48 protein-coding genes, 1 other RNA gene and 2 pseudogenes are annotated in these 57,671 nt (G+C 66.6%); 27 read left to right on the top strand and 24 right to left on the bottom strand.

Features of this window, described 5'->3' with window-relative positions:
* Positions 1-25: 25 nt before the first annotated feature.
* The 6 genes from AB0H61_RS15300 to AB0H61_RS15275 form a co-directional block, all read right to left on the bottom strand.
* On the bottom strand, positions 26-577 hold the full coding sequence (locus AB0H61_RS15300; RefSeq protein ID WP_357304520.1) for a protein kinase: 552 nt from the start codon (positions 575-577) through the stop codon (positions 26-28).
* Between the two features lie 181 nt (positions 578-758).
* Positions 759-1,922 carry a Wadjet anti-phage system protein JetD domain-containing protein gene (locus AB0H61_RS15295; protein ID WP_357304082.1) on the bottom strand — a complete coding sequence of 388 codons (1,164 nt, stop codon included), beginning with the start codon at positions 1,920-1,922 and terminating at the stop codon, positions 759-761.
* Positions 1,922-5,281: an ATP-binding protein gene (locus tag AB0H61_RS15290; protein ID WP_357304079.1), complete on the bottom strand. Its 3,360-nt coding sequence runs from the start codon at positions 5,279-5,281 to the stop codon at positions 1,922-1,924. The genes AB0H61_RS15295 and AB0H61_RS15290 overlap by 1 nt, the downstream gene beginning before the upstream one ends.
* Positions 5,278-5,889: a DUF4194 domain-containing protein gene (locus AB0H61_RS15285; RefSeq protein WP_357304076.1), complete on the bottom strand. Its 612-nt coding sequence runs from the start codon at positions 5,887-5,889 to the stop codon at positions 5,278-5,280. The genes AB0H61_RS15290 and AB0H61_RS15285 overlap by 4 nt, the downstream gene beginning before the upstream one ends.
* Entirely contained in the window at positions 5,889-7,337 is a 1,449-nt protein-coding gene (locus AB0H61_RS15280; protein ID WP_357304073.1) for a DUF3375 domain-containing protein, read from the bottom strand. The genes AB0H61_RS15285 and AB0H61_RS15280 overlap by 1 nt, the downstream gene beginning before the upstream one ends.
* Positions 7,338-7,966: 629 nt before the next feature.
* Entirely contained in the window at positions 7,967-11,365 is a 3,399-nt protein-coding gene (locus AB0H61_RS15275) for an NERD domain-containing protein (protein WP_357304070.1), read from the bottom strand.
* A gap of 174 nt (positions 11,366-11,539) precedes the next feature.
* Between AB0H61_RS15275 and AB0H61_RS15270 the strand changes: the two genes are divergently transcribed.
* On the top strand, positions 11,540-11,788 hold the full coding sequence (locus AB0H61_RS15270) for a hypothetical protein (RefSeq protein ID WP_357304067.1): 249 nt from the start codon (positions 11,540-11,542) through the stop codon (positions 11,786-11,788).
* Positions 11,789-11,958: 170 nt separating this feature from the next.
* Here AB0H61_RS15270 and AB0H61_RS15265 read toward each other — a convergent pair whose 3' ends face one another.
* Positions 11,959-12,819 (bottom strand): Scr1 family TA system antitoxin-like transcriptional regulator, encoded by an 861-nt coding sequence (locus AB0H61_RS15265; protein ID WP_357304066.1) that lies wholly within the window; start codon positions 12,817-12,819, stop codon positions 11,959-11,961.
* A gap of 249 nt (positions 12,820-13,068) precedes the next feature.
* Here AB0H61_RS15265 and AB0H61_RS15260 point away from each other — a divergent pair, with 249 nt between their 5' ends.
* From AB0H61_RS15260 to AB0H61_RS15250, 3 genes are all read left to right on the top strand, one after another.
* Entirely contained in the window at positions 13,069-13,263 is a 195-nt protein-coding gene (locus tag AB0H61_RS15260) for a hypothetical protein (RefSeq protein WP_357304064.1), read from the top strand.
* Position 13,264: 1 nt separating this feature from the next.
* The gene (locus tag AB0H61_RS15255; RefSeq protein WP_357304062.1) at positions 13,265-13,723 is read left to right on the top strand and encodes a DUF4254 domain-containing protein; all 459 of its coding nucleotides are present in this window, start codon (positions 13,265-13,267) and stop codon (positions 13,721-13,723) included.
* Between the two features lie 123 nt (positions 13,724-13,846).
* Positions 13,847-14,296: a hypothetical protein gene (locus tag AB0H61_RS15250; protein WP_357304059.1), complete on the top strand. Its 450-nt coding sequence runs from the start codon at positions 13,847-13,849 to the stop codon at positions 14,294-14,296.
* A 118-nt stretch (positions 14,297-14,414) separates the two neighbouring features.
* Here AB0H61_RS15250 and AB0H61_RS15245 read toward each other — a convergent pair whose 3' ends face one another.
* Entirely contained in the window at positions 14,415-16,373 is a 1,959-nt protein-coding gene (locus tag AB0H61_RS15245) for a UvrD-helicase domain-containing protein (RefSeq protein WP_357304057.1), read from the bottom strand.
* Positions 16,374-16,889: 516 nt separating this feature from the next.
* On the opposite strand from AB0H61_RS15245, the gene AB0H61_RS15240 reads away from it, so the two are divergent.
* The 5 genes from AB0H61_RS15240 (at position 16,890) to AB0H61_RS15220 (ending at position 22,031) form a co-directional block, all read left to right on the top strand.
* Entirely contained in the window at positions 16,890-17,030 is a 141-nt protein-coding gene (locus AB0H61_RS15240; protein ID WP_357304054.1) for a hypothetical protein, read from the top strand.
* Positions 17,031-17,320: 290 nt separating this feature from the next.
* A complete protein-coding gene (locus AB0H61_RS15235; RefSeq protein ID WP_357304051.1) occupies positions 17,321-19,516 on the top strand; it encodes an elongation factor G-like protein EF-G2 in 2,196 nt (731 codons plus the stop codon).
* 149 nt (positions 19,517-19,665) lie between these two features.
* Complete coding sequence (locus tag AB0H61_RS15230; protein WP_357304049.1) at positions 19,666-20,409, top strand: DUF4191 domain-containing protein; 744 nt, start codon at positions 19,666-19,668, stop codon at positions 20,407-20,409.
* 237 nt (positions 20,410-20,646) lie between these two features.
* Complete coding sequence (locus tag AB0H61_RS15225) at positions 20,647-21,513, top strand: alpha/beta hydrolase (RefSeq protein WP_357304046.1); 867 nt, start codon at positions 20,647-20,649, stop codon at positions 21,511-21,513.
* A gap of 242 nt (positions 21,514-21,755) precedes the next feature.
* A complete protein-coding gene (locus AB0H61_RS15220) occupies positions 21,756-22,031 on the top strand; it encodes a hypothetical protein (RefSeq protein WP_357304043.1) in 276 nt (91 codons plus the stop codon).
* A gap of 258 nt (positions 22,032-22,289) precedes the next feature.
* On the opposite strand, the gene AB0H61_RS15215 is transcribed toward AB0H61_RS15220, so the two are convergent.
* The gene (locus tag AB0H61_RS15215) at positions 22,290-22,742 is read right to left on the bottom strand and encodes an RDD family protein (protein ID WP_357304040.1); all 453 of its coding nucleotides are present in this window, start codon (positions 22,740-22,742) and stop codon (positions 22,290-22,292) included.
* Positions 22,743-22,994: 252 nt separating this feature from the next.
* Here AB0H61_RS15215 and glnA (AB0H61_RS15210) point away from each other — a divergent pair, with 252 nt between their 5' ends.
* Both glnA (AB0H61_RS15210) and AB0H61_RS15205 read left to right on the top strand, forming a co-directional pair.
* Positions 22,995-24,431, top strand: a complete 1,437-nt coding sequence (glnA, locus tag AB0H61_RS15210; RefSeq protein ID WP_357304037.1) for a type I glutamate--ammonia ligase — start codon at positions 22,995-22,997, stop codon at positions 24,429-24,431.
* Between the two features lie 201 nt (positions 24,432-24,632).
* Positions 24,633-25,871 carry a hypothetical protein gene (locus tag AB0H61_RS15205; RefSeq protein ID WP_357304034.1) on the top strand — a complete coding sequence of 413 codons (1,239 nt, stop codon included), beginning with the start codon at positions 24,633-24,635 and terminating at the stop codon, positions 25,869-25,871.
* A 289-nt stretch (positions 25,872-26,160) separates the two neighbouring features.
* Here AB0H61_RS15205 and AB0H61_RS15200 read toward each other — a convergent pair whose 3' ends face one another.
* Entirely contained in the window at positions 26,161-26,697 is a 537-nt protein-coding gene (locus AB0H61_RS15200) for an SMI1/KNR4 family protein (RefSeq protein WP_357304031.1), read from the bottom strand.
* A 525-nt stretch (positions 26,698-27,222) separates the two neighbouring features.
* Between AB0H61_RS15200 and AB0H61_RS15195 the strand changes: the two genes are divergently transcribed.
* Entirely contained in the window at positions 27,223-28,110 is an 888-nt protein-coding gene (locus tag AB0H61_RS15195) for a tyrosine-protein phosphatase (RefSeq protein ID WP_357304028.1), read from the top strand.
* A 111-nt stretch (positions 28,111-28,221) separates the two neighbouring features.
* On the top strand, positions 28,222-29,034 hold the full coding sequence (locus AB0H61_RS15190; protein ID WP_357304025.1) for a hypothetical protein: 813 nt from the start codon (positions 28,222-28,224) through the stop codon (positions 29,032-29,034).
* Positions 29,035-29,203: 169 nt separating this feature from the next.
* On the opposite strand, the pseudogene AB0H61_RS15185 reads toward AB0H61_RS15190, so the two are convergent.
* Positions 29,204-29,299, bottom strand: a pseudogene (locus AB0H61_RS15185) (RNA polymerase subunit sigma-70); the annotation flags it as partial.
* Between the two features lie 316 nt (positions 29,300-29,615).
* Here AB0H61_RS15185 and AB0H61_RS15180 point away from each other — a divergent pair.
* From AB0H61_RS15180 to AB0H61_RS15165, 4 genes are read left to right on the top strand one after another with little or no spacing between them, the layout of a single operon-like run.
* A complete protein-coding gene (locus AB0H61_RS15180; protein ID WP_357304022.1) occupies positions 29,616-31,289 on the top strand; it encodes a CocE/NonD family hydrolase in 1,674 nt (557 codons plus the stop codon).
* Positions 31,286-32,683 (top strand): M20 family peptidase, encoded by a 1,398-nt coding sequence (locus AB0H61_RS15175; protein ID WP_357304020.1) that lies wholly within the window; start codon positions 31,286-31,288, stop codon positions 32,681-32,683. The genes AB0H61_RS15180 and AB0H61_RS15175 overlap by 4 nt, the downstream gene beginning before the upstream one ends.
* A gap of 58 nt (positions 32,684-32,741) precedes the next feature.
* Positions 32,742-33,620: a lysophospholipase gene (locus tag AB0H61_RS15170; RefSeq protein ID WP_357304017.1), complete on the top strand. Its 879-nt coding sequence runs from the start codon at positions 32,742-32,744 to the stop codon at positions 33,618-33,620.
* A gap of 9 nt (positions 33,621-33,629) precedes the next feature.
* A complete protein-coding gene (locus AB0H61_RS15165; RefSeq protein ID WP_357304014.1) occupies positions 33,630-34,097 on the top strand; it encodes a 6,7-dimethyl-8-ribityllumazine synthase in 468 nt (155 codons plus the stop codon).
* Between the two features lie 23 nt (positions 34,098-34,120).
* On the opposite strand, the gene AB0H61_RS15160 is transcribed toward AB0H61_RS15165, so the two are convergent.
* From AB0H61_RS15160 to AB0H61_RS15140, 5 genes are all read right to left on the bottom strand, one after another.
* Positions 34,121-35,566: a metallopeptidase gene (locus AB0H61_RS15160; protein WP_357304012.1), complete on the bottom strand. Its 1,446-nt coding sequence runs from the start codon at positions 35,564-35,566 to the stop codon at positions 34,121-34,123.
* Between the two features lie 204 nt (positions 35,567-35,770).
* Positions 35,771-36,721: an endonuclease/exonuclease/phosphatase family protein gene (locus tag AB0H61_RS15155; RefSeq protein WP_357304009.1), complete on the bottom strand. Its 951-nt coding sequence runs from the start codon at positions 36,719-36,721 to the stop codon at positions 35,771-35,773.
* Between the two features lie 111 nt (positions 36,722-36,832).
* Positions 36,833-37,468, bottom strand: coding sequence for an aminodeoxychorismate synthase (locus tag AB0H61_RS15150; RefSeq protein WP_357304006.1), 636 nt, complete (start codon positions 37,466-37,468; stop codon positions 36,833-36,835).
* 432 nt (positions 37,469-37,900) lie between these two features.
* The gene (locus AB0H61_RS15145) at positions 37,901-38,545 is read right to left on the bottom strand and encodes a cysteine hydrolase (RefSeq protein ID WP_357304003.1); all 645 of its coding nucleotides are present in this window, start codon (positions 38,543-38,545) and stop codon (positions 37,901-37,903) included.
* A complete protein-coding gene (locus AB0H61_RS15140; RefSeq protein WP_357304000.1) occupies positions 38,545-38,883 on the bottom strand; it encodes a hypothetical protein in 339 nt (112 codons plus the stop codon). The genes AB0H61_RS15145 and AB0H61_RS15140 overlap by 1 nt, the downstream gene beginning before the upstream one ends.
* 110 nt (positions 38,884-38,993) lie before the next feature.
* On the opposite strand from AB0H61_RS15140, the gene AB0H61_RS15135 reads away from it, so the two are divergent.
* A complete protein-coding gene (locus AB0H61_RS15135; RefSeq protein WP_357303997.1) occupies positions 38,994-39,371 on the top strand; it encodes a helix-turn-helix domain-containing protein in 378 nt (125 codons plus the stop codon).
* Between the two features lie 98 nt (positions 39,372-39,469).
* Here AB0H61_RS15135 and AB0H61_RS15130 read toward each other — a convergent pair whose 3' ends face one another.
* From AB0H61_RS15130 to AB0H61_RS15120, 3 genes are all read right to left on the bottom strand, one after another.
* Positions 39,470-42,517: a bifunctional [glutamine synthetase] adenylyltransferase/[glutamine synthetase]-adenylyl-L-tyrosine phosphorylase gene (locus AB0H61_RS15130; RefSeq protein ID WP_357303995.1), complete on the bottom strand. Its 3,048-nt coding sequence runs from the start codon at positions 42,515-42,517 to the stop codon at positions 39,470-39,472.
* Positions 42,518-42,620: 103 nt separating this feature from the next.
* On the bottom strand, positions 42,621-43,961 hold the full coding sequence (glnA, locus tag AB0H61_RS15125) for a type I glutamate--ammonia ligase (RefSeq protein ID WP_357303992.1): 1,341 nt from the start codon (positions 43,959-43,961) through the stop codon (positions 42,621-42,623).
* A gap of 157 nt (positions 43,962-44,118) precedes the next feature.
* Positions 44,119-45,651, bottom strand: a complete 1,533-nt coding sequence (locus AB0H61_RS15120; RefSeq protein ID WP_357303989.1) for an alpha/beta hydrolase — start codon at positions 45,649-45,651, stop codon at positions 44,119-44,121.
* 275 nt (positions 45,652-45,926) lie between these two features.
* Here AB0H61_RS15120 and panB point away from each other — a divergent pair, with 275 nt between their 5' ends.
* The 6 genes and pseudogenes from panB to AB0H61_RS15090 all read left to right on the top strand — a co-directional run.
* On the top strand, positions 45,927-46,784 hold the full coding sequence (panB, locus tag AB0H61_RS15115; RefSeq protein ID WP_357303986.1) for a 3-methyl-2-oxobutanoate hydroxymethyltransferase: 858 nt from the start codon (positions 45,927-45,929) through the stop codon (positions 46,782-46,784).
* An 8-nt stretch (positions 46,785-46,792) separates the two neighbouring features.
* A complete protein-coding gene (locus AB0H61_RS15110) occupies positions 46,793-47,653 on the top strand; it encodes a phosphotransferase (RefSeq protein WP_357303984.1) in 861 nt (286 codons plus the stop codon).
* Between the two features lie 97 nt (positions 47,654-47,750).
* Entirely contained in the window at positions 47,751-48,194 is a 444-nt protein-coding gene (locus AB0H61_RS15105; protein ID WP_357303981.1) for a hypothetical protein, read from the top strand.
* On the top strand, positions 48,194-49,156 hold the full coding sequence (gene pip, locus AB0H61_RS15100) for a prolyl aminopeptidase (RefSeq protein WP_357303979.1): 963 nt from the start codon (positions 48,194-48,196) through the stop codon (positions 49,154-49,156). The genes AB0H61_RS15105 and pip overlap by 1 nt, the downstream gene beginning before the upstream one ends.
* A gap of 4 nt (positions 49,157-49,160) precedes the next feature.
* A complete protein-coding gene (locus tag AB0H61_RS15095) occupies positions 49,161-50,045 on the top strand; it encodes a CHAD domain-containing protein (protein WP_357303976.1) in 885 nt (294 codons plus the stop codon).
* Positions 50,042-50,236 (top strand): annotated as a pseudogene (locus tag AB0H61_RS15090) (VOC family protein); the annotation flags it as partial. The gene AB0H61_RS15095 and the pseudogene AB0H61_RS15090, both read left to right, overlap by 4 nt.
* Before the next feature lie 28 nt (positions 50,237-50,264).
* Here the strand turns inward: AB0H61_RS15090 and AB0H61_RS15085 are convergent.
* Together AB0H61_RS15085 and AB0H61_RS15080 are read right to left on the bottom strand one after the other, a co-directional pair.
* A complete protein-coding gene (locus AB0H61_RS15085) occupies positions 50,265-51,707 on the bottom strand; it encodes an RNB domain-containing ribonuclease (protein WP_357303973.1) in 1,443 nt (480 codons plus the stop codon).
* 3 nt (positions 51,708-51,710) lie between these two features.
* The gene (locus AB0H61_RS15080; RefSeq protein WP_357303970.1) at positions 51,711-52,043 is read right to left on the bottom strand and encodes a hypothetical protein; all 333 of its coding nucleotides are present in this window, start codon (positions 52,041-52,043) and stop codon (positions 51,711-51,713) included.
* A gap of 429 nt (positions 52,044-52,472) precedes the next feature.
* Between AB0H61_RS15080 and AB0H61_RS15075 the strand changes: the two genes are divergently transcribed.
* Positions 52,473-52,865, top strand: coding sequence for a hypothetical protein (locus AB0H61_RS15075; protein ID WP_357303968.1), 393 nt, complete (start codon positions 52,473-52,475; stop codon positions 52,863-52,865).
* A gap of 237 nt (positions 52,866-53,102) precedes the next feature.
* Here the strand turns inward: AB0H61_RS15075 and AB0H61_RS15070 are convergent, their stop codons facing one another.
* Together AB0H61_RS15070 and rnpB are read right to left on the bottom strand one after the other, a co-directional pair.
* Positions 53,103-53,999 (bottom strand): slipin family protein, encoded by an 897-nt coding sequence (locus AB0H61_RS15070; protein ID WP_357304517.1) that lies wholly within the window; start codon positions 53,997-53,999, stop codon positions 53,103-53,105.
* Between the two features lie 181 nt (positions 54,000-54,180).
* Positions 54,181-54,611: RNase P RNA component class A (gene rnpB, locus AB0H61_RS15065), an RNA gene on the bottom strand.
* Positions 54,612-54,686: 75 nt separating this feature from the next.
* On the opposite strand from rnpB, the gene AB0H61_RS15060 reads away from it, so the two are divergent.
* Positions 54,687-55,574, top strand: a complete 888-nt coding sequence (locus tag AB0H61_RS15060; protein ID WP_357303965.1) for an alpha/beta fold hydrolase — start codon at positions 54,687-54,689, stop codon at positions 55,572-55,574.
* Between the two features lie 634 nt (positions 55,575-56,208).
* Here the strand turns inward: AB0H61_RS15060 and AB0H61_RS15055 are convergent.
* Positions 56,209-56,703 carry a hypothetical protein gene (locus AB0H61_RS15055; protein WP_357303962.1) on the bottom strand — a complete coding sequence of 165 codons (495 nt, stop codon included), beginning with the start codon at positions 56,701-56,703 and terminating at the stop codon, positions 56,209-56,211.
* A 624-nt stretch (positions 56,704-57,327) separates the two neighbouring features.
* Between AB0H61_RS15055 and AB0H61_RS15050 the strand changes: the two genes are divergently transcribed.
* Entirely contained in the window at positions 57,328-57,603 is a 276-nt protein-coding gene (locus AB0H61_RS15050; RefSeq protein ID WP_357303959.1) for a hypothetical protein, read from the top strand.
* The last annotated feature ends 68 nt before the right edge of the window (positions 57,604-57,671 follow it).

The following is a 57,671-nucleotide window of genomic DNA, read 5'->3' as shown; positions in this document are numbered from 1 at the left end:
CACCTGTGTCACTTTGGTTTCGATGTCACTTCAGATTCGACACAGTATCGATGTACAGGTGGATCGGATCGACCGACAAATCGGGGTGTACCCATCCTGGTATCGACGCGAGGTCGCCAATCCACCGCGTCAGATGTTCGTGTACCGCCCGGGCGTCCGCCGGGCGACCCGATGGGTCCTCGGCGAGCAACTGAACCGTGAGCTCAGCCAAATCCGAGGGAACGCCGGGCATGGGGCCCGGCCGCTCGCTGCGTCGTCGGCGAATCTCGATCAGCTGATCGCAGGAATCGAACGGCCTCGCGCCGGTAAGCAGTTCATACAGCAGGCATCCGACCGAGTACAGATCGCTGGACCGGCTGGCCGCCTCGCCGTCCATCAGTTCCGGCGCCGTCCGAGGAGGCGGAGTTGAGCCGCGCCCAGAACATTGCGTCGCGCGGAAGTGAGTGCTTGTTGTTCGTGGAGTGCAAATACTACGTGCACCATCTGGGAATCGGTCTTGCACGAAATTTCGAAGGCCTCCGAGCCGACATCTGTACCCCGAACGAGCTCTTCGTCTCGAACATCGGCTCCCCAACATCGTTCGGTACCTCGACGCACGAAAACGAGGGTTTGAACGCGACGTGGTGCCGAACTCACCCCAAGCGGGATACCTACAGGGGAGATAAGGAAGACCTTCAAGGGTTATCTGAACAAGCATCGCCGTCAACAGTGATTTGACATCTGCCCAGCCAACGATGACCGCAGAGCAGGGCGCTCCCTCACGACCCCGCCAGCGCGGCCTCGACCACCGAGTAGCGGATGCGCTCCTGTTCCAGCCGCACACCTCTCCCGAACGTCTCCTCGACCAGATCCCTGTAGAGCTCGGCCTCCCCCGCCCGCAGGTGATCCAGAACCGCGGCAACGGGCGCCTTCTCCGCAACCCAGTGCTCCTCATGTGCCAGCAAGGTTTCGCGGTCCATCAACACCGACCCGACATGCGGAAACGCGCTACGCAACCGATCGAGGATCACGAACCCGTGGGTGTCGATATCACCCCAATAGCGCACGGTCCGATCACCGAGCCACCCCAGCTGGTCGAGCCGAGTCAGCGAATACCCGCCGCCGAAGATAGCGACCGCGTCCGGAATCGGCGGCAGTGCAAGGTAAGTGGTCTCGTTCTCGACGATCACGACCGTCTTGGCATCCAGCGGTGCGGCGGCCAGTTCGTCGGCGCGAACGGTGAGTTCGGTGAATCCACCGGTGCGACAAGTAGGGTCGAGCCAGCGGAACCGCACATACCTGGGCTTGCGGCGAAACTTGTAGCGGCCGATGAAATTGACTGGTGGACAGTCGAAATCGATTCGAGCTGGGTCGAGCTGGCGGTCCAACAACCGCGAGAGCACCTTCTGGTGCCGCTCGATGAACTTGGTGTCGACCCCGGGCAGATCGACTTGGCGGAGGTAGATTCCGGGGTCGGCTTCGGTGTCGATCCACCGCACGGTGTCGACGATCTTGCGCCAGTCCGCGGACAATGCGAGCACCTCGTGTGGCTTTTCGAGCATCCATTCCGCGAGGGCGGGTGTGACCACGCAGGTGTCGTCGAGCAGTTCGGTGAAGCGGCGCACCGAACGTCCGACCCCGAGCAGCGCCCACAGCTGCGGCCAGTCGTCGACCCAGACCCGGCGCGGTAGTTCGTTGGCCCCGACCACTCGCCCACCGACAGGTTGATATTCGACCCGCAACCCATCCGCGGAACGCCACGCCTGCACCCAGTCCCGTACGACGGCGAAGTTCGACGCGACATCCCTGGCGCCCGGCCCCCGCAACGGCACGTCGATCGGCAAAAGCGCTGCACCGCTGGCGAATGTGGCCAGGAACTCCCCGGAATCCCATCGCCGCCGCAGCCGGGCGACCACATCGGCGCGCGTGGTCCACGCGCCCACTACCGACCGCTCTCGGTGGCCTGCAGTGCGTGCGCGAGCTGACGCTGCCGATACTCCTCAATGGTCAGAGTCTGCATGCGCGAGTAGGCACCGGTTTTGTTGTCCACGAACCCCACCGACGACACGAACGGCTCGATCACGTGGATCTTCTGCAGCGGCGTGACGATCAGCAGTTGCAGGCCGAGCTTGCCGAACAGGCCGAGCGCGAACCGAGTCGACTCGTCGGAGCCGCGGCCGAATGCCTCGTCGATTACCACGAACCGGAATGTTTTCGACTTCGCCACGCCCCAGTCGAGTTTGAACTGGTAGGCCAGGGATGCGGCGAGAATGGTGTAGGCGAGTTTCTCCTTCTGGCCGCCGGATTTGCCACCGGAGTCGGTGTAGTTCTCGTGTTCGGTGTCGTCTTCCAGCCAGCGTTCGGAGGCGGCGAAGACGAACCAGTTGCGGACGTCGGTGACGCGGCGGGTCCAGGTCCGGTCGACTTCTGTTTGTCCTTCGCGGCCGCGGAAACGTTCGATAATTGCCTTGACCTGGAGGAATTTCTGCTCGGAGTATTGGTCGCTGTCGTCGAGGGTGCCGCTGGTGCATTCGCGGAGTTGGGTTTTGAAGTCGCGGATTTCGACGTTGGCGGTGTGCTGCAGTTCCAACCGGATGTAGCGGCCGGGGTTGTAGGGGATGCCGAACAGGGAGTCGTTGATGGTGGCGACTCGCTCCTTGATGAGGCTCACTTGTTTCTCGAGCTGGGCGTGGAAGCCCGCGATGTCGCGAATCGTGTTGGTATTCAAGTAGGTTTTGAATTCTGTTTCGAAGCGCGGCAGGTCGTCGTCGGCGAGTCTGCGATGTAGTTCGCGGTAGCCGTCGGCGGATTCGAGGCTGTCGTCGAGTTCTTCGGTCTCCAAGGGGTATCGGGTGCGGAAGCCGCTCATTTTGGTGATGGCACGGTTTCCTGCTGCGCGCAGCTCTTTGCCGAGGTTGTCGCCGCGGCGGGTGAGGTCGACGGCGAGCCGAGCCCTGGAGTCGTCGCAGGCGGCGATGGTGTCGGTGGGATAGCGACGTGCGACTTCCGCTATCACGGGGAACAGTTCGCGCGCCGGCCCGCATTCCGGTTGCGCGAGGGTCGCATCGACGTCGGCCAGCATGGCCTCGGCCTGGTCGATCTCGGTGCCGACCGAGCCTTTGGCCTTGTCGAGCTTGGTGACCTTGGCGTCGGCTTCATCGAGCTTCGCGGCGACCTCGTCCAGCTGGTCGGTGAGACGTTTCAGTGCACCGGAGGATTTCTCGATCCGGGCGCGCTCGGCATCCAGATCGCCGATCCGGCGCACCATAGCGGCCCAATCGATCTCCTCATAACTGTGGAACTCTTCGAGTTTCGCGAATACCTCGGACAGCTTGCCGAGCTCAGCGAGCGCACTGGTTGCGCTGTTACGTTGCGTCCGAAGCTGTTCCAGCAATGAGCTGAGGCGGGTCGCCTCGCCCAGAAGGGTGTCGATCTTGCTCTGGTTACTCCAGCCGAGCACATAGTTGCGGCGGTCGTCGATGCGATGCCGGTCGTCCTTCTCGTGCCTGCCGCGGCCACCCTTGATCTGACCGGCGATGGTCACCGCGGCCTTCGCACGGCGGAATTCGGTCATGGAGGCGACGCAGTCGTAGTCGGCGCGGTGCCGCAGTTCCCGGTCCAGCCAGTCGGCGAACGGCGAATCCTTGATCTCCAGTTTGGTGTAGAGCGAGCGCGGGGACACATCCACGGGACGCTCGACCACCACGGCCGTCAGCACCCTGAAGTACACGAGACGACCGCCGAGATGATTGGCATCGATCCAGTCGGAGACCGCCGCATAGTGCTCGCCGCCAACGAGCATGGACAGGCCGAAACCGTGCAGGAGTCGTTCTGCCGCGCCCTCCCACGCACCATCCGCTTCGCGAACCTGAATCAGCTCACCGGCATACGGCAGGTCACTGTCATCGAGACCGATTTCGGCGCAGAGCCGTTGGCGCAGCCGCAGCTGTTGGGATGGAATGTTGCTCGGATGCTCACGCAGGCTACGCAATTCGGCATTCACCTCGGAGGATTGAGTCTCGGCGTCCCGGAGAGCGACCGCAACCTCGGTGAGTGCGTTCTGGTGGTGGGCGTTGCGCGCCTCGACCGTATCCGCCTGCACGGCAACCTCTCGCATGCGCACGACGAACTGCTCGGCCTCTTGCACCGGCCGCAGGTCGGCCTCCCCCAACAGTTCTCCGAATCGCTTGGCCCTGTATTGCCGATCATCACGGGTCTTGGCGCACTGCCTGATCTCGCGTTCGATCTCCCCGAGCCGGTTGCCGCCGTGACCGGCTCGCTCCACCTCGAGCCGCCGCTGCTCCGCCCGCAGACTTGTGACCGCGCCCCCAGCCTGATTCCGTTGGGCGGTCAACTCTGCCAGCCTGATCGTGCACTGCTCGATCAGAGTTGTCAGCAGCTCGCGCTTGCGGGCGGCGAAGTAGTAGGGCAAGGCATCGCGGCGGGTCGCGATCGATTCGATTTCCATGCCGAGCCTGCGGTATTCGTCGCAGTCCGCCAGGAGCGGATCCAGCAGAACCAGTTGCTCGCGCGCCCGAACCACCGCGTCGTGCGCCGTAGTCAGGTCCTCGAAATGATCGACGAGACCCTTGATCGCGGCCTGCGCGTCGAACGGCTCCAGCATGTGGTTGCGCACAAAATCATTGAGATTACCGACCGACTTCATCGACACCGTCTGATGGAACAGCTCCATCGCCTGCTCGGACTCGATACCGAGCCGCCGCCGAAAGTCCTTGCCGTACTGCGGGAACCCGTCCCACACGGCGGCATCGGATTTGCGCAGCCGACGTTTCAGTGCGGCGATATCGCCGCCGAAATCGGCGAAATCGGTGGCGATGCTCAATGCCGCGTCGGCGCACACGAAGAACCGATCCGGCTGTCCGGCCCCAGCCTGGTCCTTGAACCAGAACACCTGGGCCACCGTGACCACCGCGTCGAAACCACGGTTGGCGAAGACGCCGAGGATCACCGAGAACGATCGGCGATCACGCAACCCCACCGGCCTACTCGTCCCGGTGGTCTCGTTGCGTTCGGATTTGTAGTGCCCGAGCACATAGGAACGCAGGTCGCGTTCCCTTGTCTCGGCACCAGCAGCCTTGTTGTAGGAGATCCGGTGGGCGGGCAGCAGCAAGGTGGTGATGGCGTCCACGATCGTCGACTTACCCGACCCGATATCGCCGGTCAGCAGACCGTTGTGGCCGCGCTGCTCGAATGCCCACACCCGCTGATCGAAGGTGCCCCAGTTGTAGACCTCCAGCCGGTCGAGGCGGAATCCGGGCTCGTATTCGGCCGTTTCGGTCACCGGTCGTCCCCTCCCGACAGGGTGTCGGCATATTCGGCCAGGCGCCGGTCGAATTCCGACAGCCACTGCCCATCCACGAATGCCTTGAGAATGCGCCGCACCTCGAAGATCTGCTGCTGTTCACCGGAGCCGTTGAGTCTGCGGAGAAAGCCGAGATCAATCACCTTGTTCAGCTGCGCGTCGATTTGCTCGACCAGCCGGGCCTCATTGCTGCTCTCCGGCTGGAACAGCCGCACCATCTCCACGATCTGATCGCGGGTCAGGATCACCCGCGAATCTCCGTCCTTCGCATCGTGTTCCGCGAGCTTCTTGCGCAACAACGCCAACAACAGGCTCACATGGAACGACAACGCCCGACGCGGAATCAGCCGGGGCACAGCGGGAGTGTCTTCGTCTTCGGAGTCCGGGCGGGACCGCAGAAACGCGTAACCCTCGGATTCGTCGATGATCACTGTCAATCCGATGACCCGCACGTAGTCACGCACCTGCGGCTGCAACGCCAACAGCTGCCGCCACTGCTTCTCGTGTGTCTCCCGGTAGAGCACACCCTTCATCAGCTGGGTGACTACCATCGACAAGTCCGGTTCGATCGAGCTGGTCGCGGCCATCAGCCATCCCTCCCCACACTGCGTGCGAACGTGACTCGCGGTATCTCGGCGCTGCGCGTCTCGCCCGCCTCGTCGCGCCACCGCACATTCTCGCGGTGTGCGTCGTCGAAGATCACCTCGAAGGCCGGGTCGCTCAGCGACAGATAGGTGACCAGCTCGGACAGGCCCTGCTCCAGCGGCCGCTCCTCCAGCAGCCCCGCCAGCCCGATCTGCGCCCGCCTCCGCAGGGCGCCCCGCACCGTTTCGGCCAGCCGCGCCGGATCAACGAACACCTGCTGGAACAGCAGATCCGCATCCACGTCCTCGGATGCGTCGGCAATATTAGCGCTGTCCAGCGGTGTCTTGTCGGTGGGCCGATACAGCGGACGCTCCATCGGTAGCACCAATTGTGGTGCCGTCGCATCGATCTCGGTCTCCACCTCGGGATCGCGAAGCTCGCGCAGCCGCAACGCATTCGCCTCGATATTGCGCAGAACGTCCATTACGCGACGGTTCTCCAGCCACACCTGGTCATCCAGGAACCGGCGCAATTGTTCCGACAGCAGGCGAACGGTCGCCTGGGTGCGGCTACCTGCGTCCAGCCAGTCGTGGTGGATGCGCCGCATCCGCGGATCCGGTTCGCCGATGGCCTCCAGTTCCTGCACCTTCGCCAGCATCTCGGTGAACTCCACCTGTTTGTCGTGCGACAGCAGAAAGTCATAGAACGCCTGGAAGCTGCGGCCCTGATCGGATTCGGCGATCGAGTTACGGCTGCCGAGCAGGTCATCGAGCAGCTCCCCCTTGGAACCCGCCCAAGTGGCGATCTGCGCCCGCAGCTCGCGGTCGAGCTGGCGGAAATTCGCCTCCACCTCGCGGAAATCGGCGAGCAACTCCCGTGCGGTCACCGTGAACTGTTGATAGCGGTCCCGCAGCGCGGCCGAATCCAACAGTGCGAACCGGCCCTCGGTCACCGCCGCGATCTCCGCATCAACCGCATCGCGGCGACGCCGCAATTCCGCCAGCCGCACCGCGGGATCGGACTCCGACCCGAAGGCCATCTGCCGCAACAGCTCGAACAGTGTGTTCAATCGGGACTCGGTCCCGACGAACGACCGATCCTGCAGTGTCTTCACCCAAGCGAGGGCCTTCTCCACCGCCGGAGTCGCGTCGAAATACACCTCGTCGGAATCCGGTGGATAGTATTTGCGCAACCAGCCCGCCTCCGGCGCCGACCAGTCGTTCAGATACGCAGCAGGCGATTTCGGGAAAGTACCCTCACCGAACCGCTCGTTGAGCGCATACAACTCGTCATCGAGCCTGCTGATCAGTTCGGCAGCCGAGATCGCTCGGACGTTGTCGTCCACGAACACCTTACCGAGGAACGACAGTACGAGCGGCGCATTGTCCGCCCGCAACAGTCGCCAGGCCGGGTGCTGCTTGCGCAGTGAATCCAGCTGTTCGAATTGCATCACGGCGTACTCTCCAAACGGATGAGCGGGTACCGGAGGATACTAGTGAACACCGCCGACAGACAGCAGGGCCGTCGTGTGGGTGAGAGCCGGAATGCGGCCATCGAACCGACACGGGTCGGGTCCAGCTTCGGGTTCAGACAAGCGCCAGTCGGCATCATAGCCGCTGAGCGTGGTACGCGGCTTCATGTTCGGCCGGGGTGCGGTATTTCAGCCGAGAAAGCAGGCGGACTGTGCCGATGCACGGTCGTCGGCGTCACCAACCGCCGGGTCGATCAGCGCCTGCACCGGCTATCCACGCAGGGCTCTGGATGCACGCCGACCATCCGTCTCGCTCGCTTTTACTGCAGCATAAGAGGATCCGCACTCGTCAAAGTGATCAACGCTAGTCGGATAGCTTTCTCGGCCATGCGGAGGCCCGACAAAGAGTGTGTTTCCGCACCTGAAATTCGTGGCGCCCCAACCACGGTTCTGTCCTCCTTAACGGTATCGACGACGTCGACTTCGGGCGACGCGTTCTGATAGCGCCGGGGCTGCTCCGGGCTGACCGATGAATCCGATTCGCGCCAAGAGCAGCCTTTCAGGCAGAGCCTGCACTCCGCCGGTTATCTCCGACGGCTTCTCCAGGGTCAGCAGCTTGTGGGGAGGGGGAAGCACAGGGGCAGTGTGGATATTGGTGGGGGTTTCGTTGTTTCGGCCCCGGGTGGTGTCACGACGTCGGTGGTCGTTGCGGGTTGGGTCGGGTCTACCGCGTTGCGGGGCGAGGAGGAGCAGGTGGAGGCCATCAACCAGATGGCGCCGATGGTGACTGCGATGACGGCCAGGGCGGCCAGTTGTTGCGGGAGATGGCGGGTGGACTTCGGTTGGTCGGCCGGGCGGGTAGGAATGCGCTCGCGGATTGCCGAGATCCACGCTGGGAGTGGTGGGTGAGGCAGGTTTTGGAGGACGGTCGGTGAGATCAGCGGACGCGATGGTGGCGGTTCGGTACCCGGCGTTATCCGGGGCGGTGTTGTTCTCCGGAGGGGGGTGGGTGCGCGGTGTGGGTCGGTTTCGGACTCGATCCAGGACGACCATCGGTCCGTGAAGGATGACTGTGGGTGGGCTGCCGGTGGCAGATTCGTATCGTCGTCGTCGGGGTCGGTCCAGGGTTGGTTCGCGGGGGAAAATGAGCGGTGCGACGGTGTGGGAGGCGCGGCGGCATCGTGGGCGGGCAGTTTCGTGTTGGTGGAGAACGACGTTGGCGAATGTTCGTCGATATCAGAGGTGATTCGATGCGGCTCGCCGTACCCGTGGGACACCGGCGACGACGGCATCGACGCCACCTCGTCATCGGGTGGGATCCACGGTGGGCGCACATATGTGGGGGCCGATGCTCGTGGCGTGGTCGGCGGATCGGTATCCGGGTCAGGCGCAATCCATGGCAGCTGCTGGTCCGCGCGGGCTGACAGTGAGTGGTGCGGTCGTTGCCCGCCGGATTCCGGGGCACGGCGAATCTCGTTGGCCGAGGGGGTGATCCGTGGCTGCGAAGGCTTTTCCTGCCGGAGCCCAGCGGTAGACCGATCCTCCGGATGGTTCGTGGTTGTGGCCGCATGACCGTCGGCCGACGCAATATCGGGTTCGATCGCGGAGGGCGACGGTGAATGGTCCACGTCCCGCCCCACCGATCCTGGGCCGTGGCGACGTACCATGGCGGGCGAGGTGGTCTGCGATGTCTCGGACCGGGCCTGTACGAAGGCCGTATCAGGCGGCAAAGCTGGGTAATTCGACTCGTTCGCCGCAGAATCGACGGTCGGCGTGTCGGATTCGGCCGACTGCGGAGAGGCAACCCCGGCAGCCTTCGATCCGGGGTACGCAGTCGATTGCGCCGGATGATGCAGCGATTGCTCCGCCGAGGTAGGCGGCTGCGCCCGGCGGGGCAGGACCGCCTCCGCCGAGACAGGCGACTGCTCCCCACCAGGCAAAGCAACTCCCGCCGAGGTGGACGACAGCACCTCACCAGGCGGGACAGATTCCGCCGAGGTAGGCGGCGACGCCCGGCGGGGCAGGGCCGCTTCCGCCGCGATAGGCGACAGGGCCTCACCAGGCAAAGCGGATTCCGCTGAGATAGGCGCCTGTACCTGGCGGGGCACGGCTGCTTCCGCCGAGACAGGCGACAGCTCCCCACCAGCCATAGCGACTCCCACTGCGGTAGACGACAACTCCTCACCAGGCGGGACAGATTCCGCCGAGGTAGGCGGCCGCACCTGGCGGGGCAGGGCCGCTTCCGCCGAGACAGGCGACAGCTCCCCGGCAGGCTGCACGATTACCGCCGAGATCGGCGACTGCACCTCGCCAGGCGGGGCAACTCCCGCCGAGATAGGCGGCTGCACGCGGCGGGGCAGCGCAACTTCCGCCGAGATAGGTGTCAGCTCCTCACCGGGCGGGACAGATTCCACCGAGACAGGCGGCTGCACGCGGCGGGGCAGCGCAACTTCCGCCGAGACAGGCGACAGCTCCCCACCAGGCAAAGCAACTCCCGCCGTGATGGACAACTGATCCCCGCCGGGCGAGGCTGATTCCGCCGAGGTAGGCGACTGTACCTCGGCAGGCAGGGCAACTCCGGTCCATTCAGGCGACTGCCCGCCACCAGGCAGGGCAACTCCCGCCGAGGTGGACGACAGCACCTCACCAGGCAGGGCAACCCCCGCCGAGGTAGACGGCTGCACGCGGCGAGGCAGCGCAACTTCCGCCGAGGTAGACGACAGTTCCCCACCAGGCAGCACAATCCCCGCTGACATAGATGACAGCTCCCCACCAGGCAACGCAACTCCCGCCGTGATGGACAACTGATCCCCGCCGGGCGAGGCTGATTCCGCCGAGGTAGGCGACTGCACCTCGGCAGGCAGGGCAACTCCGGTCCATTCAGGCGACTGCCCGCCACCAGGCAGGGCAACTCCCGCCAACATCGGCGGCTGCTCCCGACCCGGCAGCGCAACTCCCGTCGAAGTAGCCAACAGCTCATGCGGAGCCACCGCCGGTTCCCGCGAAGTCTGCAAGTCCTCCGAACGGGCAGACGCGGATTGCCCTGGAGGCGGTGACTGCTCCGATCTCGATCGCAAATATTCCGCCGACATAGTCGACCGCTCGAAATCAGACGGCACCAATCGCTCCGGAGTCGGTGGTTCCTCCAGACGAGCCAGTGCGGATTGCGCCAGGGTAGATGGCTCCTCCGACCCACGCGGCGTGGTCTGCGCTACAACCGCGCCCTGCTCCAGCTGGCGCTGCGCATGTGGCGACGACAAATGTTCCGGATACGCATGCGCGACAACCGCGCTCGAGGCTTCAGAAGGTGCGTGTGGGAAGGCGTCGAGCAGAGCGGACTCACGCGAAACGCGTGCGACCGCCGCCGCACGCCGCCCGGTCGCCGACGGAAAGCCCTCAGCCAGAAGGTCTTCGACGGTCACCGAGTCACCCAGGTTCATGTCCGCGAGCAACGCGTGTGCGGACTCGGCGGTCCAGACGAGTTTGCGGTTCGAGGTGCGGTGCAACCAGGCGCGCAGTTCACCCGGTGTGGAACCGAGCACCACACCGCACCCGTGTTGCGGCGATTCGACATTCAGCGTGATGGTCGATTCCCCGGGCGGGACCACCACGATGAGGCCATCGATGTAGGCGTCGGCGTGGTGTTTGCGGACCAGGTCCTCGAGGTCGGAGACCTTGGTGGTCACCTGCTCGAAGGTGCCGCTGTCGCTCACGTGGATCGGGTCGCCCTCGAATCCGGACAGGCGCCACCGGCCGTTGGCCTGGACGGAGAGGACACCGGTGGTGGCGCCGGGCGCGGTCCCCTTCACTTCGATCACGACGATGGCGCGCGGCGTGATCACCACCAGGTCGGCGTCCTGCGCGTCGCCCTTGCGGTCCTGTGCGAGGACATCGAGTCCCGCGATCGCTAGTCCCACGATGATGTATTGGCCGGTCCAGGTCCGCATCCAGTCGAGCACACGCTGCTCGGGACGCGACGCCGCTGTTCGTTCGTTGATGACCAGCATCGGCGGTCACCCTCCATCACATTCGCACAATCGACCACTCAACGGTATTCAGCGCAGAGTGTCGCAGAACCCTGAAAGGCACTGTAAGAGCAGGGCATTGGCAACAGAGGGGCCCGCGAGTGGCAGCGTGAGGCATGTCATACTGTGCGCCGCTGTAGAACTGATCGAAGCACAATGCGATTCGCTGCCGTCCTCGGCATATCCATCCTCACCGGGGCGTTCGTCCTCACCGCCACCGCCTCGGCCGCGCCGCAATCCGGCTGTCACCCCTCTTACACACCGTGCGTTCCGTATGCGAGCGATGTGGACTGCGAGGGCGGCAGCGGAAACGGACCGGCGTATACCGGCCGCGTTCAGGTGATCGGCCCCGACGTATACGACCTCGATCGCGACGGCAACGGCATCGGCTGCGAAAACAGCTGAGTTCCACCCGTCGTGCTCACGTCTCGACCGAGCAGTGCCCGGACACGCCGGTCAGCGCATGCGGGCCGTAGCAGGATTCGGCCATATCGGCGAGCAGCTCTTTCGCGCCACCCTCCACCGTCCGGGTGGCGCCCTCCCGATTACATCTCAGCGCATCCGGGCCCGAACATTCACCCCAGCCCGCGCGCGATGTCCTTGATCAACTCGACCGACTCCCCCTGCTCCAATGCCGAGGACCGCGCCCGCAGATACTGATATTTCAACTGCTCGACCACCCTCGGCTCCTCGATGAGTTCGGCATATGTGGCCGATTCGAGCCAGCCGATGGTCGGTAGTCGCGGGCTTTCGAAGTCGAGGACGCTGAATGTCGCGGCATTGACGGCGGCTACGGTATCGACCTCGAACGGGATGACCCGCACATCGACGGTCTCGGAGCCGCTTTCGATCGCCGAGACCAGGTGTCGCAGCTGCGCACGCTGAACCGCGGGCCCGCCCACCTGCTGCATCAACGCCGCTTGTCCGAGGACCACGGTGAGCCGTACCGCGTCGTCGTCCCGGAGCCGATGCTGACGCTCCAGTCGCGCCCGTACCAGTTCTTCCGATTCCGCCGGTTTGGTCGACACAATGGAGGCGGTCAGCGCTCGAATGTAGTCTTCGGTCTGCAAAAGCGCTGGAATGACCGAACTTTCGTAGCTTTTGATATGAGTCGCGCCGGCCTCCAAACCGAAGTACCGGAGCGTCTCCTCCTCGAACAGTGTCGAGTACCGGTTCCACCAACCCCGTTCCTTCGCCAGCCCGCGCAGCTCGAGTAGCTCGCGCCGGTCGGCGGTGTCGAACTCGAGTAGTTCGGCGAGCTTGGTCAGCTTGTTCTCGGTGAGCACGCCCTTGTAGTTCGTGATCTGTGACCAGTAGGTCGGGCCGATGCCGAGCGTCTTCTGGATGTAGCGGGAGGTGAGGCCGAGTTCGTTGACGCGCTGACGTATTCGAAGCACCAGCTCCCAGCCCGCGACGGTCGGGGAGGTCGGCGCCATCAATTCTCCTCACTTCGGTCCGGACCGGCGGAGTCCGCTCGTGCGAAGAATACCGATTTTCACGATTCCAAGATTTACTGAAATTCAGTACTGTAGATTCACTCTTCGATTCAGCAGACCTGAGCATTGGTGGCGCGCCGGACCATTCGGCGAGATCGGGGAACCATGTCGGTGCAGGTAGTCAATGGAGAGCGTGTCGTCAGTGATCGGTGCGAGCACCAGGCCAGATCGGTCGGAGACGGCGGGTGGGTGGTGACATTTCTGCCCGGTCGGACCGTGTCGCTGGAGCAGGCGGTCGCCGCCGTCCAATTCGCCGAGTTCGTCTGCGAGGCGAGCGAATTCGCACGACAGCTCGGTCTGACGACGCGAGAGGCACTGTATTACGCACTCGCCGAGCCGGACTGGCGCGCCGATGCTCCGGGCACCGAGGGGAGGCGATGCTGACATGTCCGCGTCCGAGGATCCATTGCCCTCGAAGGAGCTGATTCTGGAGTCGTGCGCCGGTCAGCACAGCGTGGCGCATCCGGTGCTGTGGGCCGCGGGCGAACTCGCCCAGGCCCATCGGACGTTGCGGGTGTCCACCGGTCCGCGTGGCGAGATCGCGATTCGTCGCGCAGGCCTGATCCGGCATATCGACCGGTGGCTGGCCACGGAACTGCCCACCGCGCACGGGGGCGCACATATGCATACCGAATCCATTGGCGCGGTGGTCGATCGACTCGCGCGCTACAGCGTGCTCGCGCGGGCGGCGCTGAGCGAAGGCGCCACGGAACCGGAACGGCATCGCGCCTGGCACCGACTCTCCGAACTGGCCCTCGGGTACCGAGATCTGGCCTTCGAGGTCGCCGCGGGGCTGCGGCGGCTTCCGGACCTGGGTGATCCGGAACTGACCGAGCCACGGTAGATCAGGGCCTCCTGGCCGGCGAATCCACCGGTCCCGACCCGGGATTGAAACGAATATCAGGGGGAAGCCGACAATCGTGTCGGATTCGTTTTCGGCATCATCGGAATTCTTCGAGGAGTTTGTATGAAACGTATCGGGAAAAGGGTCGCCGGAGTGCTCGGCGCACTGGGGATGGCGTCTATGCTGGTGACGGGCACGGCGCAGGCGGATGACGGCCCGGTGTATTTCAATGCGGGCGGCTTCCACTGCGCGATCTTCGCGGATGGAACGGTGGGCTGCGACACCACGTCTCCGACCAGGTTGCAGTACAGCTTCCTGCCATTCCTGCTGACCGTGAACGAGATGGTTATCGACCAGCCGTGGTTGCCCGCGCATCCGACATTCGATTCGGGGACTCGGTACACCCTGCCGGGCGGGAATCCGTGGATCAACAATGTCAAGACCGGGGACGGGGCTTGGGGACCGTACATCGAGTTCGCCGGTGCGCGATGCGAGTCCGGATTCCACGGCAGCTTCGGATGTAAGTCGAAGGGTCGAGGGTGGACCGCCTACAGCGGGACCATTTCCGCCTGAGTACGCGCGCGGGCAGCCGGTCCGGCTGCCCGCTGCTCACCCGAACGGGCCCACCCGACCCCGAATTACCGGGCCCGCCGAGCACGCTCGCGCACAAGCAGCCTCGCTCGCACCGGCGTCAATCGATCAGGTAGGCGATCCACAAGAAATCCCGCGGCCGGCTCGAGGCCACCAGCGTTTGCCGGGCCAGCAATTCGGCTCGATCCCGCGCACCCCCGGTCAATGTCGCGATCGGGGCGGGCGGCTGCTCGGTGATATGGAAGACCGCGGCGAAGTCCATTCCCTTGGCCCGATGGACGGTGCCGACCTTGATCACATCCGCCCGCGCCCCGTCGTACCTCTCCAACGACAGCGTCGGCAGACCCGCCCGTTCCAGCACCTGCTGATAGTGCGCCGCTTCCTTGCGCGTATTGACGATGACGGCGATATCGGACTGCGGCAGTGGCGATTCGGTGATCGCGCGCACGAGTTCGGCGTCGATATCCTTGCGGCGCAGGCGCTTCTCGATTGCCGAGCCGCCCGTCAGAACGGCATCGCTGTCGCGCAGCACGAAACCCGGTCCGCCATCGAGATCGTCGACCGTATTTCCCGCTTCGATGCGTTTGGTGTAGCGCAGCACCGCATCCCTGTTGCGATAGTTGGTCCGCAGCACACGTCCGCGACCACCGGGCAGCGGAATACCGGCATCGGACAGTCGCCAGCCACCCGCGTACACCTGCTGCTGGCCATCGCCGACGAGCAACAGTTGCGCGCCCGGACCGCCACCGGCGATTTCGTGCACCAGCCGCAATTCCATCAATGTGCAGTCCTGCACCTCGTCGACCACGACCATCGCGTAGTCCTCGGTGTCGTCGAGCGGGCGATCACGCAACTCGTCGACCGCCTTGCGAATGATGTCGTTGAAGTCGTCGGCGCCCTTGTCCCGCAGCCGATCCTGATACGGCAGATACCAGTGCTTCCACACGTACTCCCGACGGCGGCCGTGGAGCTGGATGCCGTCACGGCCGGTGCGCCTGATCCCCTGGTACTGCGCGAGGGTCTCGAGGCCGCGGCCCTTGATCACGCGGTCGATCTCATCCTTCCAGTACTGGTAGTCGGTTCCCTCGACCCGGCCGAGTACATCACGCGCGCGTTGCCAGGTGCGGGCGAAGGAGTCTTCCTGGGCACCCTCGTCGAGGTGGTATTCCACCTCGCGCCTGGTGAGCAAACCCATTGCCCACGAGTGCAAGCCGACAAACTTCACACGGTCCACCGCGTGCGGTGCCAGGTGCACGAACCCCGACCGATGGTAGGTCGGCAGCGTCCTGACGAAGCTGGTGAACAGCAACCGACCGGGATTGTGCTTGGCGAATCGGGCCATGCGATGTAGGGCGACGACGGATTTACCGGTCCCGGCGGGGCCGCTGAATCGCGCGGGTCCGTTGAAGTTCGCGTGCACCAGCGCGAGCTGTTCCGGATCCAAGAAGGTCATCCATTCCTGGAACGGGCGCGTCAGCGCATTTCCCCGCGCTTGCCCGGTCAGATCCGATGTGCCGAAAAGCCCTTCGGAAGTAACACTTTCGGCTTGCGGCGCCTCATCCGCGGATAGCCACTCGTACCCTGCCGACCTTTCCGCGATCGACGCGGCGATATCGCGGGCGCGTCGGGCCGAAAGCTTGCGCTCCCCCGTGATCAGCCGGTCGTACATGGTCGACTCATCGCAGGTCAGATATCCGTCCTGCACCCCGGTCGCCGCCGCGGCGGACATCAGCAGCGCGACCTCGAACATATGCGGCACGAATTGTTCGTGACCGAACAGCAGTCCGGTGAGCATTTCCTCGGAACGTTTGCGGATTCGGAGCACCTGCGACCGATCCGGAACGGTATCGGTGAATACCAAGGCATACACGCCCGTCCGGCCGATCGCGAACACCGCCGCTCGATCGGAGGTGGTCGCGGTACGTTCGATCAGCAGATGCCAGCCGCGCTCCGCCAACGGAACCGACAGGAATCTACGCTGCCGCGCGGTCAGGAACGGCAACTCCGCGAGTGTGCGCTCGATCCACCGGCTTCGCCGCTCACGACTGATATTCGGCATCAGGAACCCCCGCACTCCCGGACGCTGCCACGCGTCTGCTCCTCGTCAACGGTACCCGATCCGCGCCGATCGAGTCATGAATTGTCCTCTACAGCAAGGCAATTGATGAGCAGCGCCTGCTACCGCCGCCGGCGAAGCGGTTTCGGGTTTGCCGATTGCAGTTCGGGGGCGATCTCAGGGATCAGCCCGGTGTGGATGATCGACGCGAACGGCAGACTCGACGGGCGATCACCGAATGCTCGGCGCGCCAGGGGCATCCGGACGGCGAGGCTGTTTCGCGCAATCGCGCGCGGGATGTGTCGTTCGTTCTCGACCGACTGATCGGCAGGTGGCCGATCGACCACACCCGCATCGCCATGGGCGGTCACACGGTGTGTTCGGTCTGTCGATGGGTGGCAAACGCCGCGCTGACGCTGTCACCCGGCTGGGCAGGCGGGTTCGCCGCGAATCCGAGCCGGGCTTCAACCGACGGAACATTCCCACCACGGACGCGCCGTCGACCAGCCATTCCACACGGTGAGCGCCACACCACGTCCCCGACGGCCCAATCCGGCGCGAAAATTGGCCACCGCCTCCGACGCGTTTCACGGCTGGCAGCGCTGGGTGACGGCCCACGGCACCGCATACTCCGCGTTCACCAATTACGCCCATCACTGACTTCCTCTGCGCGCACCGGCCTGACACCGCCCTCGACGGCAACCACGGAGCCGACCCGCAGCTACGTGCCCCGCCTTCATCGACCACCCTCCGCGTGACCGACCGGCGCCGCTGTTCGACGCCCCGGACGTCGCCCACCCGGGGCCCACTTCGGCTGACGGCGCGCCACCAATCGTTCGCAACTCGAACAACAGCATTCGACCACGAGATCTTGTCCGATTCGTGGACGCCCCACATCCGTTGGTGGGAAGCTCGAAGGACCGCGGTGTCGAGGCGAGAAAGCGAGACACATGGTGGACAAGACGAGTGGATCTGCCGGAGGCAACGGCAGAGTGGTTACGGTGGATCGGCCGGAACACATTCGGAATGTGGTGCTGGTCGGTCACAGCGGGGCGGGTAAGACGACGCTGGTGGACGCGTTGGCCCTGACCGCGGGGGCGGTGAATCGCGCGGGACGGGTGGAGGATGGGACCTCCCTGTCCGATTACGACGAGATCGAGCAGCGACAACACCGGTCGGTCCAGCTGTCGGTGGTGCCGATGCCGTGGTCGGGGGTGAAGGTCAATCTGGTGGACACACCCGGATACGCGGATTTCGTCGGGGAGCTGCGGGCCGGGCTGCGAGCGGCGGATGCGGCGTTGTTCGTGTTGTCGGCGGCTGAGGGACCGGAGGGGGTGAGCGGGGCGACGCGGGCGCTGTGGGAGGAATGCGCGGCGGTGGGGATGCCGCGGGCCATTGTGGTGACCCATCTGGATACGGCGCGGGGCGATTTCGACGAGATGGTGCAGACCTGTCGCACGGTGCTCGGCGGAGGCAGGTCGGAGAACGTACTGCCGCTGCATCTGCCGGTATACGGGCCGAAGAATCCCGATGGTCATCGTCCGGCGACCGGGCTCATCGAATTGCTGCCCAATTGTGTGGTCGATTATTCGTCGGGTGAGGCGGTGCGGACCGAACCCTCGCCGGAGCAGTCTGCCGTGCTGGAAGAGGCGCGTAACCGGCTGATCGAGGGCATCATCGCGGAGAGCGAGGACGAGTCCCTGATGGATCGATATCTCGGCGGCGAGGACATCGAACTCGAGACGCTGGTCGCCGATCTCGAACGCGCGGTGGCGCGCGGCAGCTTCCATCCGGTGCTGTTCGGCGCCCCCGCGCCGGAAGGCGCACGGCAGGGCTTGGGCACGGTCGAACTGCTCGATCTCATCATCGGCGGGTTTCCGACGCCGACCGAACATGTCGTCTCCGCCGCACCCGCCTCGAACGGGGCCGACCCACATCCGTTGCCGTGCGACCCGAAGGCCGCGCTGGCGGCGGAGGTGATCCGTACCGCCTCCGATCCCTATGTGGGCCGGGTCTCGCTGATCCGGGTCTTTTCCGGCACCCTGCACGCCGACGACACGGTGCACGTCTGCGGTCACGGCCTGGCCGACCGCGGGCACCCGGATCACGATGCCGATGAACGCGTCGGATCGGTCACCGCACCGTTCGGCAAACAGCAGCGTCCGCTCGGGCAGGTCATCGCGGGCGATATCGCCTACGTCACCAAACTGGGGCATGCCGAGACCGGCGACACGCTGTCGGAGACCGGTGCTCCGCTGCTGATCGAACCGTGGCCGATGCCCGATCCGCTGCTGCCGATCGCGATTCGCGCGCACAGCAAGGCCGACGAGGACAAGCTGTCCCAGGGATTGGCCCGATTGGCGGCCGAGGATCCCGCGATTCGGCTGGAGAACAACAGTCAGACCCATCAGCTGGTGCTGTGGTGTCTGGGCGAGGCACATCGCGACGTCGCGTTGGAGCGGTTGCGGACACGGTTCGGTGTGCAGGTCGACGTGATCGACCACCAGGTGGCGCTGCGGGAGACGTTCGCGGGAAAGGCCAAGGCCCGCGGCAGGCATGTCAAGCAGTCCGGCGGGCACGGGCAGTACGCGGTGTGCGAGATCGAGGTGGAGCCCCTGCCGGGTGGGTCCGGGATCGAGTTCGTGGACAAGGTGGTCGGCGGTGTAGTGCCGCGGCAATACATTCCGTCCGTCGAGAAAGGCGTCCGCGCCCAGGCCGCGCGTGGCGTCGCCGCGGGATATCCACTGGTCGACGTGCGGGTCACGCTGTTCGACGGCAAGGCGCATTCGGTCGACTCCTCCGACGCCGCCTTCCAGACGGCGGGCGCCCTGGCGCTGCGCGAAGCGGCGGCGAGCGCGGGTATCGACCTGCTCGAGCCGTTCGCCGAGGTCTGGGTAGTGGTATCGGATGACTACGTCGGCCCGGTCCTGAGCGATCTGTCCTCCCGTCGGGGGCGCGTCCTCGGCACCGAACCGCACGGCACCGGCCGGACCCGCATCCGCGCCGAAGTCCCGGAACTGGAACTCAGCCGCTACGCCATCGACCTACGCTCCCTCTCCCACGGCACCGGCGACTTCAGCCGCACCTACGCCCGCCACGAACCCATGCCCACCCAACTAGCCCAATCAATCCGCAAACAGCCATAGCCACCGGCGCCACGTCCTTCGCTTCACAGACTCTCCGCACGCGTCACAGAGACCACAACCGCTGTGACGCGTGCGGAGGGTCTGTGGGCGCATGATCGTCCACCGTCCCGCCGCCGGGGAGCCCGTACGCAGGAACTATCCTGGGATGCATGGCAGTAGGTAAGGGCGGCACGCCGTCGAAGGAAGCGAAGGCCGCGGCTAAGGCGGCTCGCAAGCAGGCGTCGAAAGAGCGTCGGCAGCAGCTGTGGCAGGCATTCCAGATGCAGCGCAAGGAAGACAAGCTGCTGCTGCCTTTGATGATCGGCGCGCTGGTCGGCGTCACCGTGCTGTTCCTGGTGATCGGACTGATCTTCGGGCTGCAGTGGTTCCTGCTGCCGCTGGGTGTGCTGCTCGGCGTGCTCGCCGCGTTCATCATCTTCGGCCGCCGGGTGCAGAAGAATGTGTACGCCAAGGCCGAGGGCCAGGCCGGTGCGGCCGCGTGGGTGCTGGACAATCTGCAGGGTAAGTGGCGGGTCAGCAATGGCGTCGCCGCGACCACCCAGCTGGATGCGGTCCACCGGGTGATCGGCCTGCCCGGCGTCGTATTCATCGCCGAGGGTTCCCCGCAGCGGCTGAAGTCACTGCTGGCGCAGGAGAAGAAGAAGACCGCCCGGCTGGTCGGCGACACCCCGATCTACGACGTGATCATCGGCAATGAGGAAGGCCAGGTGCCGCTCAAGGAGTTGCAGCGCTTCCTCACCAAGCTGCCGCGCAATATCGACACCAAGCGTATGGACCTCATCGAGGGCCGACTGGCCGCGCTCGGCGCACGCAGCGGCCCGGCGCTGCCGAAGGGCCCGATGCCCGCCGGCGCCAAGATGCGCGGCGTGCAGCGCACCATCCGCAGGCGCTGACGCTCCGGCCGCCTACCTCGCGAAAGGCCCGCCTCCCACACTCCGGGAGGCGGGCCTTCGTGTTTTTCCGAATAGCCGCGACACATCCACCCGGGTTCAGGCGATCCCCTGGCCCCAGCGACGAACTCGTTCGACAAAGTTTCGGAGATCGGGAACAACCAAGCCGGTCTAACCCTTAAATGGACTATAAGCGGTTAGTTGAACCGCTCGGAACACCGACGAACAAGGAGAGCCGTCATGACCGCAGTGCGCCACAACACCGTCGAGATCCAGGGCCAGCAGGTCTTCTACCGGGAGGCGGGCGACCCGGCCAAGCCCGCGCTGGTGCTGCTGCACGGCTTCCCGACCAGCTCGGCCATGTTCCGGAATCTGCTCCCCGAACTGGCCGCCGACTACCACCTGATCGCACCCGACCACATCGGCTTCGGCCAGTCCGCGATGCCGGCCCTCGACGAATTCGACTACAGCTTCGAGAAGCTCACCGAGATCACCCTCGAACTCCTCGACACCCTCGGGCTCGACAAGTTCGCGCTCTATATCCAGGACTACGGCGCGCCGATCGGCCTGCGCATCGCCTCCCGCAACCCCGAGCGCGTCACCGCGATCATCACCCAGAGCGGCAATGCCTATCTGGAGGGCTTCACCCCGTTCTGGGAGGTGCTGTTCGCGCACGCCGAGGATCGGGCCACGCACGAACCCGCCGTGCGCGAGCTGCTCACCGCCGAGGCCACTAAATGGCAGTACACGCACGGAGTTCCGGCCGACCGGCTGGAGCTGGTCAGCCCCGATACCTGGACCCTGGATCAGCACTACCTGGATCGCCCCGGCAACAAGGAGATTCAGCTCGAACTCTTCGCCGACTACAAGCTCAACCTGGACGGCTACCCGGACTTCCAGAAGTACTTCACCGAATATCGCCCGCCGGTCCTGATCACATGGGGCGAGCACGACGAGATCTTCGGCCCCGACGGCGCCCGCGCGTACCTGCGCGATCTGCCCGACGCGGAGCTGCATCTGCTCGATGCGGGGCATTTCGCGCTGGAGACGCACGGCGCCGAGATCGCCGCGCTCATTCGAGATTTCCTCGGCCGCACATTGGGCTGATACCGGTGCGGACCGGCCTCAGCGGACACTATTCGCGCAATCGGCACGAAAATCGCCGAAACCGAGGAATAGTGTCCGCTCAGGCTGGGGCATACCCCGGTTGCAGCGTCTCAGCCCGAAGATCCTCGAATGCGCTCCTCGCAGCTACTCCGAGGTGGCCTTGCTCAACGTTGCCTCGGACGGCCGAAGACGCGCCGCAGCGTGCGTCTGCGCCATCGCAGGGTGCCGGTGGCCGCAATCGAATGGCCCCGGCACAACGCCTTCGCACCCTTGGACACCGCGAGCACCACCCGCCGCTACGGCGCGGAGCAACCAGTCGCGTCGGCGGACCTACCCTTCGCCTCCACTACGCGGGCCTGACCTGGCTCACCGACCCGACGTTCGACGCACCCGGCGACTACCCGGGGCCCGTCACGCTGCACAAGCTCAGCGGCCCCGCAGTGCCCGCCGACCAGGTCGAGCCGGTCGACGTAGTACTGCTTTCGCACGACCAGCACGCCGATAACAGGACGTGGTAGCCGACGAGCGCGACGGCCGACCCCGGTGCCGATCGACGCAGCCCGTGAACCGTCGCAGCCCGTGAACCACAGCGCCGCGGCCCCACCGCGGAGCACCACCGGCAGCCGCACCAGCCCGGGCACCGCGATCGACGCTTCTCCCGCTTCGACCCGGATCGTCGGGCACCGCGAACTCGCCCCCAAAGCATGGCGGCAATCGCAGCGGGCGGGACAGGCCGACCGGCATGGCCTGCCCGTCCACGAATGCCCGGGACGTGTCTAGCGCGCGTGTACGACCGCGGTACCGGTCGCACGATCGTGCATACCGCGCCCATCCGCGTCGGTGAACAGCGCGGGCACCACGAACAACAGCAGGACCTGCCGCGCCAACGCCCGCACGAATCCGACCGCCACCGGCGCATCGATCCGGATCACCCGCAGCCGCAGAAAGTACTGCCCGGGCGTGAACCCGAACAGCGTCACCGCTGCGATACCGATCACGAACCAGATGAGCAGCGGCAGGTTCGCGTTCACATGACGCAGGATCAACAGCGAGATTCCGACGGCCATCAACCAGTCCACGAACATGGCCGCGATCCGGCGTCCCTGTCCGGCCATCGACCCGGCGCCGGTGCGCGGCAATCCGAGATGTTCACCCGGAAACTCGGGTGTAGCCGAGTCGCCCGATTCGGCCGAAGGTCCGGAGAGCCAGGAACCGGTGATGCGCGCCATGACCTCCAGAATAGGCGGCGGCGCCCGACGGCCGAGCACCGCATAAGGGGAGTTCAACGTCACTGCGCACCGGACGGATGGCAGGATTACCATGCTGGTCGAGCCCGGGTGACGATCCACACCCGGCCAGCCGCACGTGTAACACTGGCGAAACACAGCCTTGATTGCTGGGAAACACCGCGTCCATAGCGTCTGGACGCGACGAACCCATGCAATCGACACTGGCTGGGAACCGATCCGTAAGGAGAACAAGTGACGTTCAGCACGGCCGACGAGGTCATCCAGTACATCAAGGAAGAAGACGTCGAGTACGTCGATATCCGCTTCAGCGATCTTCCCGGTGTGCAGCAGCACTTCTCCATCCCGGCCAAGGCCTTCACCGCTGACCTCGCCGAGGAAGGGCTAGCGTTCGACGGCTCCTCCGTCCGTGGCTTCCAGTCCATCGACGAGTCGGACATGCTCCTGCTGCCCGACTACAGCACCGCGCGCCTGGACCCGTTCCGCGCCGCCCGGACGCTGAACCTGAACTTCTTCGTGCACGACCCGTTCACCCGTGAGGCCTACTCCCGCGACCCGCGCAACATCGCGCGCAAGGCGGAGGAGTACCTGCGTTCGACCGGTATCGCCGACACCGCGTACTTCGGCGCCGAGGCGGAGTTCTACATCTTCGACTCGATCCGCTACGACTCGGCCATGAACGGCGCCTTCTACGAGATCGAGTCGGTCTCGGGCTCGTGGAACACCGGCGCGGAGTTCAACCCGGACGGCACCCTGAACCGTGGCTACAAGGTCCGCAACAAGGGCGGCTACTTCCCCGTCGCGCCGTACGACCACTACGTCGACCTGCGCGACAAGATCGCGACCAACCTGCAGAACGCGGGCTTCGAGCTCGAGCGCGGCCACCACGAGGTCGGCACCGCGGGCCAGGCGGAGATCAACTACCGCTTCAACACCCTGCTGCACGCTGCCGACGACCTGCAGCTGTTCAAGTACATCGTGAAGAACACCGCGTGGAAGGAAGGCAAGACCGTCACCTTCATGCCGAAGCCACTCTTCGGCGACAACGGCTCGGGCATGCACGTGCACCAGTCGCTGTGGAAGGACGGCAAGCCGCTGTTCCACGACGAGGCCGGCTACGGCGGTCTGTCGGACATCGCGCGCCACTACATCGGCGGCATCCTGCACCACGCGCCGTCGCTGTTGGCGTTCACCAACCCGACCGTGAACTCCTACCACCGTCTGGTCCCGGGCTACGAGGCCCCGATCAACCTGGTGTACTCGCAGCGCAACCGCTCCGCCGCGGTCCGCATCCCGGTCACCGGCAACAACCCGAAGGCCAAGCGCATCGAGTTCCGTGCGCCGGACTCCTCGGGTAACCCGTACCTGGCCTTCGCCGCCATGATGATGGCCGGCCTGGACGGCATCAAGAAGAAGATCGAGCCGCTGGCCCCGGTCGACAAGGACCTCTACGAGCTCCCGCCGGAGGAGGCCAAGAACATCCCGCAGGCCCCCACCAGCCTGAACGCGGTCATCGACCGCCTCGAGCAGGATCACGACTACCTGACCGAGGGCAACGTCTTCACCCCGGACCTGATCGAGACCTGGATCGACATCAAGCGCACCCAGGAGATCGCCCCGGTCAACCTGCGCCCGCACCCGTACGAGTTCGAGCTGTACTTCGACGTGTAGGCCGTTCGGGCGCTCCGCAGGCTTCGCGCCTGCCCGCCTGTACCGCAAGACGTTTCGAGCCCCTGCCACGTTCGCGTGGCGGGGGCTCGTCCCGTTTACGGACCGGTTGCCGCGGTCAAGGTGGTGAGGGAATCGAAGAAGTGAGGCGGGGCAGTCGGTTTGGTAGCCTGGGCCGACGTGACACGGGGGGTTCGCTGACGTATGAGCGGTGATGACGAGCGGGATTCGGCTCGGGTGATATTGCAGAAGGACATGCCGCCGAGCGAGGGAGAGGAGGGGTGTCTGGTGACGGCGATCCGCATTCCGGTGCGGATCATTGTGCTCGTCTTCGTGGTGCCGGTGCGGCTGGTGTGGGATGCACTGGTTGCCGTCGGACGGTGGGTGCGGGACGGGGTGCTGACCCCGGTCGGTAGGGGGCTCGCGCGGCTGGGATATGCGGTGTTCGTGGTCCCGGCGCGATGGGTGTGGTGGCGGGTGCTGGTGCCGGTCGGTCGCGGTAGCGCGTGGGTGGTGCGGCGGATCGGGGCGGGGATCGGGTGGGCGGTCCGGCAGTTCGGGGTCGGGCTCGGTTGGGTATATCGCCGGGTGCTCGGGCCGATCGGGCGGGGCATCACGTGGATGGCGAGGGGTGTGGGGGTGGCGCTCTTCACGCTGGTGTATCTGCCCTACAAGGCGGTGGCCTGGCTGGGGCGATATCTGGTTGTGGCGCCCGGCCGGTGGCTGTGGCGTTCCGTGCTGCTTCCTGTCGGTCGCGGGATTGCTTGGCTGGCAGGGTGTATCGGTGCTGCGGGCACCTGGGTGGTGCGGCAATTCCGTGCCGGTCTCGGTTGGTGCTATCGGATGATCCTCACGCCGATCGGGCGCGCACTTGTCTGGCTGGGCCTGGCCATCACCTCCGTAGCCCGGATGGTTGCCCGTTCCGGGGCTTGGCTGATCCGGTTCCTGCTGGTCGAACCTGCGGGGTGGGTCTGGCGGAATGTCGTGAAGCCCATCGGATCCGCGCTCGCGTGGGTGGTACGCGGCACCCTCACCGGACTGGCCGCACTGGCGAGCGCAATTGGCGGTGTCGTTGCCTGGCTGGCGCGCAATCTCGTTATCCGTCCGGCCGATTGGATCTACCACCGGGTGCTCGCTCCGATCGGCCATACGATCGGGAACGCCTTCGTGTGGTCCTGGCGGCTGGCGGGGCGCATTTCCCGTGCTATCGGCCGATTCCTCACCGCGGTCGCGCAATGGCTCATCATTCGTCCGGCGCGCTGGGTCTACCGAAATACCCTCACGCCCATAGGCCATTTCGTTCGGGACGCGCTGTGGAATCCCGCCGCGGCGGCCGCGAGACAGGTCCGCGAGGCGACCCGTCAAGCTCTCGCCTCGGCGCGAGCCAGCGTTCGCCACACCCGCGCGGAGATCGGTAGGGCCCTACTCGGTCGTCGAAAATAGAGCGTCGGCGCTTGCACGCGCGTACTTCTGGCTCATCGACTCGCAGAAATCGGGAAGAACCGACCAGCAAGACCCGAGGTCGGCGAACGCCTACGCCACTCGGTAGCAGACCGCGCACTTCGCGTTCACTCGGATGACCCGTACCGCGTTGTCGTCTGTTCTGTCCAACAGCGGTCGTGGTATGCCCATGCGAAGCTTCCGATGCCGAATCTCGATGGGTAACAAGGTCCTTGGGTGCATTAGAGACAGCACAGGCCACGGCGCTGCCTCGCGTCTCTGCGGAGTGTGGTCAGTCGGCGCGCTCTCGGGCGTGCGGCCACAGTGGCATCTCGTCGACGTCTTCACCTTCTTCGGCTGCGACCCACCAGCCGGTGTCGTCGAGGTAGTGCTCGAACCACTGCGACAGGCTCGGCGTATCGATGAGCCAAGCAGCGTCTGGATCGCCCGGGTTGGGCTCGAACAACAGCACCGTGCCCGCCTCGCTGCGGCAGTCGACGCATGCGTACATGCCGCAGCCCCACGTCAGGATGGGCACGACACCTTCCGGCCACGCCCACTCGGTACCCGCACCGGAGGCCCGGTTGGCGAGATAGGCCGAGACCACGGTTTCGGCGTCACCGTCGAGCAGCCGGAGCAACTGGTAGTCGGGGCCGAAACCGCCGTCTGCGACCTGCCGGTATACGTCTGCGAGAAGGGGGTGGAGGGCGAAGCCGAGACGAGATTCCGCTTCTGCCAACTCCGTATCGGTAATGGGCGCGGGTAAGGGGGAACTCCCGTGACGGACGTGGGCCGAAATCCGGGCCAGCAACACCGCGTAGTCGGTCATGCCGCACATCATCGCGTATAGCCATCGTCGGCCTCAGGACTTGTCCGGGCGTCTTGAAGCGACGTTGCCCGCGACCGCGGGCGGAGGTCGGCGACACAGCGGCGTTGGTCGACCGCGACATCTACGGCTTTGTCCTTGAATCCGCGAGATAGGCCGAACAACTCGCCCGCTGACCGCCTGAACCAACGGTGCGGACTACATGTTCATCCGCAAGGTCCAAGCGGAACGGACACCGGTGACACGCCCGATGCCGGGGATCGCCGTTGCTCCCCCGTAGTTCGTCGTTGAAACTTTCATCCGGAAACAGCAGGTACTTTTGGTCGCCGATGACGTTCACCGCGTCGCGGTCCATCATCCGGACGCCGCCACCCTCGGCATTGCGAGGAACTCCGACGAGTGTTGGCAATACCGGATCTTCACCGCTGAATAGTGTGAATCCCACTGTGCGAGTGACCGATCCCGGTGAGTGAGCATGCTGCACCGAACCTGAGAATTGACTTAGAACAGGTTCTACTGTCGCCGGGCATGAAGATACCGTTCATTTCCCTCATCGCCGCCGCGGTCACCAGCTTTGCGTTGGTGGCGGCACCGGCACCCGATGCGATCGCCCAACCGGGGGCAGAGGCGCTGGCCGCGCCGATCTCCTTCCAAGGGGCGGTCAATGTTCGCGATATCGGCGGATACCGCACCTATGACGGCGCAAAGGTCAAAACGGGCAAGGCTATTCGAGCTGATGCCCTGGATAAGCTGACCGATGCCGATGTGCAGAAGCTTGCCGGTCTGAATGTGAAGACCGTCATCGATCTGCGGACGCAGCCGGAGATCCAGTACAGCGGGCCGGACAAATTGCCGTCGGGCGTGCAGTCGGTGTCGCGTCCGATCGACGACACCGGGATGTTCACCCAGATGCTGCAGGCGATTCAGTCGCGGGATCCCGTCAAGCAGGAACAGTTGCTCGGTAACGGACGCGCCGAACAGATCATGGCCGATGTCTACCGCAGTTTCCTGACCGACGCTTCGCGGGCGGCTTTCGCACAGACCATCCGGGATCTGGCGGCGACCGACCGGGCCACCCTCTACCACTGCACCGCGGGTAAGGACCGCACCGGATGGGTGACCTACGTGGTGCTGCGGGCCATCGGAGTGCCGGAAAGGACTGCGCGCCAGGACTATCTGCTGTCCAACCAGCTCCGCGCGGCCGCCGACGCCAAGCTGCGCGAGGACCTCGAGCGGGCCGGTCTGATGCAGAACCCCGACCTGCTCATCCCCCTTCAGGAGGTGCGAGGCGCCTATCTGGACACCGCGATCGAGCTGATGGAACAGACCTACGGCGACTTCGGTAAGTTCCTCACCCAGGGCCTCGGCCTCGACCCGGGCACCATCCTCAAGCTCCGCCGCAATCTGGTCAGCTGACCCACGAAACATCGAGTGGCCCTTCCCGTCTCGCGCGGGAAGGGCCACTCGCGTTCGGCCGACCCGCACCCGACCGCTAACGCCCGGCCGAGTTCCATGGATAGCCCGGGTATGGGGCGAGCCACGATCGCTGTGCTGGGAGTTGTTACCGCGCTCGGTGTCATGACGGGGTGCGATTCCGACGAGCCGCCGGAAGCCGGGCTGAATGCCCAGGTGGTGGCGTTCGACCCCGCCGGCTTCAACGGCCCACCGCTCGCGGCGATTATCGATAGCGAGGACTCCGCGCGACTGTTCGCCGGGTGGTTGGCGGATCGGGTGGACTCCGGCGCCCAGGTCCCGGAGGTGATGGAACACCTCGAACTGCGCACCGATTTCGACACGACCACATATCTCGCGATCGTGGCGAGCACCGGATGCCGGGCGCCGACCCGGGCCGAACTCCGGCGCGTGGGCAACGATCTGCGCCCAGAACTGATCGGTGGCATCGATCATCCCGAATGCGTCCGCGCCTATACGCCGTTCGTGGTCTACCGGATTCGGCGCACCGATGTCGACGGCGTCACCACCGTCGGCGGCGAACCGGCCGACCGTGACGGTCCGGCCGAACTCGTCGCCCGTATCGAATTCGGTGCGACTCCCCCACCCGACCTGGCGCCGCGCGAGATCACCGATCCCGCCGACCGCACCGCCCTCGCCGACGAACTCGCCCGCGCCGGGATCCCGGGTACCGCGCAGATACCCGAAACCCTCAGCGGCCCTTCGGCACTACAGGCAAAGTACGGCCCGGAGGACATCCGCCGGTACGCCTTCCCGCTCCGATCCTGCCCCCACGAGATCGCCGCCCTCCGCATCACCCCCACCGAACTCCGCGCCCAGGCCGTCACTCCGCCCGGCGGACCCGATACCTGCGAAGCGCCGACCTAGTACCTCGCCGTTTTCGACGCTCGCTCGTACTACATCCCGGAGCGCGCACAAGCGGTCCGCTGACAGCGCTGGTAGCGATAGCCGCGACGCCGGGCAGCATCATGTGGCACGACATCCTTCGCACCGAGCACTCCACCCGCGCCGGATGCCAACGCGGCGGCGTCGACCCCTCCTGGACAGCGTCGTCGGCCTCGCTGCCCGACCCGCGCATCCGGTACGCGCCAGCGAGCAAGCGACTCCGATGCTCCGCTGAGCGCTCGGCCAGAAATTCTTGTCATCCCGGTCAGGTAGATGCACAGACCGAACCCCGAGACATCGGCAACAACCTGCGGGGCAATCATGGCCTGATCGAGGTGGGATCCGAGGTCACCCAACAGCTCGCGGATGGCGGCGGCATACTGTCGCGTCCGTCACCAATGCCGACAGCACTGTGGTCGGCCCGCTCCAGCCGTGAGGTGCGCGGACCACCCGACAGGGCCGGTCCGGAGAACGGATCCGCACCGGTCGGGTGACGGCCGGGTGAGCGGACCCATGATTCCGGGGGCTGGACTCGCGCCCGGGTCAACCGCGATAGTCCAGTGGTGAACTTGGGGTCTGCGGTGGTACGGGTGTTGGCGGGCGTGACGCTGATGGTGGGTGTTTCGGCTCCGGCGGTGGTCGCCGAGCCGGGGCCGGAGCCGGTGACCGTGGGGTACCAGTACCGGCAGACCTACCTGACCGCGCCGGACGGCACCCGGTTGCACGCGGATGTGTTGCGCCCGGAGGGCATCTCCGATGACACCAAGACTCCGGTGATCCTCACGGTCAGCCCGTACCGGTCCCATACGGCCTATATCTCCATGCCGCGCCTGGAGGGCGGGCCGTCCGTCGATTTCCTGCCGGTCGATCGCGCGCTGCGCGCGGGCTATACCTACGTGATCGTCGACCTGCGCGGGTTCGGCGGATCCAACGGCTGCCCGGATTACGGCGGGGCGGGCGAACGGTCGGATGTCGTCACCGCGGTGGAGTGGGCGGCGAGCCAGCCGTGGTCGACCGGACAGGTCGGCATGGTCGGGGTGTCGTACGAGGCGTGGACCGGCCTGCTGGGTCTGGCCGCGAAGCCGAAGGGTCTGGCGGCCGTGGTCGCGTTCGCACCGGTGGTGGACCCGTACTCCTACCTGTTCATGCAGGGTGTCTCCTGGAAGTTCTCCGGAAAACCGGTGACCGAGAGCGGAATCCGCCCCGCCGATCAGGTCGGTCTGGAGCACCTGGCGATCGCGTCGACACCGGGCCGCCCGGACGACTCCCCCGAATACCAGTCCAACGCGCTTCAGTTGACCCAGCAGTGCACCGACGAGTATCTCGCGCTCACCGGCGACCACAATGCCGCCCGCCCGGGATGGCGCGAGCGCGACCTGGTAGAAGCCGTGCGCGGCAATACTATTCCACTGTTCTTCGGTCAGGGTTTCCTCGATCAGAACACCCGCCCGGATCGGGCCTTCGCGCTCTGGGAGGCGCTCGGCCCCGGCGACCACCGGGCCTGGTTCGGCCAGTGGGGTCACAGCGATTGCAGCACCAAATGCGGTGCCCCGCAGTTCAATACCGAAATGATGGCCTTCTTCGACAAGCATGTGGCGCAGCGTGCGGTCGAGGTGCCCGGCCCACGCGTCACCGTCGGCCAGTTCGACGGCGCCTGGCGTTCCGAAGCCGCGTGGCCGCCCGCCGATTCCCGGCGTTACCCGGTCGACCTGCACACCGGCGGTTACACCGATCGCGGCCTGATTCCCGGAGCGGATCGCGAAATCTGGTCCATCTCCGAGCCTTTCGAGCAGACCACGCACCTGTCCGGCGTCGCGACCGCGTCGCTGCGGCTGACCGGCCCCGCGTCCGCCACCGCGGCGATCGAACTCTACGACGTCGAACCGAGCGGCCGCGCCACCGTCATCACCCGCGGCATCGCCCCGGTCGCCGCGACCACCGACATCCGGATGCTGGCCCAGGATTGGCCGCTGGTCGCCGGGCACCGGCTCGGTGTGCGGATCACCGATGTCGTAGACGACGTGTGGTCGCACGCGCCCGCCAACGCACCGGTCACCGTCACCGCGGCCCGGCTCGACCTGCCGCTGCTCACCGCACCGCGTGTGCCGGACCTGACCGGCGGCGGCAGCGAGGCGCATGCGAAGTGGCGCGCCGAGAAGACCACCACGATCGGGCCCGAGGTGTTGAACAATGCAGTGATGTTCATGAACTTGCCGAACGAGACGGGCCGGCGATGACCGCGGCATCGCGGAGCGAAGGACCGGGCAATGCCGCCGTCGCAGGGTCGGCGACCATGGTCGACGACCGGGTCGCCGAGCGCTTGGCCAGGGCGCTGAGCTGCGCGACGGTCTCCACCGAGGATCCGGTCGATACCGCGGATCCCGAGTTCGCACGGTTGGCCGACCATCTGGAGCAGTCCTTTCCGCTGGTGCACGCCGAACTCGAGTTGGAGACCTTCGGCCGCAGCAGGCTCTACCGCTGGGCCGGTGTCGAGCCGGAACGGGTGTCGGCCATCCTGCTGGCGCACCAGGACGTGGTGCCGGTCGACCACGCGCAGCAGTGGACCCATCCCCCGTTCGACGGTGTGGTCGACGAGGAATTCATCTGGGGTCGCGGCGCGATCGACGATAAGAGCAGGCTGATCGCGATCCTGGAAGCGGTGGAGTCGGCGCTGGCCGCGGGCGTGCGCCCGAAACACACCGTCTATCTCGCCTTCGGCCACGACGAAGAGGTCTTCGGCGATAACGGCGCGGTGCGGATGGCCCGGCGGCTGCGTCAGGCGGGCGTGCGCGCGGACCTGCTGCTCGACGAGGGCGGGGTGATCACCGAGGGCGTCGCCGACGGGGTGGACCGCCCGGTAGCGTCGATCATGCTCGGTGAGAAGGGCTATGCCACCGTCCGGCTGTCGGTGCGGGAGACCGGCGGCCACTCCTCGATGCCCGGCAGGCAGACGGCGGTCGGACGGATCGCCCGCGCCGTCGCCCGGATCCAGGACCACCCGATGCCGCTGCGGATGACCCCGGTGATCGTCGACATGCTGACCCGGTTGCGCGAGGTCATGCCCGAGGCCCGTCGCAGACTGCTCGGCCTGGCCGGGGTCGGGCTGGCGTCCCCGGTGATCACCCGGATCATGGCGGCCCGTCCGCAGACCGAGGCGCTGGTGCGCACCACCACCGCACCGACCGTGATCCACGGCGGGGTGAAGGCGAATGTGCTGCCGCAGCGGGCCGAGGCGCTGATCAACTTCCGCATCCTGCCCGGCGATTCGGTGACCGCGGTGCTCGAACACTGCCGGAAGGTGGTGCGGGACGCGGGCGTGCGCATCGACCTGGTCGGCATGTCCTCCGAACCGTCCCGCACTACCGGCCCCGGCCCCGCCTTCGATCTGATCGCCCGGATCGCCGAGGCGGTCGTGCCGGGTATCGCGGTCACCACCGGCATCGTCCCCGGCGCTACCGACTCCCGGCACTACGACGACCTGGCCGCGACCCGCTGCAACTTCGCGCCGATCGTGCTGACCCAGGACGACCTGGCGACAATCCACGGAACGGATGAGCGCATCTCCCGGGTGAACTACGCTCGATTGATCGAGTTCAACCGGCGGCTGATCGACGCGCTCGCGCAGCGATAGCCCCTCCGGTCGAAGATCGAACGCGCACAGCGAGACCGCAGACGTCAGGAGCCGACCGATGAGCAGCGAGCAGGCCCCGAACCCGGAAGGAGCACAGGTGACCCGCACCGAGGAAGGCGATTTCGAGGGCAATGGCAGCCGGATCGCCTGGCGTGCCTGGCTTCCCGAGACTGCTGCGCGCGGGGTGATCGTGCTGGTGCACGGCGTCGCCGAGCATTCCGGGCGCTACGCACACGTCGGAACCCGCTTGTCCGAGGCCGGTTTCGCGGTCTACGCGCTGGATCACATCGGGCACGGCAAATCCGCGGGCGGCAAGGCGAATATCGGGTCGATGGACGGCGCCGCCGACAATGTCGAGAGCATGCTCGAGATCGCGGCCCGCGAACAGCCGGGGGTGCCGAAATTCCTGATCGCGCATTCGATGGGCAGTCTCATCACGCTGTACCTGGCGACCCGCGCACCGATCGATGTGGCGGGTATCGTGCTGTCCGCGCCGCCGCTGGACATCCCGGTCGGCAATCCGCTGCAGCGTATGTTCGCCCCGGTGGTGAGCAAGCTGGCCCCGAATCTCGGTGTGCTGATGCTGGATTCGTCGATGATCAGCCGCGATCCCGCGGTGGTCGCCGCCTACGACAACGATCCGCTGGTCTACCGCGGCAAGCTGCCCGCCCGGACCGGCGCGGAGATGTTGCGCGCCACCGATGTCGTCAAGCACCGCCTCGACCAGCTCACCGTGCCGCTGCTGGTGCTGCACGGCACGGCCGACGTGATCGCGGCGCCGTCGAGTACAGATCTCATCGAGCGCGGCGCGGCATCCGCGGACTTGACCGTTATCCGCTATGACGGCCTGTACCACGAGGTCTTCAACGAGCCGGAGCAGGACAAGGTACTGGCCGATGTGATGGAGTGGCTGGAGACTCACCTTACCCAGCAGTAGTATCCGGATATGGGAACCACATCCACCGGATCGGTGGCCTTCGTTCGCGCCATGTGGCACAGCTCGATCGTCGGCAAAGCGCTGGAGGGCTTCACCGACGAATACACCGATCTGGGCTTCGACCCGAACAGCATCGACGTCTTCGAGGTGCCCGGCGCCTTCGAGATCCCGCTGCACGCCAAACGGCTCGCGCAGAGCGGGAAGTATTCGGCGGTCGTGGCCGCGGCGCTGGTCGTCGACGGCGGCATCTACCGGCACGACTTCGTCGCTTCCGCGGTGATCGACGGTCTGATGCGGGTGCAGCTGGACACCGACGTACCGGTCTTCTCGGTGGTGCTCACCCCGCATCACTTCCACGAGCACAGCGAGCACGTGACCTACTTCACCGAGCACTTCGTGACCAAGGGCGCCGAGGCGGCCCGGGCGCTGGCGACCACGCTGAGCTCGCTGCGTGCGTTGCCCGCGATCGTGGACTGAGTCGAGCCTCCATCCCCGTCGATCTACTCGAACTTGGTCAGGCAGGCCTGCTCGCCATCCAGCACGCCGGTGCGGAAGGCCTCCAGCCGCTGGTAGCCGCTTTTGACGATCTTGCCGTCGACATCGGCGGCGGCCAGACCGTCCGAGAGCAGTCCGGAGACCGCCTCGTCCAGATCCTTGGCCGACAGGCGCGGATCGCTGGTCGGCTCGCTCAATTTGGTGGTGAACGCGCCGCTGAGGCAGGCGGTGCGCAGACCCGCGGTTTGCGCACCGGTCAGCGACAGCCCGCGATCCTGTTGCACCGCAAGCATGTATCGCGAGACGAAGACGACGAAGGCGTTGTAATCTCCCGTCACGGTCGATGACAGGAAGTCCTCCTCGCCCGATCCAGCGGCGCCCCGCTTGGCCAGCGCCGACACATCGGTACCGATCTTGTTCGAGCTCGGGCAGAAGGAGACCGGTTCGGTGGAGGTGACCTTCGGGCAGGCCTTCACCACGCCCGAATAGTCGAACTGCGGCGCCCGCGCGACCGGGAAGTTCCTGGCGAGCGCCTGGCTCACGCTGGTCAGCGACGCCACGTCGACCGGCAGCTGTTGCTGCTCCTCGTCCTCCACCTCGAAGGTGGTCGGCAGCGTGCCGCGGCGGTTCTTGATCTCCTTGCGATCGATCTTCTTGCAGGCCGCGGCGCCGTCGGTGTAGCCGAGTTGTACCGCGGTCACCCGTTCGAAGGCCGAGCCGTGCACATTTTTCGGATTGCTCGGATCCGCGTCGCGAATCGCCACGGTGGCGCCGAGCACACCGTCCAGCCCGTCGGTCATATTCATGGTGAAGTGCTTCGAATTGCCTTCGGCCACGTGCCGCAGGAAAACCCCGGCCAGGCAATCCGCCTGCTGCTCCCGCACCAGCACCGGGGTGAGCAAACCCGCGATCTTGGCCTTGCCCTGGATGGCGTGGCCGTATTCGTGCGCGAGCACCATCACCACCGCCATCGGACCGTACTTCTTCTCCACCTGCGGCAGCAGCACACCGCGGTCCCAGCCGATGCTGTGGTCGAGGCCGCAGTAAGCGGCATTGACGAGCTGGTAGGTGTCGGATTTGCAGAACTTCACCGACTGCGCCTTGGGCGCCTTCGCATCCCAGGATATGTAGCGATCCACCGGTTCGAAGGTGCCTGGGAAAGTCTTGGCGTACTCGGTCTTCCAGTACTCCTCGATATCGGCGATGGCATTGAGGGACAACCGGTCGATGCCGCCGCCGTCCCCGTTCTCCGCCGTCAGCGGCGCGTCCGCGACGCCGGGACGCGGGCCGCTCGGGCCACTGCTGGAGGCCGCGCCTGCCAGCTCCCACGGGTTGCCCGGGTCCGAGGGTGCGGTGTCGATGATCGTGTTGTCGGCGTCGCAGCCGGTGAGCGCGGCACCGACCGCGACCAGCACCGCGATCACTCCCAGGCGCAGTCGTGCAGTCCTCATCAGGTTCCTCCCCGGAATCCATGGGGGCCCGCGTATTTCCGGCCCCGCGGCGGATACGCGTATCCGCCGATCGAGCGTTCACATGGTAATCGCGGAAACCGCGCCGGACGTAGCACGCCGAATTCCGAAACCATCACGCATTATCCGCCCGCCACGGCTTACGGACCGATCCATCGCCCGCCTCCGAGACCCGTGGTCGGCGTGTCAGGCATTCAAGCGCGTCCGGGCCAGTACCGCACGGTGATCCGAGCCGGGGATGGTCAGGGCACGCATCTCCGCGGCCGTGCCATCGGCCACCAGGATGTGGTCGATGCCGATAACCGGACCCCAGGGGCGGTCGGCCGGATAGGTGGGCAGCGGACCCGCGCCCGCCAGCTCGGCCGCCGCGGCGAACCGGCCGCGCAGCAGGTCGCGGAAGGCCGAATGGTCCCGGGTCGCATTGAAATCCGCGCCCACCAGCGCCGGACCCTGTTGCGCGTCCAGGATTTCGCGGATCCGGCGCATCTCCACACTCCAGGACGTGAAGTCCAACGACGGCGGAATCGGATGGAAGGCGAAGACCGCGACCGGGCCGCGCCGCGGGTGATCCATGGTCGCGCCCAGATTGTGGAGCACGAATCCGTCGTACTTCCTGGTGTCCCGCAACGGATACCGGCTGTAGATGCCGGTGCCCGCACCGCCGCCGCCCGGCTGCAGATACTGGTGCGGCAATTGTTCGGCGATGCCCGCCGCGGCGAGCCGGTCCACCGCCTCGGAGGTCAGCTCCTCGACGGTCAGCAGATCGACCTGCTCCGCACGCACGGTCCGCACCACCTCGGCCACATCCGCGCCGCCGAAAAGTAGATTCGATTGCAGGACAGTGACTTCCGGCCCGCTCGCGGCCCGCCCGTCCGGCACGAAGATCGGCAGCTGCGTCCACAGCACCCCGGCCAGCACCACACCGGCCACCGCCGCACTGCGCCAGCCGCGCGCGAGCAGGAACAGCAGCAACCCGACGAGCGCACCGAGCATCAGATACGAGGCCCCGGAGGCCAGCAGCACCGGGAGTTGACGCTGCCGCCCCGCGCCGAGGTACAGCACGATTCCGGCGATCGCCGCGACGAGCGCACCCCACCCCAGACCGAGCAGCACCCGGTTCATCCATTTACGCACCATGCGTTGCACCCTATGCGGCCCGGGTGGAGACGAATTGTGGTGCGTGTGAAGGTTCTGTGTGGGGTTCCGCCGCTCGTCGGCTCCACGAGCAGTCGGCAGCGTGCACCGCCATCAACGCGGGTCACTGCCGATCACGGTCGCCGCGGGGCCCGGGGACAGCGCGAATCCCGTAGATCGTTGTCGGACAAGCAGATCGGCGTAGGGCCGGGAGGGGTCGGCGGCGAAGTGCCGTTGCTCGGCGGGTATCCACACATCCCAGAATCCAGCCAGTTCGGGACCGTCGCGCCGACGCCCGCGCGCCCAGGACGTTTCCGCGCCGAGCTCCATCCAGAGCAGCTGAGCGAGATACGGGCGCACCGTCCGGCCGCCCGCGCCGACCCCCTCGAGGAGGACGACAGGGGCCGACGGCAGCTCCAGCTCCGATGCGAACCGGCGCGCGTTCCAGTCGTAGACGTCATAGGAAGCCGTGCGACCCTGTGACAGCGGTGTGAGCACCTGATCGCGCAGCCTTTCGAACCAGCCGAACAGCTCGGTGTGCGTGGCCAGATCGTCCAGGTGCAGCACGGGTGCGCCGCCCAGTTCCGCCGAGAGCAGCTCAGTGAAGCTGCTCTTGCCGGATCCGGCATGCCCATCGACGGCAACCAACCGCACCCGCCCGCACGACGGCCGCAGCGCACGCAGCCGTCGGGCGAGGGCGCCGACGTCGAACGGTCGCCCCGTTTCGACCGGCGGGCGCGGATGGTTCATCCGGCTCACTCTAGGTGTACCGAAGCCGGTGCCCCCGGCGACCGCCCGGCCCACCGGGTCGGTCCGGAGGCCGATCCGGCACATGGATCAGCCACCACCCACGCGCGCTGATCCGCCGCCTGCCTACCGGATCGCAGCGGCAGACACCCCGCGTGGAGCTCGTCAGTCTTTCGGGAAACCCACCACGAATCCGTACGCGATCGCGATGGCACTGACGAGAGAAATTGGAACGATGATCCACATGGACGCAAGGCTACGAAGCGTCGCCGCCCCACGTCGGCGGTTTGCACACATCCCGAGGCGCCCTGGAAATAGCTGGGGCACAGCTGGATTGCCGTACCCGCGCAGCCTTCGACCGCTCCGCGCTGCTCACGGTCCCGAGTCGCCGATCACCTGACGGTAGCCGACCACACAGTACGGGATTCGGACGAATCAACGGTCCCGACTCATCAGCTCGGTCAGCGTGGCGGTGTCCGCGGTGAGGGTGCCGCCCGCGAATGCCAGTGTGGCGTGCGAGCGTTCGGCGGCATCCGGATGGCCCGCTCCGCAGGCGTCGGTGACCACGACCGGTAGGTAACCGAGGTCCAAGCCGTGCCGCACGGTGGGCTCGATGCCGACCTCCATGGCGATCCCGGCGATCACGACGGTGTCGATACCGCAGTCGCGCAAGGCGATTCCCAAGGGTGTGCCCTCGAATGCCGACATGGTGATCTTGTCGAAGACCACTTCATCCGCGTCCGGCGCCAGCTCCGGGACGAGCTCGTATTGCGGCGAACCCTGCGGGAAACTGGAGTGCACCTCGGCCGGATCCGCTACCCGCTGCCATTGCATGGCGGTACGCAGTTGGGCGACACCCGACGCGGCAGGCGGCAACGTCATATGCCGGGTGTAGAAGACGCGGAAACCGTTGGCACGTGCGGCATCCCGCAGTTGGAGGCAGGACCGCAGGATCTTGTCGCCGTCGGGAATCTGGCGCACGATGCCGACCTGCATGTCGTAGATGAGCAGCGCCATCCGCGCCGGGTCGCAGGCATCGGCGACCGTCTGCGGGATGGTCAAGCCGAAGGCGTGACGCATCAGACCGCACCCACTTCGGTGCGGACGTAGGGCTCGGCGACGTCGACCGACGGGTCCATCAGCGCTTCGAGGGGTAGCGGCGCGGTGACCGGGACATAGGTCCACTCCAGGTACCCCGCCTTGGTCAGCGGGAAGTCGGCGACGTACTGCTTGGCCTCCTCGACGCTGGCGACCTCGAACACGATGACCACACCGGGCTCGTCGGCACGCGCGTAGTTCTCCCGGACGATGCCCGCCTTCCACAGCCGCCAGACATTGGCGACCTCCTCGGGCAGATAGGGCGTGATGGTCTCCATCGTGACGCCGGGCTTGAAACGATCGAAAACGATGACCTTCATAGGATTTCGTACTTCCCGTCGGTGGGGGTTCAGCGAACGGCATCCATCGAATCGCGATGATTACTCTGTTACAAGAACGCACTTTTTGGTGAGTACCCCGGAGGTCGAGGATGCCCGAGAAGAGCTACAACTGCGCCGTGGAGGTCACTGTCGACCTCATCGGCGGCAAATGGAAGCCGGTCATCCTGGCCCACCTCAAGGAGGGCGTGCACCGGTACGGCGTGCTCCGCAGGCTCATGCCGACGACCAGCGAGAAGATGCTCGTCCAGCAATTGCGTGAGCTGGAGGCGGCTGGACTGGTGCGCCGCACCGTATTCGACACCGTCCCACCGCAAGTGGAGTACGACCTGACCGAGGAGGGCGGCAGCCTGTTCCCGGTCCTGGCCGCACTGTACGAATGGGGCGAAAAGCGTGCCGCGCGTACGGGTCTCAGCGTCGGTGGCGGACCGGCGCGCCCACTTCGACGCAATGCTTCCGCGGGCGTGTGAGGCCGGTCCGCTTCGATGCGGAAGGCGACATCGGGGCTTCCGAGCGGGGCGAGGTCGAGCCGTCGCAACCACATGACGCGGCCCGGCGCATTCCGCCATCACCCCCCGAAGACGCGCTCCACCACCGCTTTCGCGCGTCGGGTGACGCGCATGTAGTTGTCCAGGAACTCACTGCCGTCGTCATTGGGCCAACCCGCGACGCGCGCGACCGCGGACAGCAGGCGGCCAGGTCCGGGGAGCTGATCGGCGGGTTTGCCACGCACCAGGACCAGTGCGTTGCGGGCCTTGGTGGCGGTGAGCCAGGCGTCGCGCAGCAGCGCCACGTCGGCGGGGTCCAGCAGCTTGGTCTGCTCGATCACGTCGAGCGATTGCAACGTCGACGTATTGTGCAGACCCGGGATTTCATGGGCGTGGCGCAGTTGCATGAGCTGCACGGTCCACTCGATATCGGCGAGGCCGCCGCGGCCGAGTTTGGTATGCGTCGCCGGATTCGCGCCGCGCGGTAGCCGTTCCGAGTCCACCCGGGCCTTGATCCGCCGGATCTCGCGCACGGCCTCGGGGGAGACGCCGCCGATCGGGTAGCGGACCTTGTCGATGGTGTGCAGGAAGCGCAGTCCGAGCTCCTGGTCGCCCGCGACCTGGTGGGCGCGCAGCAGCGCCTGCACCTCCCACGGTTGCGCCCACTGTTCGTAGTAGGCGGCGTAGGCGGCAAGGGTGCGCACCAGCGCACCGTTACGGCCCTCGGGCCGCAGGCCGGCGTCCACGTGCAGCGGCGGATCCGTACTCGGAGCGCCGAGCATCCGCTGCACTCTATCCGCGATCGAGATTGCCCATTTGACGGCCTTGGTTTCGTCCTCGCCGGGCCGCGGATCGCAGACGAACAGCACATCGGCGTCGGAGCCGTACCCGAGTTCCAGACCGCCGAGCCTGCCCATGCCGATCACCGCGATATCCGCGGGCGCGGGGGCGCCGAGTTCGGCCTCACTCGCACGAATCACCGCTACCAGGGCGGCTTCCAGCACCGCCACCCAGACCGAGGAGAGCGCCCGGCACACCTGCGGCACCTCGAGCATGCCGAGCAGATCGGCCGAGGCGACCCGCGCCAGTTCATGTCTGCGCAGCGAACGCGCCGCGGCCACCGCGCGTTTCGGATCCTCATAGCGGGCGGAGGCCCTGAGGATCCCGCCCGCGACATCCGACAGCTGCGGGCTGAGCAGCAGCGGCCCGCCCGGCCCGTCGGCATACATGCGGATGGTGTCGGGCGCGTTGATCAGCAGATCGGGCAGGTACTCCGAGGAACCGAGTACGAGCATGAGCCGTTGCGCGATCGCGCCCTCGTCACGCAGCTCGCGCAGGAACCAGATCTGATCGCTCAAACCCTCCGACACCCGCCGGTACGCGAGCAGACCCGCATCGGGATTCGGCGTGTCACCCAGCCATTCGAGCAGCGTCGGCAGCAGCAGCGCCTGAATCCGGCCCTTGCGCGACACCCCGCCGGTCAGCGCCTTCAGATGGCCGAGCGCATTCTCCGGCGCGGCGTAGCCGAGCGCGGCCAACTGCCGGATCGCCGCGTCAGGACTCAGCCGTAGCGCGTCGGAATCCAGCCGGGCCACCGATTCCAGCAGCGGACGGTAGAAGAGCTTGGCGTGTAAACGCCTGACCCGCACCGAATTCCGCCGGATCTCGGCGCCGAGCACACCGACCGCGTCCTGCCTGCCGTCCGGGCGGATGTGGGCGGCGCGGGCCAGCCAGCGCATCCCCTCCTCGTCATCGGCGGCGGGCAGGGTGTGCGTGCGCTTGAGCCGCTGCAACTGGAGTCGATGTTCGAGCAGACGCAGAAATTCGTAGGACGCGGTCAGATTCGCCGCGTCGTCGCGACCCACGTAGCCGCCAGCCGCCAGTGCGGTCAGTGCCTCCACGGTGCCCTGCACATGCAGCGTCTCGTCCACTCGTCCGTGCACCAATTGCAGGAGCTGCACGGCGAATTCGACATCGCGCAGGCTGCCGTGGCCGAGTTTGAGTTCACGTTCGCGCAGATCCGCGGGGACCAGATCCTCCACTCGGCGCCGCATGGCCTGCACATCGGCGACGAAATCGGGCCGCTCCGACGCGGCCCAGACCATCGGCATCAACGCGTCGCGGTATTGCCTGCCCAGTTCCAGGTCGCCGGTCATCGGGCGGTTCTTCAACAGCGCCTGGAACTCCCAGGTGCGCGCCCACCGCTTGTAGTACGCGATATGGGATTCCAGCGTGCGCACCAGGGCGCCCGCCTTTCCCTCCGGCCGCAGCGCCGCGTCGACTTCGAAGAAGGCCTGGCTGCCCACGCTCATCATCTCGGCGGCCAACCGGGTGGCCATCGTATCGGCGGGCTCGGCGACGAAGACCACGTCGACATCGCTGACGTAATTCAGTTCCCGCGCACCGCTCTTGCCCATGGCGATGACCGCGAGCCGCACCGGACACGGCCCGTCCTTGCAGACCCGTGCCACGGCGACCGACAGCGCGGCGGTGAGCGCAGCGTCGGCGAGATCGGTCAGATGCCATCCGACGACCTGGTACGGCAGCACCGGTTCGTTCTCCACGGTGGCGGCCAGATCCAGCGCCGCCAGCAGCATCAGCTGGTCGCGATACCGTCTGCGCAGCAGCGCCACTGCCTCCGGGCCCGCGATCTCGGCGCGGTACAGCAGCGCCCCCGCGCGCCCATCACCGGTTGCCGAGTCGGGGGGCGATGCCGCCTCCGACGGCTCCGGCACCGCCCCGACCGCGTCCAGCAGGTCGGCGAGGAGTTCGTCGCGATCCGGCAGCGCCGCGCGCCGCAGCACATGCCAGGAGGAGGGGTCGGCGACCAGATGGTCGGCGAACGCGCTCGACGCACCCAGCAGCGCGAAGAGCCTGCCTCGCAGCGAGGTATCGGTGCGGATCGCCGAATCCAGTGCCGCCCACTCGCTTCCGAGCTGCTCGCGCAGCTTCATCAGCGTGCTCAATGCCAGATCGGCGTCCGGTGCGCGCGACAACGCCCACAGCACGGGGATACTTTCGACGTTGTCCCATGCCAAATCATGTAGTGAATCGGCAGCCGTCGGCTCGAGTAATCCGAGCCGACCGACACCGGGAACGGCGGAGCGGGCAGACGGTGGCCGGACCATAGTTCCTAAATTACATGGCTAGAGCTGACAGCAGTGCCCGGCCGGACGACCGCCCGGCCGGGAACAGGTTGCAGTGTTGTCTCGTCCCGCGTTTTACGGCGTTTTACAGGCCGAGGTATTCCTTCAGCTCGTACGGGGTGACCTGGCTGCGGTAGTCGGCCCACTCCCGGCGCTTATTACGCAGGAAGAAGTCGAAGACGTGCTCGCCGAGGGTCTCCGCGACCAACTCCGAGCGCTCCATCGCCTGCAGCGCCTCGTCCAGGGTGCCCGGCAGTTCCCGGAAGCCCATCGCGCGACGCTCGGCGGCGGTCAGCGACCACACGTCGTCCTCCGCCTCCGGCGGCAGCGTGTAGCCCTTCTCGATGCCGCGCAGACCGGCCGCGAGCAGCACCGCGAAGGTCAGGTACGGGTTGCAGGCGGAATCTGGGCTGCGGATCTCGACGCGCCGCGACGAGGCCTTGTTCGGGGTGTACATCGGCACGCGCACCAGCGCGGAGCGGTTCGACCGGCCCCACGAGGCCGCGGTCGGCGCCTCGCCGCCGTGGATGAGGCGCTTGTAGGAGTTCACCCACTGGTTGGTGATCGCGCTGATCTCCGGAGCGTGCTCCAGGATGCCCGCGATGAAGGCCCGTGCGGTCTCCGACAGGTTGATCGGGTCGTCCGGATCGTGGAAGGCATTGGCCTCACCCTCGAACAGGCTCATGTGGGTGTGCATGGCCGAGCCCGGGTACTGGGCGAACGGCTTGGGCATGAACGTCGCGCGCACGCCCTCGTCGATGGCCACTTCCTTGATCAGGTAGCGGAAGGTCATCACGTTGTCGGCCATCGACAGCGCGTCGGCGTAGCGCAGGTCGATCTCCTGCTGGCCGGGCGCACCCTCGTGATGGCTGAACTCCACCGAGATGCCCATCGACTCCAGCGCGTCGATGGCGTGGCGGCGGAAGTTGGGTGCCGAATCGTGCACGGCCTGATCGAAGAATCCGCCGGTGTCGGCCGGGCGCGGGCCGGAGCCGTCCTGCGGGCCGTTCTCCAGCAGGAAGAACTCGATCTCCGGGTGCACATAGCAGCTGAAGCCCACGTCGCCCGCCTTGTTCAGCTGACGGCGCAGCACGTGGCGCGGGTCGGCCCAGGACGGCGAGCCGTCCGGCATGGTGATATCGCAGAACATGCGGGCGGAGTGCTGGTGGCCCTTGCTGGTGGCCCACGGCAGCACCTGGAACGTGGACGGATCGGGCCGGGCGACCATATCGGCCTCCGACACCCGGGCGAAGCCCTCGATGGCCGAGCCGTCGAATCCGATGCCCTCCTCGAACGCGCCCTCCAGCTCGGCGGGAGCGATCGCGACGGACTTCAGATAGCCCAAAACATCGGTGAACCAGAGACGCACGAAGCGGATGTCCCGCTCTTCGAGCGTCCGCAGCACGAATTCCTTCTGGCGATCCATGTCCGCGAGCGTAAAGACCTGGCGTTAAATCCGTGTTACATACACGCTGAGGTTTGCAATGTCGGTAGCTGAGAGGCTATCCGGAACAAACTTCACGCCCGATGTGTCCAAATTGTGAGGAATGACGCGGCTATGCAACGGCCGTTCGACCCCTCGGTCAGCAGGTGAGGTCCGCCGCGGGTTCGGCGAGGTCGGTGAGGTACGCGATCACCGCGGAATCCAGACACTCATCGCCCGCGACGAGGGCGGCGGTATGCCGGTTGCCGCGATAGGTGATCAGCGCGGCGTCGAGTTGCCGGGCCAGGTCGACCCCCGCCTGGTAGGGCGTGGCCGGATCCTCCGTGGTCGAGACGACCACGGTCTTCGGCAAGCCCTCGACCGAGATTTTGTGCGGTGCACCGGTGTTGGGGACCGGCCAGCTCACGCAGAGTTCCAGCGGGGCGGCGCCGGTGCCGCGCCCGTCGTCCATGAACGGCGCGGCCTTGCGGTATTCGGTGTCCTGGCGGGCCGCGACCGCCGGATCGGCGATGCGGGGATCGTCAACGCAGCGGATGGCGTTGAAGGCGTCCTGGGTGTTGTTGTAGGTGCCGTCGTCGCGGCGGCCGTCGTACATGTCGGCGAGCTGCAACAGGGTGTCGCCGCGGCCGTCGCGCAGTTCGCCCAGGCCGAGGGTCAGGACCTGCCACAGATCATCGGTGTAGAGCGCCTGCTGCACGCCGGTGATGGCGTCGCCGTAGCTCAAGCCGCGCGAGTCGGTGGTCGCGGCGGGCCGGGTCCACAACGGGTTCACCAGTTCGCGGAAGCGCGCCACGGACCGCGCCGGGTCGGCGCCGAGCGGACAGTCGGGTTTCGTGGCGCAGTGCGCGCTGTAGGCGTCGAATACGCCCTGGAAGCCCGCCGCCTGCCGCAGCGATTCCTGCACCGGATCCTGGGAGGAGTCGACGGCGCCGTCGAGCACCAGCGCCCGCACCCGGTCGGGGAACTTCTCGGCGTAGGCCGAACCGAGCTTGGTGCCGTAGGAGTACCCGAGATAGCTCAACTTCGGATCACCGAGCGCCGCCCGGATCACGTCCATGTCCTGCACCACCTCGCGGGTGCCGACGTGGGCGAGGAACTCCGTCCCGGTCCGTTCGGCGCATTTGTCCGCGTACGTCTTGTTGTCGGCCTCGGCCTCCGCGATTCCCGCCGGGGTGTTGTCTTCCGGCGGCTCGGCACGCTCGGAGTCCGCCTCCTGCGGGGTCAGACACGCGATGGACGGCGTGGACGACCCCACCCCGCGCGGATCGAACCCGACCCGATCGAAGCGTTCGGCCAGCGGCGTTCGCCCACCGATGCCCACCATCGACAGCCCGGAGACGCCGGGCCCGCCGGGATTCAGCAGCAGCGAACCGATCTTCTCGCCGGAGGCCGGAATCCGCGACAGCGCGATCTGCGCGGTCGCGCCGCCGGGGTTGGCGTAATCGACCGGCACGGTGATCTTCGTGCACTCGGCGTTCGGCGGGAAGCGATCAGCGGGATCGCCGAACCCTTCGCATTGACCCCACTCCGGCGTCTGCGCGTAGAACCGCTCCAACCCGGCGGGCGGCGAAGACAGCGGCGCGGCCCCGTCCTTCGAGACCGTGCACCCCGCCGCGACCAGCGCCAGCACCGCCCCGACCAGCACACCACGCCCACTTCGCACCCAACCCATACCCATGATCCTGCCAGGAGTTACGCGGGAGCCCCGCGCGACCGTCACCCCAGCACGCCGCCGCCCGGCAGCGAATTCGGACCGCTCGGCTCGTCCGGCACCGGCGGGCGGCCCGCATCGCCCCCGCGGCCCTCGCGATCCCCGCCGATCTCGTGTGACCAATTGCACCGCCGACCGGCCTTATTTCGGTTGTGCGGCCGATGGCACACTGGAGGCGTCAGACAACCCGGGGACCCGATAGGGCCTCGAGGCGACACTCAGCGAAAGGGACGACGATGTCCGTATCCGATTCGGAAACCCCTGCCTACGGTGCGGTCTCCGCGGAGCCGAAGAAGGCCAGGCGCAAGACGCGAGTGCATCACCTCCAGCAGATGAAGGCCGAGGGCGAGCGCTGGTCCATGCTGACCGCCTACGACTACTCCTCGGCCCGGCTGTTCGAGGAAGCGGGCATTCCGGTGCTGTTGGTCGGCGACTCGGCCGCCAACGTGGTCTACGGCTACGACACCACCGTGCCCATCACGGTGGACGAGTTGATCCCGCTGGTGCGGGGCGTGGTGCGCGGCGCACCGCACGCGCTGGTGGTGGCCGACCTGCCGTTCGGCACCTACGAGTCCTCCCCGCAGCAGGCGCTGGCGACCGCGACCCGGTTCATGAAGGAGGGCCAGGCGCACGCGGTGAAGCTGGAGGGCGGTGAGCGCGTCGCCGAGCAGATCGCGTTGATCACCGCGGCGGGCATTCCGGTGATGGCGCATATCGGCTTCACCCCGCAGAGCGTCAACACCCTCGGCGGCTTCCGCGTGCAAGGCCGCGGCGACGGCGCCGAGCAGCTCGTCGCCGACGCCATCGCGGTGCAGGAGGCGGGCGCGTTCTCCGTGGTGATGGAGATGGTTCCGGCCGAGCTGGCCGGTCAGGTCACCCGCAAGCTGACCATCCCGACCATCGGCATCGGCGCCGGTGCGGACTGTGACGCCCAAGTGCTGGTCTGGCAGGACATGGCCGGCTACACCAGCGGTAAGACCGCCAAGTTCGTCAAGCGCTTCGCCGAGATCGGCGACGAATTGCGTAGCGCCGCCGCCGCTTACGCCGACGAGGTGCGCCGCGGCACCTTCCCCGGTCCCGAGCACAGCTTCTGATTCCGGAGATGACCGGCCGAGTGGTGCACGCCCCCGTCGCGCTGCTCGGTCAGCCGCTCGCGCCGCTCGTCGAATGGGCGACCGGCGAGCTCACCGCGCGCGGGATCGCGGTCACGGGCCCGGCCGAGGAAATGCGCAGGCGCTCGTGGTCGTTGCTGGCGCGCATCCCGACCGAGGCGGGTCCGATGTGGGCGAAGGCGAACGCCCGCGGCTTCATTCACGAAGGTCCGCTGCTCGCCGCCTTGGCTCGGCTGTGCCCGGACAGTGTGCTGGAACCGCTTGCGATACAGCCGGATCGAGGCTGGTTGCTGAGCCGCGACGGCGGCCCGACCGGCGCCGACAGCGATGTCGTCTGGACCGGACTCCTCCGCTCCTACGCGGATCTGCAACGGACGCTCACCGCGCATATCGACGAATTGCGTGATACCGGCACGCCCTATCTGCCGCCCGCCCGGCTCATCACGGTGTACCGGCACTACGAAGACCGCATCCCCGGCCTCGGCGATCACATCGCCGAGGCCGCCGCCGAACTCGCCGACTTCGGCAGGCTCAGCCTCGAACACAACGACCTGCGCCCCGGCAATGTGTTCGCCGCCGCCGACTCGAAGACCGGACTGCTCTTCGATTGGGGTGACGCCGTGATCACCCACCCGTTCCTGTCGACGACGGTGCTGCACAGTCCGTATCGCGCGGAGTACTTCGCGCGCTGGCGCCGCGGCGGGCAGGTCGACGACACCGAGATCGCGCTCGCCGAACGTCTCGCACCGCTCATCGCGCTCAACCCGTGGCGCACCACCGATACCTCGCCACCGCGGTACGCCCGGATCGTCGACGAACTGCTCGACGAACTGCGCAGCGCCTTTCGCTGAACGGGCCGCTGGTTGCCGTCGACGCCCGAGTTCGGGCCGCACTCGGCAAACAATGGCAGACTCGAAACCGACAATATCGACACGATCAGAGGTACCGATGCCGCACAGCCGTTGGATTTCCCGCAGCACCCTGCTGGTGGCCGGAGCTTTCGCCGCCGCCGCGCTGACCGCCTGCGGGACCACCGACAACCCGACTCCGACCGGCAGTTCGGGCTCGACGACCTCGGCGCCGGGTGCCACCACCGGCGCCACGGGCACCGGTACGCAGAAGCCGACACCGACGGTCTCCAACGCGGCCGCCACGGCGCTGTGCGATGCGATCCGGCCGGAGCTGTCGAACTTCCGCGTACAGGGACCGACGCTGGGCCGGGTCGGGCTGAATCTGATCGTGCACCCCTGGGGTCTGCAGCACAGCATCGACGTACTCGGCAACAAGGCCGTCGTCGATCAGGTCACCTCGAAGAGCTGCCCGGACGTCCGCCAGCAGGCCATCGAGGCGCTGTCGACGCCGGATCTGGCCTCGGTGATCGTAGGTCTGTAATGCGTACCCTGTACCCCCCGATCGAGCCGTACGACTCGGGCATGCTCGAGGTCGGCGACGACCAGTCCGTGTACTGGGAGGTCAGCGGCAATCCCGACGGCAAGCCGGTGGTATTCCTGCACGGCGGGCCCGGCGGCGGCACCGCAGCGTTCCACCGGCAGTTCTTCGATCCGGAGGCCTACCGAATCGTGCTGTTCGACCAGCGCGGATGCGGCCGCTCCACCCCGCACCTTGCCGACGGCGCGTCGCTGGAGACCAATACGACCTGGCACCTGGTCGCCGATATCGAGGCGCTGCGTACGCATCTCGGTATCGAGCGGTGGCAGGTGTTCGGCGGATCGTGGGGCTCGACCCTCGCACTCACCTACGCCCAGACGCATCCTGAGCGGGTCACCGAACTGGTGCTGCGCGGAATCTTCCTGTTGCGGCGCAAGGAGATCGACTGGTACTACAACGGCGCCGCGGGCAACGTCTACCCGGACGAGTGGGAGAAGTTCCTGGCCCCGGTGCCGCCCGCGGAGCGCGACGGGGATCTGGTCGAGGTCTATCACCGACTGCTGCACTCTCCCGACCCCGAAGTCGCGACCGCGGCCGCCGTCGCCTGGTCCACCTGGGAGGGCGCGACGAGTTCGCTGCTGCCGCAGCCGGATCGGGTCGCCGAGACCGCCGAGCCGCGATTCGCGCTGGCCTTCGCCAGGATCGAGAACCACTATTTCCGGCACGGCGGATTCCTGGACGAGGGCCAATTGCTGCGGGATATCGGTAGGATTTCGCATATTCCCGCGGTCATCGTCCAGGGCCGTCACGACATCGTCTGCCCGGCGGTCAGCGCCTGGGATCTGCACCGCGCCTGGCCGGGTTCGGTGTTGCGCATCGTCGACGACGCGGGGCATGCCGCGAACGAACCCGGCATCACCCACCATCTCGTCGAGGCAACCGATGGATTCGGGAAAGTGAGTTGATTCCATGGGGGTCACAGCCGGAAGAGCCCTTGTCGCCGCATTGAGCGACGACGTCGACCGGCTGCTGGCCGCCGAACCCGAAGTCCGTTCCGACGCATACGATTCGGTACATCAGATGCGAGTGGCGACACGCAGGTTGCGCAGCGTGCTGCGCTCATATCGGACGCTGCTCCGGAAAGACCCGGTCGCCGCCATGGGCACGGAACTCAAGTGGCTGGCCGACGTGCTCGGGGTGGCCCGCGACGCCGAGGTGCGGGCCGACCGCTTCGCCGCGCTGCTGGCGAAACAGACACTGGACGAGGTGTCCGCCGAGGAGCTGACCGCGGCCACCGCGCGGCTGGTCACCGCCGAGCGTGCCCGTTACGCGGGCGCGCACGCCGACGTGCTCACCGCCCTCGACAGCGACCGTTACGGTGCGCTGCGCCGCCGATTGGTGCGGTGGCGGACCGATCCCCCACTGCGCGCGGCCCGCGCCGCGGTCCCGGCCAGGGAGTTCTTCGGCGTGGTGACGCGCCGCGACCACGAACGCGTCGAGGCCCTGGTGCGCGCCGAGCCGAGCGCTCCGCCCGCCGAACGCATCGAACTGCTGCACGACATTCGCAAGAGCGCCAAGCGGTTACGGTATTCCTGCGAGGCGGCGGAGTCGGCGCTCGGCAGCGCGGCCGGTGAACTCGGCTCCCGAGCCAAACGCCTGCAAACGGTCCTCGGCGACCATCGCGACGCGATCGAATCCGAGCAGGCGATCCTCGAGCGCGCCGCCGAGGCCGCGGACGCGGGCGAACCCACCGCCCTGCTCCACCGACTGGCCGCGGCCGAACACTCCGCCGCCGACCGCGAACTCCAGCGCTACCCCGCCGCCGCCGAAGCCTTGTCGTCCGGTGATCACTGATCTCGGCCCGTAGGGTTCCGGCCAGGGGGATCTCAGTCGAACGGTTCGATCACGTCGTCATCAACTGCGCCGATGTCCGGGCGACCGCGGCCTGGTATGCCACAGTGCTGGGGATGCGCGTCGAGACGTTCGGCCCCGATGCCCGGACCGCGCTGCGCTTCGGCAATCAGAAGATCAACCTGCGCCCGATCGGCGACCACGCGACGCGCGGGTACGCGCTCAGGCGGGAAAGGCGAAGTTGATCTTGCGGGTGACGGGGTCCGCGGCGACCAGGCGAACCCGCACGGCGGAACCTTCCGGCGGAGAGCCCGCGCAGGGTCCGAGGACCGGTGGATCGGCGACGAAGATCTCGGCGGGCCGGTTCCCGTTGGCTTCCCGGACCACCACGGCATCGAATTCGGCGCCGGTGCGCGGGGCCAGCAGGGTGGATTCGGTGAGGTCGATGCACGCGCGTTCGACCTTGCCCGCGACCGAATCGCTGCGCTTCATCGAATCGGCGGTGGGCGTCAGCCCGTCGCGTACCCACTGCGGGACGTCGGTTCCGGCGCAGCGGGCCAGGCAGATCTCGGTGGCGAAGCGGTCGGCCAGGCGACGCAAGGGCGCGGTGACGTGCGCGTACGGTGCGCCGATCGCACTGTGCTGCACCACCTCCGGGGTGGTGTCGGCGCCGTTCAGCACGGTGTAGGCGGCCCCACGTAGCAGGCCGGTGGCTTCCGACATGAGCACTAGCGCGGCGGGTGAATTCGGATCGAGTTCGGCCAGCATCCGCCCGACCGGCTTATCGGCGGGCCACGTGATACCCAGCGCGGCGGCGGTGCGGCGCAGCGACTGGATGGCCGAGTCGGGCGGCGGCGGCATGGTGCGCAGCAGTCCGATGCGCTCGCCGTCGGGGACGCTGCCGTTCAGCATGATCCGCGCCGCGCACATTCCGGTGAGCAGCGAGACCTGCTCGTTCCAGTCGTCGGCGGCGGTACGCGGCTCCACCACCAACTGCCAGTGCCCGTCGGTCGCGTCGTCGCGGATTACGCTCTGCGACGGCAGCCGCAGGCCGATCGCGCCGCGCTCCAGCCCCGCCTCGATGCGCTGCGTGCCGAATTCGGGCAGGGCCGCGATCGAGGGGTGCAGCCGTCCCGCGTCGGCGTCGGCCTGCACGCTCGCGTAGTCGAGTCTGGCCCGGGAACGGATGGTGGCTCGCACCACCGAGAAAGTATGTGGCTCGGCGTTCTCGTCGAGCTCGATGGTCCAGAGCGCGGCGGGCCTGGTCTGATCCGGCAGCAGGCTCGCGGCGCCCTCCGAGAGCACCGGCGGATGCAGGGGCACGGTGCCGTCAGGTAGGTAGAAGGTCTGGCCCCGGGCGCCGGCCTCACGGGCCAGCGCACCATCGGGGGCGATTACGGCGCCGACGTCGGCGATCGCGTAATGCACGGTGAAGCCGGTGCCGGTGCGCTCGAGATAAACCGCCTGGTCGAGGTCCATGGCGCCCGGCGGGTCGATCGTCACGAACTCGATGTCGGTGCGATCGATGCGGTCGCCCGCGAACGCGTCGGACGCGTCGCGGGCTTCCGAGGCGGCCTCGGCGGGGTACGCCGAGGCCAAACCGAATTCGGATCTGATGGCGCCGAAATCAACCGGTGCCGAGACGATCCGCTGGTGCAGTTCCACGTGCTACTGCAACGCCAGCATGGTGCCGTTCAATTCGTTGAACGGACCGAAGACGGTGAAGGTGACCCGCCCGGTCGGGAAACCGGACGACAGCGTGGCCGCCGAATCCAGCGCCTGGCCGAAGGAGGCCGCCGAAGGATGCGGCAGACCGGCGATCACCTGCCCGAGGTGGTTCTGGGCCACCCACTGGGTATCGGCCGGGCTGAGGTCGACCTGGACCCCACCCGGCAGCGGCGTCACCGCGACCGCATTCGCGGACCCTGCGCCCAGCACGGCGAAAACCGATGCGGCCCCGGCAATAAGAGCGCCGGCGACCAGTGAACGAACTACCCGCATAGAGTTGAGACCTGCTTCCCGCATTCGAAGTGTGAACGGCCCGGTGCTGCCCGGCAACGGGCCTTGCCAACGGCGACCACTCTATGACGTCGATCACGTTCAGGGCCAGTTCGGTCCGAATTGCCGGAGCGAACATGCCGATAACACCGGTTCCGCGCTTCGGCTGCTAACGTTCCCGGGCGATGCGGGCCGCGCTGACCCGCACGATCCGAAGTATCCCCGTACGTCGACAATTGGGAGAACCGCACTGATGTCCTCGATCCTCTTCGACTACCTGATGCCGCTCCTCGGGCCCGAGCAGGCCGCCTACTGGGCCCAGGTGTTCATGATCGAACCGGCCTGACCTCACAATTCAGGTCTACACGCTGGTCGCCTTCCGTTAACCTGACGGGAGGCGACTTTCTTCAGGGGCCGCTAGCATCCCGCACCGTGACAAGAACTTCCGCCGCGATCGCGGCCAGCGCCACCGTCTTCGCCCTGCTCCTCGCCGGTTGCAACGACGACTCCAGCTCCTCCTCGGCGACCAGCGCCGGGACATCCGCGGCGGCCAAGCCCGCGGGTGACGTCGCCCAGATCATCGACAGCGCCAAGGCAGGCACCTTCGTGGTCAGCTTCAAGAGCGCATTCCCGAAGCTCGCGCAGGGTAAGAGCGACACCCAGATCAGCGCGATCCTCAACGAAACCTGTCAAGACCTGAAGGCGGGCAAGGCCGAGGACGCCGTCGTCACCAGCATCACCGCGCGGGCCAAGAATGGCAGCACCGAGGCGACGAAGGAAGAAGCGCAGGCCATCTACCAGATGGCCAAGCTCATGTGCAGCTAGCTACCTGCGCCTGGGCAGATGGTCGGGCAGGTACTTCAGCACGTACCCGACGGTGATCATGATGATGATCGCGATCAGCGGAATCAGCACGGACATCGGCCCAGTCCTCAACGTTGTCTTCGGCGCGGCAGGACAAACGTCTCGTCGGCGTTCATCCTGCCGCGTGGACGTCGCGGCCGACCGAGAGCGCCGTGCGCACCGGTCGTCGCGATACGTTTTCGGTATACGCCCACCGTGTTACGCCCGGGTTCCATCGCGGCCTGCCACGGGTATGTCACCATCGCGGCCTGCCACGGGTATGTCACCATCGCGGCCTGCCACGGGTATGTCACCATCGCGGCCTGCCGCGGATATGTCGCCGGGCAATGCCGCGGACGTACCGGAGGGCGCCTCCGGTTCGGTCGGCCTCGGCGTGCTGTGCTCCAGGAACCGCAACAACTCCACCGGGAACGGCAGCACCAGCGTCGAATTCTTCTCCGCGGCAACCTGCACCACCGTCTCGAGCAACCGCAACTGCAGCGCGGCGGGTGACTGCGCCATCCGGGCGCCCGCCTGTGCCAGCTTCTCCGAGGCCTGCAATTCACCCTCGGCCGAGATGACCCGGGCCCGGCGTTCCCGCTCCGCCTCGGCCTGCCGCGACATCGACCGCTTCAACGAATCCGGGAGCGCCACATCCTTGATCTCCACCCGATCGATGTGCACGCCCCAGCTCAGGGCCGGACTGTCGATCATGAGCTCGAGGCCCTTGTTCAGCTGTTCTCGGTTGGAGAGCAGGTCATCCAGTTCGCTCTTGCCGATGATCGACCGCAGCGAGGTCTGCGCCACCTGGCCGACCGCGAACAGATAGTTCTCCACCTCCACGACGGCCTGCAATGCGTCGATAACGCGGAAGTACACCACCGCGTCCACCCGGACCGTGACATTGTCGCGGGTGATGCCCTCCTGCGCGGGGATCGGCATGGTGACGATCCGCGTCGATACCTTCCGCATCCGATCGATCCCCGGCACCAGCAGGCGCAGCCCGGGATCACGGACCGCGACCACGCGACCGAACCGGAAGATCAACCCCTTCTCGTACTGCGCGACCACCCGCATGCTCACCGCGGCGGCACACGCCCCCAGCACCGCACCCATCACGAGGATCCCGCCGAAAATGGCCAGAACGTCCATGTCGTCTCCGCCGATCGTCCACTGCGCCACGGACATCCGGACCGCGGCCCTACTTCCATAATGGCACCGCGCGGCGTCGGCGTCGCGCGCCGATCCGAGCTCGGCAATACCCGCCTGAGCTGGGGAAATTACAACCCCTGAAGGGCGGACGAGTTGACGTGTAAGCCGGATCCTGTCCCCGGTTCGCACCGGGTGGCGACCATCCATCTGGACACACCGTTGCCGGGTGCCTCGAGCGGTCCACCCGCAGGCTCGGGCGAGCAGCCCTCGAACACCTGCGCAGCCGCATCGCGAACGGTGCGACCTTTGACCTTGCTCCGGGCGGGGTTTACCTAGCCACCCCGGTCACCCGGGGCGCTGGTGCGCTCTTACCGCACCGTTTCACCCTCACCGCACGACCCGCCGCGCCTGGACGCAACCGGGTCGTGGGCGGTCTGTTTTCTGTGGCACTGTCCCGCGGGTCACCCCGGGTTGCCGTTAGCAACCGCCCTGCTCTGTGGAGTCCGGACTTTCCTCGGCGTCGGGCGGCGGCACATATGTGCCCGTTCCCAGCGCCGCGGTCGCCCGGTCAACTCGTCCGCGCACTCAGCGTACGCGACCGGCGAACCGCCGATCCGCGCACCCGGAACGGACCCAGTACGGTAAACGTCCATGGAACGTGTCGAGGTCAGTTTTGCGTCGGGCGGCGAGCAGTGCGCTGCCTGGCTGTATCCTCCCGACGGCGTCCCCAAGCCCCGCCCGCTGGTGGTGATGGGCCATGGCCTGGGGGGCACACGGGAAATGGGATTGGACAGGTACGCACGGCGTTTCGCGGCCGCGGGGATGGCGGTGCTCGTCTTCGATTACCGGCATTTCGGCGCCAGCCAGGGCGCGCCGCGTCAGCTGCTGCATATTGCGCGCCAGCGCGAGGACTGGCGCAACGCCATCGCCTTCGCGCGCACCCTGCGCGGTATCGATAAGACCCGAATCGCACTGTGGGGCACCTCCTTCGGAGGCGGCCATGTGCTGTCGGTGGCACCCGAGGACGATTACATCGCCGCGGTGGTCGCGCAGGTGCCGTTCACCAGCGGCTGGGCCTCGACCATGGCGAAGGGGCCGATCAGCCTGACCAAGGTCGTCACCATCGCCGCCACCGATCTGCTGGTAGGGCCGTTGCGCCGCAAGCCGATCCGCATCAAGCTGGCCGGACGCAAGCGGGCCGCGGCGTTGATGTCCGCGTCCGACGTGCCCGAGGGTTACGGACGCCTGGCCGAGGAGAGCGAGAGCTGGGAGCCCAAAGTCGCCGCCCGCATTGCCTTCCCGGCCCTCTTCGACGCGCCGGGGCGGCGCGCGAAGGCGCTGAAGATGCCGGTGTTCTACGCCGTCGCGGAGAACGACTCGGTCGCGCCGGCCAAGCCGACGCTCAAGGCGGCCGAGCGCACCAAGCATGCCGTGGTGAAGCGGTATCCCGTAGGGCATTTCGATGTGTACTTCGATGATGTCTTCGAGCAGGCGGTATACGACCAGACGGAATTCCTGGTTTCGGTATTGCGGCCGTAGCACGCGTGAACGTGCACTGTCCGTAGTGGAATTCGAGCGAACAGTGCACGCTCGGAACAGCATTCGCCGGAGCCTCCGGCCGAGCGGCACCCCACGGCAACACCCTGTGCAAGCGGCAACGCGGGCACTGGATCGACGGCCGCGTCGACCGCTGGCTGGAACGTCGATGCGCTTGCGGTTCCGCACTCCTCGGCTGCCTATTCAGCACCGGGGCTCGCCAGCCGAGTTGGGCAGTCTGAACGCCACCAAACGGTAGTAGCCCCGGCGAAAATCGGGGACTACTTCGATCACGGCCGTATTGCCGTACGAGCTTGGTTCTATCAGATTCCGAGAGTCGCGATCATCCAGTCGGTTGCCGCGTCGCGGTCATTCGCGGGAATAGCACGGGTGGCGTAAAGCGGCTTGCTGACCCAACGACGAGAACCACGGCCGGTCATCGGTCGCACGACCCAGCGACCGAACTCGCGGCGAACACCTTGGTACCCACCGCCCGCGTCCTGCGGATGCAGCTTCCGCCGACGTGGCAATGCCAGCGACAGCGCACGCACCAAACCGGTTACCCGGTCGCGCGTACCGACTGGGCCGATGTACTCGGCATAACGTCGTCCATTCGGCAGACCCATGTCATCCCCTTCTATCCGCATTCGGCCGCCGTGACGACCCGTTCATCGGATGCGGTTTCGATTGGTCCGTATTGCCTGCCCTGGATGGTACCGCTCACCGACGAGACGATGCGCCAGTATCCGGCTGAGCAGGGCGCGCTGGCCGTGTAGGTCTGGCGGGTCCATGGCACAAGGCTGGTTCGGATGTGCTCACCCACGGAATCCCAGCCACCAGACGGGCTACGGCGCTGCAAGCTCAGGTAATAGTCGTGCGCAAGACCGGGGTCCCCATCGGCAGGGCGATCGCATTTCGCCCAGCCGTAGCCTTCGATCTTGGGCGGCAAAACCGTCGGTGTTGACCAAGGGCTGAACCCGTTGTCACATATGGGCTTCTTCGCCTCTGTGGCCCATGGTGTGCCTGGCTTCGCGTTCGCGACGTTGCCACCTGCGCCGGAAAACAGCATCGCGCCGAGCGCGGCGCCAATAAGGCCGAGCTGAGAAATGTTGTACCCCAACGGTTTCCCCATTCCAAGTAGTCTGACCGGCCGGGCGCACGATCAGTACTCCCGTGACGCATCGGGCTTCATCCCGCCCATGTCCCTCGCATTCGATTCGTTCGCGGATTCCCCTGACGGTCCGGTCCTTCGGTATCCGCTCGGGCCAGAACACCACCACGGCGAATACGCCGAGCGGGATACAGATCGCCACGACCAGGCCGATATGCCAGTCGAGCATTAGGAAACCTCGGGGTCGGCCGGGTGGCTGCTCGCTTGTTCGGTTCGGGGTGCGGTAGCTCCCAGAGCGCGAACTCCGTCCCCCGTGTCCGACCGGAACAACTCCTGGTACGCCGACCCGTCGTTGGCACCGTCGCCGTTGTCGACGACCTCCAACAGTCCGCCGTCGAACACGATAATCCTCGTGCGCCTGTCCATTTCGACCCCTGTAGTCCGATTTTGATAGGCACCCCGTGGCCGGTTGGCGTCATATGCCAGGGGGCCATCTCAGACGCTAGGGAGCCCCGGTCTGCTTACACCAGCAGTTTGCACAATCTTGCTGAAAGCCGGTCGTAGCGCCACAGGAACAGTCGAAGTGAGAGAACATGTAGAGCAGCGCGGAAAGACCGTGCACAGCGCTCGGCAGGGGGTCGAATCATGCGCTTGAAGTTCCTCGGCAAGGGCGGGTCAGAGGTCACCGGATGCCCCACCCTCTACGCGACCGACGAAGGCTCGTACGTCGCGCAGGGCTGGGTTACGGGCCAGCGTGGAACGGTGGAGATTCCACACTTGCTACTCGGCTTCTTGGAGCCGGACACGTTCATCAGCGCGACGATGACGGATACAGGTCGGGGGACGTTCCTTGTGTCCGGCCGACCGATCACGGATGACGAGACGCTTGGCCAGCTAGCCTCGGCCAATCACGCTGGTTGAGCTGTTTATGGTTCTGGAATGGCGAAAGGTGCTCTGAGCTGCGATGATTCGACTTGTCTAAGGTTGAA

The organism is Nocardia sp. NPDC050710, assembly GCF_040654375.1.
GTDB lineage: Bacteria > Actinomycetota > Actinomycetes > Mycobacteriales > Mycobacteriaceae > Nocardia.
This window is presented reverse-complemented; position numbering and strand designations above follow the sequence as displayed.

What these genes read in the sequence shown, in the direction of transcription:
- AB0H61_RS15300 (WP_357304520.1), bottom strand. Translation starts at nt 577, where the DNA reads ATGTTGGGGAGCCGATGTTCGAGACGAAGAGCTCGTTCGGGGTACAGA.
- AB0H61_RS15285 (WP_357304076.1), bottom strand. Translation starts at nt 5,889, where the DNA reads ATGGCCGCGACCAGCTCGATCGAACCGGACTTGTCGATGGTAGTCACC.
- AB0H61_RS15280 (WP_357304073.1), bottom strand. Translation starts at nt 7,337, where the DNA reads ATGCAATTCGAACAGCTGGATTCACTGCGCAAGCAGCACCCGGCCTGG.
- AB0H61_RS15275 (WP_357304070.1), bottom strand. Translation starts at nt 11,365, where the DNA reads ATGCTGGTCATCAACGAACGAACAGCGGCGTCGCGTCCCGAGCAGCGT.
- AB0H61_RS15270 (WP_357304067.1), top strand. Translation starts at nt 11,540, where the DNA reads ATGCGATTCGCTGCCGTCCTCGGCATATCCATCCTCACCGGGGCGTTC.
- AB0H61_RS15265 (WP_357304066.1), bottom strand. Translation starts at nt 12,819, where the DNA reads ATGGCGCCGACCTCCCCGACCGTCGCGGGCTGGGAGCTGGTGCTTCGA.
- AB0H61_RS15255 (WP_357304062.1), top strand. Translation starts at nt 13,265, where the DNA reads ATGTCCGCGTCCGAGGATCCATTGCCCTCGAAGGAGCTGATTCTGGAG.
- AB0H61_RS15250 (WP_357304059.1), top strand. Translation starts at nt 13,847, where the DNA reads ATGAAACGTATCGGGAAAAGGGTCGCCGGAGTGCTCGGCGCACTGGGG.
- AB0H61_RS15245 (WP_357304057.1), bottom strand. Translation starts at nt 16,373, where the DNA reads ATGCCGAATATCAGTCGTGAGCGGCGAAGCCGGTGGATCGAGCGCACA.
- AB0H61_RS15235 (WP_357304051.1), top strand. Translation starts at nt 17,321, where the DNA reads ATGGTGGACAAGACGAGTGGATCTGCCGGAGGCAACGGCAGAGTGGTT.
- AB0H61_RS15230 (WP_357304049.1), top strand. Translation starts at nt 19,666, where the DNA reads ATGGCAGTAGGTAAGGGCGGCACGCCGTCGAAGGAAGCGAAGGCCGCG.
- AB0H61_RS15225 (WP_357304046.1), top strand. Translation starts at nt 20,647, where the DNA reads ATGACCGCAGTGCGCCACAACACCGTCGAGATCCAGGGCCAGCAGGTC.
- AB0H61_RS15220 (WP_357304043.1), top strand. Translation starts at nt 21,756, where the DNA reads ATGGCCCCGGCACAACGCCTTCGCACCCTTGGACACCGCGAGCACCAC.
- AB0H61_RS15215 (WP_357304040.1), bottom strand. Translation starts at nt 22,742, where the DNA reads ATGGCGCGCATCACCGGTTCCTGGCTCTCCGGACCTTCGGCCGAATCG.
- AB0H61_RS15205 (WP_357304034.1), top strand. Translation starts at nt 24,633, where the DNA reads ATGAGCGGTGATGACGAGCGGGATTCGGCTCGGGTGATATTGCAGAAG.
- AB0H61_RS15200 (WP_357304031.1), bottom strand. Translation starts at nt 26,697, where the DNA reads ATGACCGACTACGCGGTGTTGCTGGCCCGGATTTCGGCCCACGTCCGT.
- AB0H61_RS15195 (WP_357304028.1), top strand. Translation starts at nt 27,223, where the DNA reads ATGAAGATACCGTTCATTTCCCTCATCGCCGCCGCGGTCACCAGCTTT.
- AB0H61_RS15190 (WP_357304025.1), top strand. Translation starts at nt 28,222, where the DNA reads ATGGGGCGAGCCACGATCGCTGTGCTGGGAGTTGTTACCGCGCTCGGT.
- AB0H61_RS15175 (WP_357304020.1), top strand. Translation starts at nt 31,286, where the DNA reads ATGACCGCGGCATCGCGGAGCGAAGGACCGGGCAATGCCGCCGTCGCA.
- AB0H61_RS15170 (WP_357304017.1), top strand. Translation starts at nt 32,742, where the DNA reads ATGAGCAGCGAGCAGGCCCCGAACCCGGAAGGAGCACAGGTGACCCGC.
- AB0H61_RS15165 (WP_357304014.1), top strand. Translation starts at nt 33,630, where the DNA reads ATGGGAACCACATCCACCGGATCGGTGGCCTTCGTTCGCGCCATGTGG.
- AB0H61_RS15160 (WP_357304012.1), bottom strand. Translation starts at nt 35,566, where the DNA reads ATGAGGACTGCACGACTGCGCCTGGGAGTGATCGCGGTGCTGGTCGCG.
- AB0H61_RS15155 (WP_357304009.1), bottom strand. Translation starts at nt 36,721, where the DNA reads ATGGTGCGTAAATGGATGAACCGGGTGCTGCTCGGTCTGGGGTGGGGT.
- AB0H61_RS15150 (WP_357304006.1), bottom strand. Translation starts at nt 37,468, where the DNA reads ATGAACCATCCGCGCCCGCCGGTCGAAACGGGGCGACCGTTCGACGTC.
- AB0H61_RS15145 (WP_357304003.1), bottom strand. Translation starts at nt 38,545, where the DNA reads ATGCGTCACGCCTTCGGCTTGACCATCCCGCAGACGGTCGCCGATGCC.
- AB0H61_RS15140 (WP_357304000.1), bottom strand. Translation starts at nt 38,883, where the DNA reads ATGAAGGTCATCGTTTTCGATCGTTTCAAGCCCGGCGTCACGATGGAG.
- AB0H61_RS15135 (WP_357303997.1), top strand. Translation starts at nt 38,994, where the DNA reads ATGCCCGAGAAGAGCTACAACTGCGCCGTGGAGGTCACTGTCGACCTC.
- AB0H61_RS15130 (WP_357303995.1), bottom strand. Translation starts at nt 42,517, where the DNA reads ATGGTCCGGCCACCGTCTGCCCGCTCCGCCGTTCCCGGTGTCGGTCGG.
- glnA (WP_357303992.1), bottom strand. Translation starts at nt 43,961, where the DNA reads ATGGATCGCCAGAAGGAATTCGTGCTGCGGACGCTCGAAGAGCGGGAC.
- AB0H61_RS15120 (WP_357303989.1), bottom strand. Translation starts at nt 45,651, where the DNA reads ATGGGTTGGGTGCGAAGTGGGCGTGGTGTGCTGGTCGGGGCGGTGCTG.
- panB (WP_357303986.1), top strand. Translation starts at nt 45,927, where the DNA reads ATGTCCGTATCCGATTCGGAAACCCCTGCCTACGGTGCGGTCTCCGCG.
- AB0H61_RS15110 (WP_357303984.1), top strand. Translation starts at nt 46,793, where the DNA reads ATGACCGGCCGAGTGGTGCACGCCCCCGTCGCGCTGCTCGGTCAGCCG.
- AB0H61_RS15105 (WP_357303981.1), top strand. Translation starts at nt 47,751, where the DNA reads ATGCCGCACAGCCGTTGGATTTCCCGCAGCACCCTGCTGGTGGCCGGA.
- pip (WP_357303979.1), top strand. Translation starts at nt 48,194, where the DNA reads ATGCGTACCCTGTACCCCCCGATCGAGCCGTACGACTCGGGCATGCTC.
- AB0H61_RS15095 (WP_357303976.1), top strand. Translation starts at nt 49,161, where the DNA reads ATGGGGGTCACAGCCGGAAGAGCCCTTGTCGCCGCATTGAGCGACGAC.
- AB0H61_RS15080 (WP_357303970.1), bottom strand. Translation starts at nt 52,043, where the DNA reads ATGCGGGTAGTTCGTTCACTGGTCGCCGGCGCTCTTATTGCCGGGGCC.
- AB0H61_RS15070 (WP_357304517.1), bottom strand. Translation starts at nt 53,999, where the DNA reads ATGGGTGCGGTGCTGGGGGCGTGTGCCGCCGCGGTGAGCATGCGGGTG.
- AB0H61_RS15060 (WP_357303965.1), top strand. Translation starts at nt 54,687, where the DNA reads ATGGAACGTGTCGAGGTCAGTTTTGCGTCGGGCGGCGAGCAGTGCGCT.
- AB0H61_RS15055 (WP_357303962.1), bottom strand. Translation starts at nt 56,703, where the DNA reads ATGGGGAAACCGTTGGGGTACAACATTTCTCAGCTCGGCCTTATTGGC.
- AB0H61_RS15050 (WP_357303959.1), top strand. Translation starts at nt 57,328, where the DNA reads ATGCGCTTGAAGTTCCTCGGCAAGGGCGGGTCAGAGGTCACCGGATGC.